Source organism: Cognatilysobacter segetis, from assembly GCF_004359965.1.
Taxonomy (GTDB): Bacteria; Pseudomonadota; Gammaproteobacteria; order Xanthomonadales; family Xanthomonadaceae; genus Cognatilysobacter; species Cognatilysobacter segetis.
The window spans coordinates 1-55,931 of record NZ_SMRQ01000004.1 but is presented as its reverse complement, the minus strand read 5'-3'; the positions used below and the strand labels follow the sequence as shown (position 1 = coordinate 55,931).

50 protein-coding genes, 1 pseudogene and 1 riboswitch (1 of these 52 running past the window's edge) are annotated in these 55,931 nt (G+C 71.8%); of the genes and pseudogenes, 23 read left to right on the top strand and 28 right to left on the bottom strand.

Annotation, left to right across the window (positions count from 1 at the left end; all coding sequences use genetic code 11):
* From E4F61_RS01675 to E4F61_RS01665, 3 genes and pseudogenes are all read left to right on the top strand, one after another.
* A protein-coding gene (locus tag E4F61_RS01675) for an ABC transporter permease (protein WP_133477684.1) crosses the window boundary here: on the top strand, positions 1-313 show its final stretch. The gene continues 911 nt to the left of window position 1, outside the view; 313 of the gene's 1,224 nt are visible here — the last part of the coding sequence; its start codon lies beyond the left edge, outside the window; it ends in the stop codon at positions 311-313.
* A gap of 76 nt (positions 314-389) precedes the next feature.
* Positions 390-1,719: pseudogene (locus E4F61_RS15060) on the top strand (sigma-54-dependent transcriptional regulator).
* A gap of 22 nt (positions 1,720-1,741) precedes the next feature.
* Positions 1,742-3,061, top strand: coding sequence for a sensor histidine kinase (locus E4F61_RS01665; RefSeq protein WP_133477682.1), 1,320 nt, complete (start codon positions 1,742-1,744; stop codon positions 3,059-3,061).
* 43 nt (positions 3,062-3,104) lie between these two features.
* On the opposite strand, the gene E4F61_RS01660 is transcribed toward E4F61_RS01665, so the two are convergent.
* The 4 genes from E4F61_RS01660 to E4F61_RS01645 form a co-directional block, all read right to left on the bottom strand.
* On the bottom strand, positions 3,105-3,728 hold the full coding sequence (locus E4F61_RS01660; RefSeq protein ID WP_133477680.1) for a trimeric intracellular cation channel family protein: 624 nt from the start codon (positions 3,726-3,728) through the stop codon (positions 3,105-3,107).
* 3 nt (positions 3,729-3,731) lie between these two features.
* Positions 3,732-4,595: a 4,5-DOPA-extradiol-dioxygenase gene (ygiD, locus tag E4F61_RS01655; RefSeq protein WP_133477678.1), complete on the bottom strand. Its 864-nt coding sequence runs from the start codon at positions 4,593-4,595 to the stop codon at positions 3,732-3,734.
* A 68-nt stretch (positions 4,596-4,663) separates the two neighbouring features.
* Positions 4,664-5,017, bottom strand: a complete 354-nt coding sequence (locus E4F61_RS01650) for a hypothetical protein (RefSeq protein WP_133477676.1) — start codon at positions 5,015-5,017, stop codon at positions 4,664-4,666.
* Positions 5,014-6,387, bottom strand: a complete 1,374-nt coding sequence (locus E4F61_RS01645; RefSeq protein WP_133477674.1) for an MBL fold metallo-hydrolase RNA specificity domain-containing protein — start codon at positions 6,385-6,387, stop codon at positions 5,014-5,016. The genes E4F61_RS01650 and E4F61_RS01645 overlap by 4 nt, the downstream gene beginning before the upstream one ends.
* Before the next feature lie 121 nt (positions 6,388-6,508).
* Between E4F61_RS01645 and E4F61_RS01640 the strand changes: the two genes are divergently transcribed.
* Positions 6,509-7,489 carry a L,D-transpeptidase gene (locus tag E4F61_RS01640; protein WP_162301360.1) on the top strand — a complete coding sequence of 327 codons (981 nt, stop codon included), beginning with the start codon at positions 6,509-6,511 and terminating at the stop codon, positions 7,487-7,489.
* A gap of 6 nt (positions 7,490-7,495) precedes the next feature.
* On the opposite strand, the gene E4F61_RS01635 is transcribed toward E4F61_RS01640, so the two are convergent.
* Positions 7,496-8,056 (bottom strand): DUF1003 domain-containing protein, encoded by a 561-nt coding sequence (locus tag E4F61_RS01635; RefSeq protein ID WP_133477670.1) that lies wholly within the window; start codon positions 8,054-8,056, stop codon positions 7,496-7,498.
* A 160-nt stretch (positions 8,057-8,216) separates the two neighbouring features.
* Here E4F61_RS01635 and E4F61_RS01630 point away from each other — a divergent pair, with 160 nt between their 5' ends.
* Complete coding sequence (locus E4F61_RS01630) at positions 8,217-9,050, top strand: universal stress protein (protein WP_133477668.1); 834 nt, start codon at positions 8,217-8,219, stop codon at positions 9,048-9,050.
* A gap of 30 nt (positions 9,051-9,080) precedes the next feature.
* On the opposite strand, the gene glmU is transcribed toward E4F61_RS01630, so the two are convergent.
* Positions 9,081-10,451 carry a bifunctional UDP-N-acetylglucosamine diphosphorylase/glucosamine-1-phosphate N-acetyltransferase GlmU gene (glmU, locus tag E4F61_RS01625; protein ID WP_133477666.1) on the bottom strand — a complete coding sequence of 457 codons (1,371 nt, stop codon included), beginning with the start codon at positions 10,449-10,451 and terminating at the stop codon, positions 9,081-9,083.
* 114 nt (positions 10,452-10,565) lie between these two features.
* Between glmU and E4F61_RS01620 the strand changes: the two genes are divergently transcribed.
* From E4F61_RS01620 to E4F61_RS01610, 3 genes are all read left to right on the top strand, one after another.
* Positions 10,566-12,557, top strand: coding sequence for a hypothetical protein (locus E4F61_RS01620; RefSeq protein WP_133477664.1), 1,992 nt, complete (start codon positions 10,566-10,568; stop codon positions 12,555-12,557).
* Positions 12,554-12,937 carry a GtrA family protein gene (locus E4F61_RS01615; protein ID WP_133477662.1) on the top strand — a complete coding sequence of 128 codons (384 nt, stop codon included), beginning with the start codon at positions 12,554-12,556 and terminating at the stop codon, positions 12,935-12,937. Before E4F61_RS01620 ends, E4F61_RS01615 begins: the two co-directional genes overlap by 4 nt.
* A 112-nt stretch (positions 12,938-13,049) precedes the next feature.
* The gene (locus E4F61_RS01610) at positions 13,050-13,547 is read left to right on the top strand and encodes a hypothetical protein (protein ID WP_238382760.1); all 498 of its coding nucleotides are present in this window, start codon (positions 13,050-13,052) and stop codon (positions 13,545-13,547) included.
* A 39-nt stretch (positions 13,548-13,586) separates the two neighbouring features.
* Here E4F61_RS01610 and btuB read toward each other — a convergent pair whose 3' ends face one another.
* The 3 genes from btuB to E4F61_RS01595 all read right to left on the bottom strand — a co-directional run bounded on the left by btuB (position 13,587) and on the right by E4F61_RS01595 (position 16,777).
* Positions 13,587-15,416 (bottom strand): TonB-dependent vitamin B12 receptor, encoded by a 1,830-nt coding sequence (btuB, locus tag E4F61_RS01605; protein ID WP_133477660.1) that lies wholly within the window; start codon positions 15,414-15,416, stop codon positions 13,587-13,589.
* Between the two features lie 118 nt (positions 15,417-15,534).
* Positions 15,535-15,751, bottom strand: a riboswitch (cobalamin riboswitch).
* A 169-nt stretch (positions 15,752-15,920) separates the two neighbouring features.
* Complete coding sequence (locus E4F61_RS01600; protein WP_133477658.1) at positions 15,921-16,286, bottom strand: TfoX/Sxy family protein; 366 nt, start codon at positions 16,284-16,286, stop codon at positions 15,921-15,923.
* Between the two features lie 2 nt (positions 16,287-16,288).
* Positions 16,289-16,777, bottom strand: a complete 489-nt coding sequence (locus E4F61_RS01595; RefSeq protein WP_133477656.1) for a GAF domain-containing protein — start codon at positions 16,775-16,777, stop codon at positions 16,289-16,291.
* Between the two features lie 219 nt (positions 16,778-16,996).
* Here E4F61_RS01595 and E4F61_RS01590 point away from each other — a divergent pair, with 219 nt between their 5' ends.
* Both E4F61_RS01590 and E4F61_RS01585 read left to right on the top strand, forming a co-directional pair.
* Positions 16,997-18,175: an efflux RND transporter periplasmic adaptor subunit gene (locus tag E4F61_RS01590; protein ID WP_238382758.1), complete on the top strand. Its 1,179-nt coding sequence runs from the start codon at positions 16,997-16,999 to the stop codon at positions 18,173-18,175.
* Between the two features lie 6 nt (positions 18,176-18,181).
* Complete coding sequence (locus E4F61_RS01585; protein ID WP_133477654.1) at positions 18,182-21,337, top strand: multidrug efflux RND transporter permease subunit; 3,156 nt, start codon at positions 18,182-18,184, stop codon at positions 21,335-21,337.
* Positions 21,338-21,472: 135 nt separating this feature from the next.
* Here E4F61_RS01585 and E4F61_RS01580 read toward each other — a convergent pair whose 3' ends face one another.
* Positions 21,473-21,919, bottom strand: coding sequence for a phasin family protein (locus E4F61_RS01580; RefSeq protein WP_133477652.1), 447 nt, complete (start codon positions 21,917-21,919; stop codon positions 21,473-21,475).
* A gap of 157 nt (positions 21,920-22,076) precedes the next feature.
* Positions 22,077-22,436, bottom strand: coding sequence for a 6-carboxytetrahydropterin synthase QueD (gene queD, locus E4F61_RS01575; RefSeq protein ID WP_133477650.1), 360 nt, complete (start codon positions 22,434-22,436; stop codon positions 22,077-22,079).
* Between the two features lie 177 nt (positions 22,437-22,613).
* Here queD and E4F61_RS01570 point away from each other — a divergent pair, with 177 nt between their 5' ends.
* Positions 22,614-26,201: a PAS domain S-box protein gene (locus E4F61_RS01570; RefSeq protein ID WP_162301359.1), complete on the top strand. Its 3,588-nt coding sequence runs from the start codon at positions 22,614-22,616 to the stop codon at positions 26,199-26,201.
* A gap of 208 nt (positions 26,202-26,409) precedes the next feature.
* On the top strand, positions 26,410-27,150 hold the full coding sequence (locus tag E4F61_RS01565) for a hypothetical protein (protein WP_133477646.1): 741 nt from the start codon (positions 26,410-26,412) through the stop codon (positions 27,148-27,150).
* A 62-nt stretch (positions 27,151-27,212) separates the two neighbouring features.
* Here E4F61_RS01565 and E4F61_RS01560 read toward each other — a convergent pair whose 3' ends face one another.
* The gene (locus tag E4F61_RS01560; RefSeq protein WP_133477644.1) at positions 27,213-27,527 is read right to left on the bottom strand and encodes a hypothetical protein; all 315 of its coding nucleotides are present in this window, start codon (positions 27,525-27,527) and stop codon (positions 27,213-27,215) included.
* Between the two features lie 401 nt (positions 27,528-27,928).
* Positions 27,929-28,213 (bottom strand): hypothetical protein, encoded by a 285-nt coding sequence (locus tag E4F61_RS01555; protein WP_133477642.1) that lies wholly within the window; start codon positions 28,211-28,213, stop codon positions 27,929-27,931.
* A 440-nt stretch (positions 28,214-28,653) separates the two neighbouring features.
* Between E4F61_RS01555 and E4F61_RS01550 the strand changes: the two genes are divergently transcribed.
* The 4 genes from E4F61_RS01550 to E4F61_RS01535 are packed head-to-tail and all read left to right on the top strand — an operon-like array spanning position 28,654 to position 32,492.
* Positions 28,654-29,316: a DUF3348 family protein gene (locus E4F61_RS01550; protein ID WP_133477640.1), complete on the top strand. Its 663-nt coding sequence runs from the start codon at positions 28,654-28,656 to the stop codon at positions 29,314-29,316.
* Positions 29,309-31,249, top strand: coding sequence for a DUF802 domain-containing protein (locus E4F61_RS01545; protein ID WP_133477639.1), 1,941 nt, complete (start codon positions 29,309-29,311; stop codon positions 31,247-31,249). Before E4F61_RS01550 ends, E4F61_RS01545 begins: the two co-directional genes overlap by 8 nt.
* Positions 31,246-31,887: an OmpA family protein gene (locus tag E4F61_RS01540; RefSeq protein WP_133477637.1), complete on the top strand. Its 642-nt coding sequence runs from the start codon at positions 31,246-31,248 to the stop codon at positions 31,885-31,887. Before E4F61_RS01545 ends, E4F61_RS01540 begins: the two co-directional genes overlap by 4 nt.
* Positions 31,884-32,492, top strand: coding sequence for a DUF2894 domain-containing protein (locus tag E4F61_RS01535; protein WP_133477635.1), 609 nt, complete (start codon positions 31,884-31,886; stop codon positions 32,490-32,492). The genes E4F61_RS01540 and E4F61_RS01535 overlap by 4 nt, the downstream gene beginning before the upstream one ends.
* A gap of 22 nt (positions 32,493-32,514) precedes the next feature.
* On the opposite strand, the gene E4F61_RS01530 is transcribed toward E4F61_RS01535, so the two are convergent.
* The 7 genes from E4F61_RS01530 to E4F61_RS01500 all read right to left on the bottom strand — a co-directional run bounded on the left by E4F61_RS01530 (position 32,515) and on the right by E4F61_RS01500 (position 36,950).
* On the bottom strand, positions 32,515-33,021 hold the full coding sequence (locus tag E4F61_RS01530) for an NUDIX domain-containing protein (RefSeq protein WP_162301358.1): 507 nt from the start codon (positions 33,019-33,021) through the stop codon (positions 32,515-32,517).
* Positions 33,022-33,147: 126 nt separating this feature from the next.
* Positions 33,148-33,675 carry an RcnB family protein gene (locus E4F61_RS01525; protein ID WP_133477631.1) on the bottom strand — a complete coding sequence of 176 codons (528 nt, stop codon included), beginning with the start codon at positions 33,673-33,675 and terminating at the stop codon, positions 33,148-33,150.
* Between the two features lie 287 nt (positions 33,676-33,962).
* On the bottom strand, positions 33,963-34,370 hold the full coding sequence (locus E4F61_RS01520) for a YciI family protein (RefSeq protein ID WP_133477628.1): 408 nt from the start codon (positions 34,368-34,370) through the stop codon (positions 33,963-33,965).
* Positions 34,371-34,420: 50 nt separating this feature from the next.
* A complete protein-coding gene (locus tag E4F61_RS01515) occupies positions 34,421-35,671 on the bottom strand; it encodes an RNA polymerase sigma factor (RefSeq protein WP_133477627.1) in 1,251 nt (416 codons plus the stop codon).
* 7 nt (positions 35,672-35,678) lie between these two features.
* Positions 35,679-36,092 carry a VOC family protein gene (locus tag E4F61_RS01510; RefSeq protein ID WP_133477625.1) on the bottom strand — a complete coding sequence of 138 codons (414 nt, stop codon included), beginning with the start codon at positions 36,090-36,092 and terminating at the stop codon, positions 35,679-35,681.
* Positions 36,089-36,517, bottom strand: coding sequence for a VOC family protein (locus E4F61_RS01505; RefSeq protein WP_133477623.1), 429 nt, complete (start codon positions 36,515-36,517; stop codon positions 36,089-36,091). Before E4F61_RS01505 ends, E4F61_RS01510 begins: the two co-directional genes overlap by 4 nt.
* A gap of 10 nt (positions 36,518-36,527) precedes the next feature.
* Positions 36,528-36,950, bottom strand: coding sequence for a YciI family protein (locus E4F61_RS01500; RefSeq protein WP_133477621.1), 423 nt, complete (start codon positions 36,948-36,950; stop codon positions 36,528-36,530).
* On the opposite strand from E4F61_RS01500, the gene E4F61_RS15030 reads away from it, so the two are divergent.
* Together E4F61_RS15030 and E4F61_RS01490 are read left to right on the top strand one after the other, a co-directional pair.
* Positions 36,928-37,695, top strand: a complete 768-nt coding sequence (locus E4F61_RS15030; protein WP_338015999.1) for a VOC family protein — start codon at positions 36,928-36,930, stop codon at positions 37,693-37,695. The genes E4F61_RS01500 and E4F61_RS15030 overlap by 23 nt on opposite strands.
* Positions 37,696-37,761: 66 nt before the next feature.
* Entirely contained in the window at positions 37,762-38,259 is a 498-nt protein-coding gene (locus E4F61_RS01490) for a tetratricopeptide repeat protein (RefSeq protein WP_133477617.1), read from the top strand.
* A 205-nt stretch (positions 38,260-38,464) separates the two neighbouring features.
* Here E4F61_RS01490 and E4F61_RS01485 read toward each other — a convergent pair whose 3' ends face one another.
* The 7 genes from E4F61_RS01485 to E4F61_RS01455 form a co-directional block, all read right to left on the bottom strand.
* Positions 38,465-38,944 (bottom strand): DUF411 domain-containing protein, encoded by a 480-nt coding sequence (locus tag E4F61_RS01485; RefSeq protein ID WP_202908922.1) that lies wholly within the window; start codon positions 38,942-38,944, stop codon positions 38,465-38,467.
* Between the two features lie 143 nt (positions 38,945-39,087).
* Positions 39,088-40,407: a dicarboxylate/amino acid:cation symporter gene (locus E4F61_RS01480; RefSeq protein ID WP_133477615.1), complete on the bottom strand. Its 1,320-nt coding sequence runs from the start codon at positions 40,405-40,407 to the stop codon at positions 39,088-39,090.
* 46 nt (positions 40,408-40,453) lie between these two features.
* Complete coding sequence (locus E4F61_RS01475) at positions 40,454-41,248, bottom strand: L,D-transpeptidase family protein (protein WP_238382756.1); 795 nt, start codon at positions 41,246-41,248, stop codon at positions 40,454-40,456.
* Between the two features lie 19 nt (positions 41,249-41,267).
* Entirely contained in the window at positions 41,268-42,113 is an 846-nt protein-coding gene (locus E4F61_RS01470) for a MurR/RpiR family transcriptional regulator (protein WP_133477611.1), read from the bottom strand.
* Between the two features lie 34 nt (positions 42,114-42,147).
* Positions 42,148-43,245, bottom strand: coding sequence for a dipeptide epimerase (locus E4F61_RS01465; protein WP_133477609.1), 1,098 nt, complete (start codon positions 43,243-43,245; stop codon positions 42,148-42,150).
* A 61-nt stretch (positions 43,246-43,306) separates the two neighbouring features.
* Positions 43,307-44,695, bottom strand: a complete 1,389-nt coding sequence (locus E4F61_RS01460; protein ID WP_133477607.1) for a C40 family peptidase — start codon at positions 44,693-44,695, stop codon at positions 43,307-43,309.
* Positions 44,696-44,697: 2 nt separating this feature from the next.
* Positions 44,698-45,855: a DUF819 family protein gene (locus E4F61_RS01455; RefSeq protein ID WP_133477606.1), complete on the bottom strand. Its 1,158-nt coding sequence runs from the start codon at positions 45,853-45,855 to the stop codon at positions 44,698-44,700.
* A gap of 164 nt (positions 45,856-46,019) precedes the next feature.
* On the opposite strand from E4F61_RS01455, the gene E4F61_RS01450 reads away from it, so the two are divergent.
* The 5 genes from E4F61_RS01450 (at position 46,020) to E4F61_RS01430 (ending at position 54,553) form a co-directional block, all read left to right on the top strand.
* Positions 46,020-47,531: a transglutaminase-like domain-containing protein gene (locus E4F61_RS01450; RefSeq protein ID WP_133477603.1), complete on the top strand. Its 1,512-nt coding sequence runs from the start codon at positions 46,020-46,022 to the stop codon at positions 47,529-47,531.
* A gap of 42 nt (positions 47,532-47,573) precedes the next feature.
* Complete coding sequence (locus E4F61_RS01445) at positions 47,574-50,621, top strand: TonB-dependent receptor (RefSeq protein ID WP_133477601.1); 3,048 nt, start codon at positions 47,574-47,576, stop codon at positions 50,619-50,621.
* An 85-nt stretch (positions 50,622-50,706) separates the two neighbouring features.
* The gene (gene lysA / locus E4F61_RS01440; protein WP_338015998.1) at positions 50,707-51,975 is read left to right on the top strand and encodes a diaminopimelate decarboxylase; all 1,269 of its coding nucleotides are present in this window, start codon (positions 50,707-50,709) and stop codon (positions 51,973-51,975) included.
* On the top strand, positions 51,972-53,534 hold the full coding sequence (locus E4F61_RS01435) for a serine hydrolase (RefSeq protein ID WP_133477599.1): 1,563 nt from the start codon (positions 51,972-51,974) through the stop codon (positions 53,532-53,534). The genes lysA and E4F61_RS01435 overlap by 4 nt, the downstream gene beginning before the upstream one ends.
* Positions 53,531-54,553, top strand: a complete 1,023-nt coding sequence (locus E4F61_RS01430; protein ID WP_133477747.1) for a serine hydrolase domain-containing protein — start codon at positions 53,531-53,533, stop codon at positions 54,551-54,553. Before E4F61_RS01435 ends, E4F61_RS01430 begins: the two co-directional genes overlap by 4 nt.
* Before the next feature lie 33 nt (positions 54,554-54,586).
* Here E4F61_RS01430 and E4F61_RS01425 read toward each other — a convergent pair whose 3' ends face one another.
* Positions 54,587-55,837: an NAD(P)/FAD-dependent oxidoreductase gene (locus E4F61_RS01425; RefSeq protein WP_133477597.1), complete on the bottom strand. Its 1,251-nt coding sequence runs from the start codon at positions 55,835-55,837 to the stop codon at positions 54,587-54,589.
* Positions 55,838-55,931 lie beyond the last annotated feature (94 nt).

The window sequence follows — 55,931 nt, the reverse complement described above, 5'->3', positions numbered from 1 at the left end:
CGCCAGCCTGTGGGTGACGCAGCGTCGCAAGCAGATCGGCGTGCGCCGCGCGCTGGGCGCCACCCGCTTCGACATCCTGCGCTACTTCCTCGTCGAGAACGCGATGATCACCACCATCGGCGTGGTGATCGGCATCGCGCTCGCCCTCGCGCTCAACCAGGTGCTGGTGAGCACGCTGGAGCTGCCGCGCCTGCCGTTGGCCTACCTCGGCTACGGCATGCTCACGCTCTGGGGCTTGGGCATACTGGCGGTATACGGGCCGGCCTCGCGCGCCTCGTCGGTGCCGCCGGCGATCGCCACGCGCAGCGCCTGATGTCCGCGGGGAACACCATGTCCAGTCGTCACCGCCGCGCCGCCCATGGCGCGGCATTCCGCGAAGCGATGCGCTGATGGCACGCGTGCTCGTCATCGACGACAACCCGGCCGTCGCCACCGCGCTCGACGTGCTGTTCTCCCTGCACGACATCGAGACCGTGGCGGCGACGTCGCCGGCGCAGGGGCTCGCGATCCTCGACCGCGAACCCGTCGACCTCGTCGTGCAGGACATGAACTTCCATGCCGACACGACCTCGGGCGAGGAGGGCCGCGCGCTGTTCGCCGAGATCCGCGCGCGGCATCCGGACCTGCCGGTGATCCTGCTCACCGCATGGACGCACCTGGAGGCCGCGGTCGACCTCGTCCGCGCCGGCGCCGCCGACTACCTCGGCAAGCCCTGGGACGATCGCAAGCTGCTGGCGTCGGTGAACAACCTGCTGGAGCTGTCGCAGGCGCGGCAGGAGATCGGTCGCCGCCTGCAGTCGGAGAGGCGCCGTCGCGAGGCATTGGCCCGCGAGTTCGACCTCCGCGACGTGGTGTTCGCGGACGCGGCCACCGAGGCGGCGCTGTCGCTGGCCTGCCAGGTCGCGCGCTCGGACCTGCCGGTGCTGATCACCGGACCGAACGGTGCGGGCAAGGAGAAGTTCGCCGAGATCGTGCACGCCAATTCGCCGGTGAAGGACGGGCCGTTCGTGGCGCTCAACTGCGGCGCGCTGCCGGGCGAGCTGATCGAGGCGGAACTGTTCGGCGCCGAGGCCGGCGCCTACACCGGTGCCACGCGCGCGCGAAGGCAAGTTCGAGGCGGCCGACGGCGGCACGCTGTTCCTCGACGAGATCGGCACGCTGTCGCCCGCGGGGCAGGTGAAGCTGCTGCGCGTGCTGGAGACCGGCCGTTTCGAGCGGCTCGGCGGCAACCGCGAACGCACGGTCAAGGTGCGGGTGGTCAGTGCGACCAATGCCGACCTGCACGCGATGATCGCCGCCGGCCAGTTCCGTCAGGACCTGTTCTACCGGCTCAACGCCGTCGAGGTGCGCGTGCCGGCGCTCGCCGAGCGGCCCGACGACATCCTGCCGCTCGCGCGGCATTTCCTGCCGCGCGGCAAGCGCCTGGGCACCGACGCCGAACGCGCGCTGCTCGCGCATGCGTGGCCGGGCAACGTGCGCGAGCTGCGCAACGTCGTGCAGCGCGCGTCGCTGCTCTCGCGCGGTGACGTGATCGGCGCGGGCGACCTCGGTCTGCCGCTGCCGGCCGCCGCGCCGTCGACCGACGAGCCGGACCGCAGCGCGATCGAATCGGCGCTGTCGCGGCACGCGGGCGTGGTCGCGCAGGCGGCGGCGGATCTCGGCCTGAGCCGGCAGGCGCTGTACCGGCGCATGGACCGGCTCGGGATCGCGCGCCCATGACGTGCCGGCGGCGCGCATAGACATGGCTGCGGGCTGGCGTCGCCGGGTGCCGCTGACCGCGCAGTTCATCGCGGTGGCGGCCGCGCACGCGCTGCTCGCGGCGGCGATCGCACTGGCCCTGCATGGGCTGGGCGGTCTGCGTGCGGTGCCGGCGGGGGTCGCCGGCGTGCTGCTCGACCTGCCGTTGCTCGCGTACCACGTGCGTCGCCTGCTCGCGCCGATGCATTCGCTGTTCCGCGCGCTCGCGGGCACGGTCGCGAGCTACCGCGACGGCGACTTCAGCTTCGGCCTGACTTGGGACGGCGGCGGGGAGCTGGGCGAGCTGGTCGACAGCCACAACGCGCTCGGCGACGTGCTGCGCGAACAGCGCACCGCACTCGTGCAGCGCGAGCTGCTGCTCGACACGATGGTGCAGAACACGCCGGTGGCGATGGTGCTGGTCGGGCCATCCGGCCATGTCGTGCATGCCAACCTCGCGGCCCGCCGCATGCTGGGCGAGGGCCGGCGCCTCGAAGGCCGCGCCTTCGCCGAACTGCTCGATGCCGCGCCCGAGGCGATGCGCGACGCGTTCGGCCGCGGCGGCGATGCGATGTTCACGGTCGGCGAGGGCGACGACGAGGACATCTACCACCTCTCGCGCCGCCAGTTCCGGCTCAACGGGCGCCGCCACGAACTGGTGCTGCTGCGCCAGCTCACCGCCGAGCTGCGCCGCCAGGAAGTGCAGACCTGGAAGAAGGTGATCCGCGTCATCTCGCACGAGCTGAACAATTCGCTCGCGCCGATCGCCTCGCTCGCGCATTCGGGCGCGGAGCTTCTGCGCCGCGGCCAGTACGACCGGCTGCCCGTCGCGCTGGCGACCATCGAGGAGCGCGCACGCCACCTGGAAGGCTTCATCCGCGACTACGCGCGGTTCGCGAAGCTGCCGGCGCCGCGCATCGAAGCCGTGGAGTGGTCGCGCTTCCTGGCGCAGCTGCATTCGCAGGTGGCGTTCAAGGGCGAGGTCGACGTCGAGGGCGTGGCGCGCGTGGACATCGCGCAGATGGAACAGGCGCTGCTCAACCTGCTCAAGAACGCGCACGAATCGGGCTCGACGCACGAGGACGTGGAGCTGGTGCTGCGCCGCCTGCCCGACGCCTGGCGCATCGACGTGCTGGACCGCGGGCAGGGCATGAACGAGGCCGTGCTCGCCAACGCGCTGCTGCCGTTCTACTCGACCAAGCGCAACGGCACGGGGCTCGGCCTGGCGCTGGTGCGCGAGATCGCCGAAGCGCACGGCGGGCGCATCTCGCTCGCCAATCGCGAAGGCGGCGGGCTCTGCGTGTCGATCACGTTGCCGGCCTGATGCGCCGACGGAACATGGCGGCGATACGCGGCGCCGACCGCGCTCACCCGCGCCGCGCCTTCGCCACCGGCAACTGCCAGCCGCGACGCATGGCGAGAAAGCGCAGGGCGAAGCACGCGACCGCGCCGGCGACGGCCACCGGCTGGGGCGGCAGATGCAGCAGATCGCCCGCGACCACCAGCGACGCGCCGAGCAGCGCCGCGACGGCGTACAGCTCGCGCTGCAGGATCCCGGGGACCTGCGTCACCAGCACGTCGCGCACCACGCCGCCGCCGACGCCGGTGAGCACGCCCAGCAGCACCGCGCCCACGGGCCCGACGCCATGGTCCAGCGCCTTGCGCGCGCCGATCACCGCGAACAGCCCGAGGCCCACCGCGTCCGACAGCTGCAGCGGATTGCGCAGGCGCTCGACAACGTCGTGGCGGAAGAACGTGACAAGCCCCGCCAGCGTGCAGACGCCGAGGTAGCGTGCGTCCACCAGTGCCACCGGCGGCGTGGCCCCGAGCAGCGCGTCGCGCGCGATGCCGCCGGCGGTGCCCGCGGCGAAGGCGAGCACCAGCACGCCGAACAGGTCGAGCCCGCGGCGCACGCCCGCGGTCGCGCCACTCACCGCGAACGCGAACGTGCCGACGAAGTCGATCGCGGCGACGAACGTGGACGGCGTCATCCGTCAGACGTTGCTGTCTTCGGCCGGCAGTGCGCTGCCCAGCGGCGCGGCGCCCGGCAGGCCGTCGGACGACGGCGGGCAGGGCACGCCGACGCCGTAGCTCGTCATCGACAGCGAGCCGAACGTGTAGCCGTCGATCAGCGCCGTCGGGTTCACGCCCGTCGCCGCGGCGAACCCGGCGATGTAGAGCAGCGGCAGGAAGTGTTCCGGCGTGGGCGCGGCCTGTCGGAAGTCGGGATGGCGCACCAGTTCCGCGGCGTCGCCCGGGCGTGTGGTCATGACCTCGCGCGCGTGCTCGTCGAAGCGGCGCGCCCAGTCGAAGCCGGCGTCGGGCCGATCGCGCGTCATCGCGCGCAGGTTGTGCACGACGTTGCCGCTGCCCATCAGCATCACGCCGCGGTGGCGCAGCGCCGCGAGGCGCGCGCCGAGCTCGACGTGGTATTCGGCCGGCTTGAGCGCGTTGATCGAGAGCTGCACGACCGGCACGTCCGCGTCGGGATACGCATGCACCAGCACCGACCACGTGCCATGGTCGAGGCCCCAGCTGTCGTGGTCGGCGCCGATCGTGTCGGGCCGCGCGGCCTCGGCCACTTCCTCCGCGAGTTCCGGCAGGCCCGGCGCGGGATAGCGCACGTCGAACAGCGCCTGCGGGAAGCCGTAGAAGTCGTGGATCGTGCGCGGCTTCGCCATCGCGGTGACGGCGGTCGCGTTGACGTACCAGTGAGCGGACACCATGAGGATCGCGCGCGGCTTCGGCAGCGACGCACCGACCGCGCGCCAGCAGTCGGTATAGCGGTTGCGCTCGAGCGTGTTCATCGGGCTGCCATGGCCGAGGAAGGCGGCTGCGGCTTCGCGGGTCGATGACATGGCGGACTCCTGCGACGATGCGTGCGCCGACTCTACCGCTGCGGCGGCGCGCGGCTTCACACGCCGGCTCAACGGTGCAGCAGCACCCACAGGACGCCGAGGTTCCACGCGAGCGCGAGCACGACCTGCACGATGAAGGTCATGCCGACGAGCACGTAGTCGTGCCGCAGCCGCTCGGCCTGCCAATGCATGGTGCAGGCGGCGACGATGCAGGCGGCCGCGGCCAGCGTGCCCCAGTACTGCGGATGCACCGAACGCTGCAGCCCGCCGCCGCCGAACGTCTCCAGCAGCGCCACGAACACGAGGTTCACCAGCGCGGCCTTGCCCGCGTCGACGAGGAACGGATGGCCGACGTGCGGCGCGTGGTGCTGCGCGCCCGGCAGCGGCAGCGGGTGGTGGTGGCCGGACAGGACGGCGTTCATAGCGCGACCTCCTCCTCGTGGTCGGGCACGCGCGCGTTCCAGCCGAGCTCGTGGCGGATGCGCGCACGCAAGGTATCCGCCGCGGCGGGTTCACCGTGCGTGACGTAGAGCGTCTGCGGCGGCGTCGGCAGCGCCTTCAGCCAGCCGAGGATCTCGTCCGCATCGGCATGCGCGGAGAACCCTTCCAGCTGCACGACCTCCGCCTCGATCAGCACGTCGCGGCCGAACATGCGCAGGCTGCGCCGGCCGTCGCGCAGCGCGGCGCCGCGCGTGCCACCGGCCTGGTAGCCCGACAGCACGATCGCGTTGCGACGGTCCGGCCCGAAGGCCTCGACGTGGTGCAGCACGCGGCCGCCGGTGAGCATGCCGCTGGCGGAAATGATGATCATCGGGCCGCGGCGCCGGTTGAGCGCCTTGGAGTCCTCGGCGCTCGACACCACCGTGACCGCATCGAAGGCGTCGTGGCATTCGGCCTTCGACAGGCGGTGCTCGCCGACATGCGCCTCGTAGAGCGCCGTCGCGCTCGCCGCCATCGGGCTGTTGAGGTAGACCGGCAGCGCCGGGATTTCGCCGCGCTGGCGCAGCCGCGCCAGATGCAGAAGCAGCTCCTGCGCGCGTCCCACTGCGAACGCCGGCACCACGATGACGCCGCCGCGACCGGCCACGCGCCGCACGACTTCGCCGAGCTCGGCCTGCGGATCCAGCTTGGGGTGCGTACGGTCGCCGTAGGTCGACTCGCAGACCAGCATGTCGCAGGGCGTGGGCGGTGCGGGCGGCCACATCAGCGCGTCCACCGGTCGGCCGAGGTCGCCGGTGACGTGCACGCGGCGACCGTCGATCTCGATGTCCAGCTGCGCGGCGCCGAGGATGTGGCCGGCGCGACGGAAGCGCACCGTGCTGCCGCCGGGCAACGCGGTCGCCTCGTCGTTGTCGACCGGATGCAGGTGGCGCAGCGCGGCGCGTGCCTCGTCCTCCGTGTACAGCGGTTCGGGGCGTGTGTGGCGGGAATAGCCCTTCATTGCCGCGAAGCGCGCCTCTTCCTCCAGCAGCCGTCCGCTGTCGGGCAGCAGCAGGCCGCAGAGGTCGCGCGTGGCGCGCGTGCAGAAGACCTTGCCGCGGAAGCCCTCGCGCAGCAGCCGCGGCAGGTAGCCCGAATGGTCGAGGTGCGCATGCGTCAGCACGACGGCGGCGATGGTGTCGGCCGGCACCGGGAACGCCTTCCAGTTGCGCTCGCGCAGCACCTTGAAGCCCTGGAACAGCCCGCAGTCGACGAGGATGCGCGTGCCATGGCTCTCGATCAGGTAGCGCGAGCCGGTGACGGTGCCGGTGGCACCCAGAAAGCGCAGGGTCGGGGCGGTGGCAGGCGGCATGGGCGGGCTCCGTTCGATGACCCGACGCTACGCCGCGCACCGTCGCGTCGTTTGATCCAGGTCAAGCTCCCGCGCGGATTCCGGCGCAGCATGCGCGTCGTATCCCGGATCGCTGTCGATGATGAGCTGGCACCTGCCGTTGCGTTGCATCCTCCTCCTGCTGCTGGCGCTGGCGGTGTCGAGCGCATCGGCCGTGGTGCCGGCGACGTGGAAGCCGCGCCCGGGCGAGTACGTCTGGCAGCCCGCGATCGCACCCGCCGGGCCGTTGCTCATCGTGGTCAGCCTGCCGCTGCAGCAGCTGCACGTGTACCGCAACGGCGTGCGCATCGGCGCGTCGAGCATCAGCAGCGGCAAGCCCGGCCACGAAACGCCGGTGGGCCTGTTCACCATCCTGCAGAAGGAGGTGGAGCACTACTCCAACCTCTACGACAGCGCGCCCATGCCCTTCATGCAGCGGCTGACATGGGACGGCGTGGCGCTGCATGCCGGCGTGGTGCCGGGACGGCCCGCCTCGCACGGCTGCATCCGCCTGCCGGAGGCGTTCGCGAAGGCCCTGTTCAATGCCACGCGCACCGGCGACACGGTGATCGTCACCGACCGGCAGGCGCAGCCCGGCATCGCCGCGGCGGGCGAGGTGCTGCGCGGCCTGCCGTCGAGCGATGCCCCCGCGGCGAGCGGCGACTTCTGGACGCCCGAGCTGTCGCCGGGCGGTCCGGTCAGTGTCGTGCTGAGCCTGTCGGATGCGCGACTCGTGGTGACGCGCAACGGTGTGCGCATCGGCCAGGCGGCGCTGCGCGTCGAGCCGGGCCTCGTGCTCGGCACCCACGCCTACGTGCTGCTCGACGGCGCGGCCGAAGGCGTCAACCCGGTGTTGCCGGATCGTCCGGCGCGGCGATGGATGTCGATCGACCTCACCCCGGGCACGCAGGACGAAGGTCAGGTGAAGCAGGCGATCGCCACGGGCCGCATCGGCGTGCCCGCCGAGATCGCGCGTCGCGTCGAGGACCTGCTGCAACCCGGCGCGACGGTGGTGATCACCGACCAGCCGCTGGGCGATCGCGCGCAGTTCCAGCGCATCGACGTGGAGGCCGGTGGCCGCTGAACCGCCTTACGACGCGGCGTCGCGCTCGATGCGTTCCAGCAGCCGCTGCACCAGCTGCAGCTGGTCGTTCTGCTTCTCGATCAGCACCTGCAACTGCTCGGTGCGCAGTGCATCGAGCTTGTCGTGCAGCGCCATGATTTCCATCTCGGCCTTGAGGTTCACCGCGTAATCGTGCGCGGCGTCGAGCCGGTCCTTCGCGGCCTGCCGGTTCTGGCTCATCATGATCACCGGGGCCTGCACCGCGGCGAGCATCGACAGCAGCAGGGTGAGGAAGATGAAGGGGTACGGGTCGAACGGATGGCGCAGCCACGCCACGTTGAGCAACGCCCACGCCAGCAGCGTGCCGGCGAACAGCAGGATGAAGGTCCACGAGCCGCCGAAGCGCGCGACGCGGTCTGCGAGGCGCTCGCCGAACGTGAGGCTCTCGTTGAATTGCGCGTTGGTGTCGGCGCTGAGCAGGCGTCGGTGGGCGGCATGTTCCACCGCTTCGCGCTCCGCGGATTTCAGCTCTTCGTAGCGGCGACCGAACCAGCGGTGCGCCGCGGAGTCGTGGGTGTGGTTCGCCATGGCAGCGTCCCGGTCCGGAAGGCAGCGACAGCGTACAAGAGCGTCGCGACGCCCCGCGTGCGCACCGCTCGTCGGCAGGGCGTGGCGGCTTGATTCCGGTCAAATGCCGGGGTCGACATGCTGGGCAACGTAGCCGCCATCGACCGACGTGGAGACGACCATGACCGACGTGCTCGTGCGGGCGCAGACCCTGGGCCACTGGGACGCCGCGGTCGAGGCCGCCGCGCGCATCGCCGCCACCTTTCGCGGCGCGCTGACCGCCGTGCACGTGGTGCCGATCGGCATGCCGCCGGTCACCACCTACGACCCCGGCATGCTCGCCGCCGCGGCGGCCATGGAGGCCGAGCGGCAGGTGCGCGAGGCCGAGGGCCATGCCGAGGCGTTCAGCGCATGGGCCGCATCGATGGGTGCGCGCAATCCCGTCTGGCTCGCGTCGGCCGGCGACGCCGCGCAGGCGCTCGAATACGTCGCCGGCTGCCACGACCTCGTGGTCGCGCGGCTCGATGCGTCCGACGACGATCCGTGGACGCACGTCGGCGGTGTCGGCCGCATCACGATCGCCACGCGCCTGCCCACGCTGGTGCTGCCGGCCGGCGGCGACGCGGGCCGCGTCTTCGGGACGCTGGTCGTGGCCTGGAATGGCCGGCCCGGCGCGGCGCGCGCGCTGCACGGCGCGCTGCCATTCGTCACGCGCGCGCATCGCGTGGTGGTGCTGACCGGCGAGCGCCAACGCCCGTTGTCGATGCGGCGCTCGTTCTGCCTGGAGGACTGGCTCGAGCGCCATCGTCCCGACGCCGAGGTGCGCGCGCTCGGCGACATCGGCGACGGTGGCGAGCCCACCGGTGCGGCGCTGCTCGCGGCGGCACGGCGCGAGGACGCCGACCTGCTCGTGATGGGCGCGTACGGCCACGCGCGCTTTTCCGAATGGGTGCTCGGCGGCGTCACGCGGCACGTGCTCGCGCATGCCGACCTGCCGCTGCTGATGCGGCACTGATGCGGTCGGGCCGCGCGCGGCCCGGCGGCGCTACTTCGGCGCCTTGACCGGGCGCTGCCAGCCTTCGAGCGTCGCCTGGCGCGCGCGGCCGAGGGTGAGCTCGCCCGACGGCGCGTCCTTGGTGATCACCGAGCCCGCGCCGATGGTGGCATCGCGCCCGACGGTCACCGGCGCGACCAGCGAACTGTTGGAACCGATGAAGGCGCCGTCCTCGATCGTCGTGCGGTGCTTGTTCGCGCCGTCGTAGTTGCAGGTGATGGTGCCGGCGCCGACGTTCACCTTGGTGCCGATGACCGCATCGCCGAGGTAGGCGAGGTGGTTGGCCTTGCTCGACACGCCCATCGTCGTCGCCTTGGTCTCGACGAAGTTGCCGATGTGCACGCCGTCGGCCAGCACCGTGCCCGGCCGCAACCGCGCGAACGGCCCGATCTGCGCGGCGCCCTCGACGACCACGCCGTCGAGGTCGCAGTGCGCGCGCACTTCCGTGCCGGGTCCGAGCCTGACGTCCTTGAGCCGGCAGAACGGGCCGATACGCACGCCGTCGCCGAGCTCGATCTCGCCTTCCAGGATCACGTCGACGTCGATCTCCACGTCCATGCCCACGCGCACCGTGCCGCGCTGGTCGAAACGTTCGGGATCGACCAGCCGCGCGCCGGCGGCGCACAGCGCCTGCGCGCAGCGACGCTGCAGGGCGCGCTCGAGCTGCGCGAGCTGCCAGCGGTCGTTGGCGCCTTCGGTTTCCTGCGGATCGTCGACCAGCACGATCTCGGCCGGGTTGAATTCGTCCGACGCCGAGGCGAACACGTCGGTCAGGTAGTACTCGCCCTGCGCGTTGTCGTTCGACAGATGCGCGAGCCAACGCTGCAGCGGCGCGGCGTCGGCGACGAGGATCCCGGTGTTGACCAGCGAGATCTCGCGCTCGTCGTCGTTCGCGTCCTTCTGCTCGACGATGCGCGCCACGCGGCCGGCGGCGTCGCGGATCACGCGGCCGTAGCCGGTGGGATCGTCGAGGTCGGCGGCCAGCATCGCGATGCGGCCTTCGGCCTCGAGCAGGCGCTCCAGCGTCTCGGTGCGGATCAGCGGCACGTCGCCGTAGAGCACCAGCACGCGCGCGTCCTGTTCCACCTGCGGCATCGCCTGCAGCACCGCGTGGCCCGTGCCTAGGCGCTCGGCCTGCTCGACCCAGTCGAGGTCGTGCTGGCCGATGAACGCGTCGCGCACCTGCTCGCCGTGGTGGCCGTAGACCACGTGGATGCCGGCGGGCTCGAGCGTGCGCGCGGTGTCGATCACGTGCTGCAGCATCGGGATCCCCGCCACGGTCTGCAGCACCTTCGGCCGCGCGGACCGCATGCGCGTGCCTTCGCCCGCGGCGAGGATGACGACGTGCAGGGGTGCGGTCATGGGCGGATCCGGCTGGCGAGGGACGCCGGGATTCTACGGGTCGCGTGGCATCGCCCGCGTGCGCGACGCGCGCGGCGGGATGCCGGCGCGCGGTCGAGCCACTAGGATGCGCGCGTGCCGACCCCTTCCGAATCCCCGACGCCCGGCGTCCGCCTGCAGCGCCGCCTCGTCGAGGCGGGCCTGCTCGCCTGCGTCGCCGGCCTGGTCGTCCATCGCATGTGGACCGCGCTGCCGGCGCCGCGCATCGGCGAAATGCTGCTGCTCGCCGCGCTGTGGGCCGCGCTCGCGGGGCTGCTCGCGCGCGCGCCGCGGCTGCGCATGGCCGATGCGATCGCGCTGGTCGGGGCGATTGCGCTGGGCGTGATGGCCGGGCCGGGGCCGATGCTCGCGACCGCGCTGCTGGCGGCCGCCGCGATCGCGATCGGCACGTGGGTCGTGGATGACGCGGCCGCCGCGTTCGTCGTCGGGTGCGCGGTGATCGCCGGCGTGGTCGGGTGGCTGCTGCCTTGGCCCGTGCACCGCATTGAGGTGTATGCGCCGATGCTGGCGGTGGTCGCGCTCGCGCGCCGCCGCGTGCTGGGCGCCTGCCTGCGTGACGCGCGCCGTCGGTGGGTCGGCGCCGTGGACGCGTCGCCGCGCATCGCGGCCATGTCGGTGCTGGCGCTGGGCCTCGCCTCGGCGGGCGCGTGGCTGCCGACGCTGCAGTACGACGACCTCGCCTACCACTTGGGCCTGCCGTGGCAGTTGCTGCGCAACGGCCGCTATGCGCTCGATGCGTCGCAGCAGGTCTGGGCGCTGGCGCCGTGGGCGGGCGACGTGCTGCAGGGCATGGTGCAGGTGCTCGCGCGCGGCGAGGCGCGCGGCGCGCTGGACGCGGCGTGGCTCGTCGCCTCTGCCGCGCTGGTGGCGCGCGCGACGGGCACGCTCGGCACCGCGCCGGCCTTCCGCTGGCTGGCGGTCGCCCTGTTCGCGACGCTGCCGTCGGTCGCGCTGCTGGTCGGGGGCATGCAGACGGAACTTCCGGCGACCGCCCCGATGCTGGCGCTGCTCACGATCGCGCTGCGGCCGGGTGCGCGCTCGTGGATCGCGGTGGCGTTGCTCGCCGGCGTGCTGCTCGGCCTGAAGGCGATCCACCTGCCGGCGGCCGCGCTGCTGGCCAGCGTCGCGTTCCTGCGTTCGGACGGCCTGCGGCCGGGCCGCGTGGCGGTGGCGCTGGCGCTCGTCGCCGCGGTCGGCGGCTCGAGCTACGCCTATGCCTGGACCCGCTGCGGCAACCCGCTGCTGCCGCTGCTCAACAGCGTTTTCCGTTCGCCGTGCTTCGCGCCGGTCGATTTTGTCGACACGCGCTGGCGCGCAGTGCCGGGCATGCCGGTGCCCTGGTCGATGACGTTCCTCACGGCCCGGCACCTGGAGGGCTGGAACGGCGGCCTCGGGCTTCTGCTGGTGGCCTTCGCGGGCGTCGCGATCGCCGGGCTCGGCCCGCGCCGCACGCGCGTGCCCACGCTCTGCGCGCTGGTGGCGATCGCGGTGCCGATGGCGGTGCTCCCCTATGCGCGCTACGTGGTGCCCGGCCTGGTCCTGCTGCTGCCGCCGGCGGTCGCGACCGTCGCCGCGCTGTATCCCGCGCGCCGTGCGATCGCGCTGCTCGCGGTGGTCTGCATCGCCGACCTGGCCTTCCAGGCCAACAGCGGGTGGACGCTGCACACCGGCGGCATCAAGCGCGCGCTGGCCGCCGGCGGCCGCGACGCGCCGCTGTTGCAGCGCTACGCGCCCGAGCGCCTCGCCATCGCGCGGCTGCGGGAGATCGCGCCGGAGGCCGTCGTGCTCGATCTCGGCGGCGCCGCGCATGCCGAGCTCGCGGGGCGCGGTCGCACGACCGCGTGGTACGCGCCGCGCCTGCACGCGGCGGCGATCGTCGCGGATGCCGACCCGAGCGGCGCCGCGTGGGCGCAGCTGCTGCGTGACCAGGCCATCGACGTCGTGCTGCTACGCGCACCCGATGCCACGCCGGCGCGCCGCGCGGGCCTGGTGCGCGCGGGTGCTTACATTCTTCTGACCGTCGGCCCGGTAGAGTGCTGGGCCCTTCGACCGCCCCGCACCCCATGAGCCTGAGCCGCCAGAGCCGCGCCTACCTGACGATCGGCCTCGTGCAATGGCTGGTCGACTGGGCGGTGGTGGTCGCGCTGAGCCATGCCGGCATGGCGATCGAGCCGGCCAACGTGCTGGGTCGCATCGCTGGCGCCTCGCTGGGCTTCTGGATGAACGGGCGTTTCACCTTCGGCGACCACGACGTGGCCATCGGCGGCACCCAGTTCACGCGCTTCACCGTGATGTGGATCGCCACCACGATCGTCAGCACCTGGTCGCTCGGCGTCATCGACCAGGTGGTCGGCCTGCACTGGGCCTGGCTCGCCAAGCCCGCGGTCGAATTCATCCTGGGGGTCGTCGGCTTCCTGCTGTCGCGTCACTGGGTCTATCGACGCTGAGGCGTCGCCGCCTTGAATCGCCGTTCATCGCCGCCGCGCTACACCTGACGCCAGTCGGCCGCTTGCGGGCCGATAACCGTGGCGAGGGGCCGCGGTACGGAGGCCAGGGGCGATGGTCCAGATGCGACAGGGCGCGTCCGCCGAGTTGTGGCAGGCGCTGGTGCACGAGGCGGGCGAGCGCGCGGGTTTCGTGCTCGACGAATCGCGCGAGAGCTACCTCGTGTTCGTGCTGCTGCGGCACCAGGGCGACGGCCACCTGCTGGCGCGCACGCAGGCGCTCGACTGGCTGCACGCGCAGGCGCAGTCCGGTTCGGTGCGCGAGGAGTCGCTGCGCGAGGTCGGCGACCGTTGCCTGCTGATCGCGGGCCTGTTTCCCTCGCTCGCCGAACGGCGCCGCGTCAACGTGCGCTACTTCATGGACATCGGCCGGAGTGCCTACCTCGGCATCGCGGACACCGGCCGCAGTGCGTACGCGGCGATGTTCCGGCAGCTCGCCACGAGCTACGAGGAGCTGGTCTGCACGCTGCGCGCAGTGCGGCCGGACATGATCGGCGTGCCGGTCGATTACGCGCGGTTCGCGCAGACGGTGCCGGCGCCGGGCCGGCACTGAACGCGACCGCCGGCGCGGGCCGGCGGTCGTGTCGACGGCTCAGCGCGCGGGCGCGTAGCGCAGTGTCACGAATACGCCGCGGCCGGGCTGGTTGTAGTACTCGACCGTTTCGTAGCGGCGATCGAACAGGTTCTGCACGCGTGCCTGCAGCGTCCAGGCCGGCGCGAGTGCGTACTCGCCGCGCAGGTCGACGGTCGCGAACGCCCCCAGGCGGTGCGCGTTCGCGAAGTCGTCGTAACGCGCGCCTTCGCCGGCTGCGGTGAGTCCGAGACGGAACGCACCGAACGCGCGGTCGAGGTCGATGCGCGCGCTGCCGCGCGAACGCCGCGGCAGCTCAAGCGTCGAACCCGGCTGCGTGCGGTTCTTCGCATCGACGATGCTGAGGCTCGCGTTCGCGATCCAGCCGGCGAGCGTCGTATCGCCGCTGAGCTCGGCACCGCGCAGGCGCGCGCGTTCGATGTTCGCGGGCGCGAAGGTGACGCTGTCGAAGGCGATGAGATCGTCCACGTGCGTCTGGTAGACGTCCAGGCGCAGGTTCGACGTCGCGCCCTTCCAGGCGAGGCCCGCTTCGACGCTGCGCGAGCGCTCCGGCCGCAGCAGCGGATTGCTGCAGCACGGGTAGTAGAGCTCGTTGAACGTCGGGGCCTTGAACGCCGTCCCGCCGCCCAGCGTGAGGCGCCACGCGCGCGAGAGGTCGTAGCCGAAGGCGAGGTTGCCGGTGGCATGGCCACCGAACTGGTCGTTGTCGTCGTGGCGCGCGCTGGCCTGCGCGTCGAACGCGCCGAAGTCGCCCTGGTACTGCAGGAACGCCGCGCGGTCGCGGCGCGAGGTCATCGCGTACGGCGTCGCGCCGCGCACGGTGTCGCGCTGCCACTCGACGCCGGTGCTCAGGCGCTGGCCCGCGGCGAGGGTGAAGTCGCCCTGCAGCGAGGCGGTGTCGCGATCGCTGGCGAAATCCCCGGCGAACGTATCGCCGGCGTAATTGTCCGACGCGTCGCGATCGCGACCGGCCTGCAGGCGCAGCGCCGCCGCCTGCGACGGCGTCCACGCGATGCCGCCAGCGAGCACCTGCTGCACGGTGGTCGAACGGTTGTAGAAGCCGTCGTACTCGTTGTCGCCTTCGCTGCGCAGCACGCGTGCGTCGAGCTTGAGCGTGTCGCCGAGGTCGGCGCCGCCGCGCAGCGACACGGCGTCGCGCGTGTAGCCGTCGCGATCGGGCTCGTCGGTGAAGCAGCCGGCGAAGACCGGCGCACCCGCGCCGCGGCAGGCATTGCGGCCGCGGGTCTGCTGGCGCGAGACGTCGGCGCCGAACCAGCCCCGCCCGGCGCGGCCGCCGATGCCGGCGCTGGCTTCGTACGTGTCGTCGCTGCCCGCGCCGATCGAGAACCGCGGGGTCGGCGCACCGGCGTCGCGGCGCGTGAAGATCTGGATGACGCCGCCGATCGCCTCGCTGCCGTAAAGGCTGGAACGCGGGCCGCGCACGATCTCGATGCGGTCGATCAGGTCGACCGGAAGATCCTGGAACGAAACCAGGCCGGAGGTCGCCGAGCCCATGCGCACGCCGTCCACGAGCACCAGCACGTGGTCGGATTCGCTGCCGCGCACGAACAGCGTGGTGAGCTTGCCGAGCCCGCCCTGGTTGCCGATCGAGATACCGGCGCGGCCGCGCAGCAGGTCGGGCAGCGAGCGAGCCTGGCTGCGCTCGATCTCGTCGCGGTCGATCACCTCGACGGCGGCGAGCACGTCGCGCACGGCGACGGGCGTACGCGTGGCGGTGACGACGACCTGGTCGAGCGTGTCGGTTTCGTCGGCGGAAGCGGGCAGGGCGAGCGCGGCCAGAACGGCCACGGAAAGAAGGCGGAACGTCATCGATACATCTCCAGCGGGCACGGCCCCACGCCGTGCTAGGGAAGGAAGTCGCTTGGAGAGGACGAAGCGGAACGATGGCGCACGCGCGCCACGGGCCGCGCGACGCCCTCCGCATCGCAACCAGTCAGGCTTCCGGGCCGGTCTCCGGACTCGCGAGCGGATGCATCGCATCCCACCGGTGGCGCCTTCCCGTGACGAATCACAGTGGCCGATGCCGCGGCTTTACTCGCTTACCGTTGCGGGGGCAGTGCCGGGCTGGCGCATGGCGCGTCACCGGCTTCCCGTTTCAACCCGACGCCTGGCGGCGGCGGGTCACCCGAAAGCGGGGCGGAGTCTACGGCAAAGCGCCGATGCGCGCAGGCCGGGCGGGCGCGGCGACCGCGCGCGCCACGCGGCGACAGGGCGTGGCGAAGCCGCGAGCGGAATTCGCAGCGCAACGATGTTCGAACGGATCCACCACGACGACGCCCGATGCGCCGTTCCCGCACACGCGCGGTGCGCCGCTCAGAACGACAAGGCGTCCGGCACGTCGTCGACCGTCGCGGCTTCGTGCGCCTCGCCCAGCGTCGTCGTCACCGCCGACGGCGGCGGACCGCGTCGCGACCACGGCAGCAGCGCGGTCGCGGCCTGCGCCTGCGCCGCGAGTTCCGCCCGGCGGTCCACCGCGACCTGCTGCCAGTGGCAGCCCACCAGCACGCCTTCCAGCGCGTACAGCAGGTTGAGGCTCGGCTTGAAGCCGGCGCGCTTGACGCGCATGAACGCCTCGAGCGCACCGACCGCGTGCACGTCGTCCCACGTGCGGATACCGACCTGGCGCAGCCAGGCGGCGGACTTGCCGCCGATCGCGAGCGGTTTCGGCGCGGCGTCCATCGTCAGCCCAGCGATTCGACGAACGCCTGCGCGATCGCCTCGAGGCCGCGCTGGTCGTCGGCGTCGAAGCGGTCGGGCTCCGGACTGTCGAGGTCGAACACGCCAATCAGCGAACCGTCGGCCGCGATCAACGGCACCACGACTTCCGAGCGCGACGCCGAATCGCAGGCGATGTGGCCCGGGAACGCATGCACGTCGGCCACGCGCTGCGTCTGGCGCGTGCTCGCCGCGGCGCCGCACACGCCCTTGTCGAGCGGAATGCGCACGCAGGCCGGCAGGCCCTGGAACGGGCCGACCACCAGTTCGGTGCCGTCGTAGAGATAGAAGCCGACCCAGTTGAGGGCGGGCAGCGCGTGGTAGACGAGCGCGGACAGGTTCGCGGCGTTGGCGATGCGGTCGCGCTCGCCGTGCAGCAGGCCGTGCACCTGCTCGAGCAGTTGCGCGTACTGCTCGGGCTTGCTGCCGCTGAGCGTGGAGGCGATGAAGGTCATGCGCCGAGTCTAGCGGGTCGACGGCGGCCGTCCGCCACGCGATCGCGCGTTATTCCCCTTCATGCATGCAACACCGTGGTGCGCGATCGGCGATGGAGGCGCCGCCCGTCGCCGGCATGACTTTCCGCCCGTTCCGGCCGTCTTCGAATAGCTACACTGCGCAGTGCACAAATTACGACGGCCGCGGCGATGCGCCCGTCCCACACCCGGAGCTACCCGATGATCCGCACCCCGCGCCTTCTCGCCGCGACCGGCGTCCTGGCCCTTGCGCTGACCGCCTGCGGCAAGGGCGATGCGCCCGCGCAGGGCATGGGCCCCGGCGGCGCGATGCCGCCCGCCGAGGTCGGCGTGGTCGAGGTCCGCCCGCAGGCGTTCCCGTTGCGCAAGGACCTGGTCGGCCGGCTCGCGCCGTTCCGCACCGCCGAGGTGCGCGCCCGCGTGCCCGGCATCGTGCAGCGCCGGGTCTACGAGGAAGGCAGCGACGTGGGCGAAGGCCAGGCGCTGTTCGTGATCGATCCGACCGAACTGCGCGCGCAGACCGGGCAGACGCAGGCCGCCCTGGCCGCGGCCGAGGCGCAGTACGCGAACGCGCGCGCCACCGCGGCACGCGCGCGGCAGCTCGCGCCGGGCAAGTTCATCTCGCGCAACGACCTCGACAACGCGATCGCCGCCGAGCGCAGCGCGTCGGCCGCGGTGGCGCAGGCGCGCGCCGCGCTGTCGAGCTCGCGCATCAGCCTGGGCTACGCGACCGTGCGCTCGCCCATCGCCGGGCGCGCGGGCCGCGCGCAGGTGACCGAGGGCGCGCTGGTCGGGCAGGGCACGCCGACGCTGCTGACCACGGTCGACCAGATCGATCCGCTCTACGCGAACTTCTCGATCTCGATTGCCGAGCTCGACCAGCTGCGCCGCGCGCAGTCGCAGGGCGAGCCCGCCGACCGCGACGTGCAGGTGGTGCTGCCCGACGGCAGCACGTACGGCCCGCGCGGTGCGCTCGACTTCGAAGGCAGCGTGGTCGATCCGGCCACCGGCGCCGTCTCGCTGCGCGCGAAGCTGCCCAATCCCGAGCACCGGCTGCTGCCCGGCACCTACGTGACGGTGCGCGCGACGCTCGGCCTGCAGCCGTCGGTCTACCTCGTGCCGCAGGCCGCGGTGTTGCGCGACGCGCAGGGCGCGTACGTGCTCGTCGTTGGCAAGGACGGCAAGGCCGCGCGCAAGGACGTCACGGCCGACCGCCAACAGGACGGCAAGTGGATCATCGAGAAGGGCCTGGTGCCGGGCGATCGCGTGATCGTCTCGGGCATCCAGAAGGCGCAGCCGGGCGCCCCGGTGAAGGCGACGCCGTGGACGCCGGACGCGCCCGCGCCCGCGACCGCGCCGGCCGCCGCGCCGAAGGGCTGATCCGCCATGTCCCGCTACTTCATCAACCACCCGGTGTTCGCCTGGGTGATCGCGATCATGATCGTGATCGCCGGTTTCCTGTCGATCCGGACGCTCGGCATCGAGTCCTACCCGAACATCGCGCCGCCGCAGGTGGGCATCAACGCCAGCTATCCGGGCGCGAACGCCGAGACGGTCGAGCGGGCGGTGACGCAGATCATCGAGCAGCAGCTCAGCGGCATCGACGGGCTCGACTACTTCAGCGCGTCGTCCAGCCAGGGTTCGGCCTCGGTGAACCTGACGTTCAAGCCCGGCACCGATCCCGACATCGCGCAGATGCAGGTGCAGAACAAGGTCGCGCAGGCCACGCCGCGCCTGCCGGCCGACGTCACCCGCAACGGCATCACCGTGGCGAAGGCGAACTCCGGCTTCCTGATGGTGGTCGCGCTGCGCTCGTCGGATCCGGCGATCGGCAAGGACCAGCTGTCCGACCTGCTCGCCTCCACCGTGCTCGACCAGATCTCGCGCGTGCCCGGCGTCGGCGGTACGCAGCTGTTCGGCGGCGAGTACGCGATGCACATCTGGCTCAACCCGGACAAGTTGCAGGCGTACGGCCTGTCGGCCAGTGACGTGCTGGCCGCGGTCCGCGCGCAGAACGTGCAGTTCTCGGCCGGCCAGGTCGGCGGCGAGCCGTCGCCCGAGTCGCAGATGTTCACCGCGACGGTCGCGGCCGAGGGCCGCTTCTCCACGCCGCAGGAGTTCGAGAACATCCTGCTGCGCAGCGACGCGAACGGCGCCAGCGTGCGCCTGCGCGACGTCGCGCGCGTGCAGGTGCAGGGCTCGGCGCACGGCTTCGACCTCAAGTGGGACGGTTCGCCGGCCGCCGGCTTCGCCGTGCAGCTGGCGCCGGGCGAGAACGCGCTGGCGGTCGCCGCCGCGGTCAAGAAGCGCATGGACGAGCTGCAGCCGAGCTTCCCGCAGGGTGTGAAGTGGTTCTCGCCCTACGACAGCTCCGACTTCGTGCGCGTGTCGGTCGACGAGGTGATCCAGACGCTCGCCGAGGCGATGGTGCTGGTGTTCCTCGTGATGCTGCTGTTCCTGCAGAACCTGCGCGCCACGCTGATCCCGACGCTGGTGATCCCGGTGGCGTTGCTGGGTACGTTCCTCGGCATGAAGGTGCTGGGTTTCACGATCAACCAGCTCTCGCTGTTCGGCATGGTGCTCGCGATCGGCATCGTGGTCGACGACGCGATCGTGGTGATCGAGAACGTCGAACGCATCATGACCGAGGAAGGCCTGCCGCCGCGCGAGGCGACCTACAAGGCCATGCAGCAGATCACCGGCGCGGTCATCGCGATCACGCTGGTGCTGGCCGCGGTGTTCGTGCCGTCGGCGCTGCAGTCGGGCTCGGCCGGCGCGGTGTACAAGCAGTTCGCGCTGACCATCGCGATGGCGATGCTGTTCTCGGCGTTCCTCGCGCTCGGCTTCACGCCCGCGCTGTGCGCCAACCTGCTCAAGCCGAGCAAGCACGAGGACGCACGCAACCCGATCTTCCGCGGCTTCAACCGCGGCTACCAGCGGATGAGCACGCTCTACGTGCGCCACATCGGCAGTGCCGTGCAGCACGCGCCGCGCTGGATGGCGGTGTTCGCGGCGCTCGCGCTGCTGACGGGCTTCCTGTTCTGGAAGATGCCGGGCTCGTTCCTGCCGGAAGAGGACCAGGGCTACGCGCTGGCCGTGGTGCAGCTGCCGCCGGGCGCGACGCTGCGTCGCACCGAGGCGGTGTTCGAGCAGGTGCGCCAGCAGGTCAACAAGATCGACGGCTACGAGGGGATGATGCAGGTGGCCGGCTTCAGCTTCATCGGCCAGGGCGAGAACGTCGGCATGGCGTTCATCAAGCTCAAGCCGTGGAACGAGCGCAAGACGACGGCGACCGAGTTCATCCAGCAGGCGAACATGCGCCTGTTCCCGATCCGCGACGCGCAGATCTTCGTCATCAACCTGCCCACCGTGAACGGCCTCGGCGCGTTCGGCGGCTTCGACATGTACCTGCAGGACCGCAGCGGCCAGGGCCGCGACGCGCTGCAGCAGGCGATGGGCACTCTGCTGGCCAAGGCGTCGGAGGACAAGACGCTGGTAGGCGTGCGCCCGAACACGCTCGAGCCGTCGCCGCAGCTCAAGCTGGACGTGGACCGCGTCCAGGCGCAGGCGATGGGGCTGTCGGTCGGCGACATCTACAACTCGATCCAGTTGATGCTGGCGCCGATCTACGTCAACGACTACGTGCAGGGCGGGCGCGTGAAGCGCGTCACCATGCAGGCCGATGCGCCGTACCGCACCGGGCCGGAGTCGCTGTCGCACTTCTACACCCCGGCGCCGGACGCGACGTCGCCCGACGGCACGCCGACGATGATCCCGCTGAGCAACGTGGTGCATGCGAAGTGGACCGTCGCGCAGCCGTCGCTGACGCGCTACAACGGCTTCGCGGCGGTGGAGATCGTCGGCTCGCAGGCGCCGGGCAAGAGCTCGGGCGAGGCGATGGCGGCGATGCAGCGCATCGTCGAGAACGACCTGCGGCCGGGCTTCGGCTACGACTGGGCCGGCCAGTCGCACCAGGAAATCCTGTCGGGCAGCCAGACCACGATGCTGATGATCCTGTCGATCGTCGTGGTGTTCCTGTGCCTGGCCGCGCTCTACGAGAGCTGGTCGGTGCCGGTGGCCGTGTTGCTGGTGGTGCCGCTGGGCGTGCTCGGCGCGATCGTGTTCTCGATGCTGCGCAACCTGCCCAACGACATCTACTTCAAGATCGGCCTGATCACGGTGATCGGCCTCGCGGCCAAGAACGCGATCCTGATCATCGAGTTCGCGATCGCCGAGCGACAGGCGGGCAAGCCGCTGCGCCAGGCGGTCGTGGAAGCCTCGAAGCTGCGACTGCGCCCGATCCTGATGACCTCGTTCGCCTTCATCATGGGCGTGGTGCCGCTGGCGATCTCGAGCGGCGCGGGCGCGAACTCGCGGCATGCCATCGGCACCGGCGTCATCGGCGGCATGGCCTTCGCGACGTTCCTCGGCCTGCTGCTGATCCCGGTGTTCTACGTGATCGTGCGGCGCGTGCTCGGCGACACGCTCGACGATCCGCCGAAGCTCGATCCGAACGACGCGCACCACCGCATCCCGCTCTGACCCGCGCGGATGACCTCGAAGCCCCCGCACTGCGGGGGCTTCGTCGTTGGGAGGCGATGCCGGGTCGCGGGCACAAAAAAACCCGGCAGCCGTGGCTGCCGGGTTCGGTTCCAGCGAACTGGAGAGAGAGAAAACTTACTTCGCGGTCTTGCCGTTGACCGCCTGCTCAGTCGCCTGGGCGGTGCCCTTGGCGGCCTGCGTGAACTGCTCCTGCGCCTGCTTGACGGTGTCGTTCGCGCTGCGCGCGGCGGCCTCGAACTGGCCCTTGGCGATCTGCGCGACCGACTCGAGCACCTTGACGTTGCGGTTGACGACGTCCTGGCCGGTGGTCAGGGCGCGCTCCACGTTCTCGCGGGCGACCTGTGCACCGCGGGGGAGGAGGTTCTTGGCGCCGTCGAGATCGCGGACCTGGGCAGCCTCGCCGAGGAAAGCGAAGGTGGCCGAGGTGCGCTCCTCGAGGGCGGCCAGCTGCAGGCCGACGATGGCCTCGGCGTTCTCGAGGGTCAGGCGGTTGATGCGGGCAGCCGTGTCGGCGAACTGGCGGGTGGCCGCGGCGAACTGCTCGTTGAACTGTGCGTACATGGCGGACTCTCCTCGGCTCGAAGCCGATACAGCAGGGATGGTGCGTTGCAGCATAGGCGTGTCGATGCTGCGCTGCAACAACCGCTCGTCGGCCGTTGTGGGCGGGTCAGGGAGGTGAGCGGCCGTGGCCGGTCGGGCGCCGGAGCCCGGGCGCGTCTCAGGCGGGGCCGCGGTACCGGCAGCCGGACGTGCAGGTCTCGTGCACCGTCACTTCGGACAGTTGCGGCAGGGCCGGCAGCAGGCGCTCCCAGATCCAGGCCGCCAGGCGCTCGCTGGTCGGGTTCTCGAGGCCTTCGATCTCGTTGAGATAGTGGTGATCGAGGCGGTCGTAGAGCGGGCGGAACGCGGCCTTGAGGTCGGCGAAGTCCATCACCCAACCGGTGTCCGCGCCCGGTTCGCCGGAGACGTGGATCTCGATCCGGAACGAATGGCCGTGCAGCCGCGCGCACTTGTGCCCGGGCGGGACGTTGGGCAGCCGGTGCGCCGCCTCGAGGGTGAAGACCTTGAAGATATCCATCGCGCCCATTGTACGGCTCGGTGCGCTGCGTCCCGGTGCGGTGCGCGGCCTCTGCTAACGTTAGGAACGTTCCAATCCGGCCGACTCCGAATGGCCCCAGCCGACCCGCACACCGCGCCTTCGCCCGCCGGCCACGACGTGGCTCGCCGGCCTGTCGCGTGGCGGAGCCTGCCGGGAATGTTCGCGCTCGCCGGAGCCTACGGTGCGCTGGCGCTGCTCGGGCTGCGCTGGAGCAGCGCGCACGCGGCGGGTTCGCCGGTCTGGCCGGCCGCAGGCGTCGCGCTGGCGGTGCTCGTCCTGGCGGGGACCCGGTACTGGCCGGGGATCGTGCTGGGCTACCTCGCCGCAGCCGCAGTCAACCATTCCGCGCATCCGGCCTGGGTCGTCGTGACGATCGCCATGGCCAACGCGCTCGCCACGGTGGCGGGTGCCCGGCTGCTGTCGCGCACGCGCTTCAACGCCCGCATCGAGACCTTCAGCGACTTCCTGCTGTTCATCGTGGCCGGCGCGGTGACGGGCCTGATCGGCGCCACGGTCGGCATGCTGGCGATCGGCCAGGCCCACGGGCTGGACGCGACCAGCATCCGTCTCGGCTGGGTGCAGTGGTGGCTGGGGGACATCGTCGGCGTGCTCGTGGTGGGCAGCGTCGTCCTCGCCTGGGCGCGTGCGGGGCTGGCGCGGCCGGTGCGCTGGTGGCTCGAGCTCGGCGTGTGCCTCGCGCTGCTCGCGTTCATCGGCATGTTCGTGTTCTTCAGCGACGGGCAGCGCACCTACGCGTTCGTCGTCTACTGCCCGCTGATGTGGGCGTCGCTGTCGCTTCGCCTGCGCGGCGCCACGCTGGCCTGCCTGCTGCTGGCGGGCATCGCGCTCTGGAGCACGACGCTCGGGCTCGGCCCGTTCGGCACGGCGGCGCCGCATGCGCGCTACCTCGACCTGCAGATGTTCCTCGCCGTCAGCACCGTCTCGACCGTGGTGCTCGCGGTGTTCGCGGACGAGCGCCGCGCCCAGCGCGCGCTGGTGCTGAGCGAGGCCCGCCTGCGCCTCGCGCTCGACGCGTCCAATACCGGCCTGTGGAAGATCGACCTGCGCACCGGCGCGATGGCGTTCTCGCCCGAATGCGCGCAGATCACCGGGCTCGGCCCCGGCGACGTGCAGCCCACGCGCGCGGGGATCGTGGAACTGCTGGATGCCGCCGACGTCCCGCGCGTGCGCGCCGCGTTCCTCAGCGCGCTGGAGCGGCAGGCGCTGTTCGAAAGCGAGTTCCGCATCCAGCGCCCCGACGGCACGACGCTCTGGCTCGAGGCCCGTGGACGCGCGATGGCCGATGCGGACGGGCGGCCGTCGACGATGGTCGGCACGATCACGGACGTCACCGGACGGCGCGGCGACCAGCGCCGCCTCGCCGAGCAGGCGCGCCTGCTCGACCTCACCAGCGACGCGATCCTGATCCGCCACCTCGACGGCCGCATCCATTACTGGAACGACGGTTCCGTGCGGCTCTACGGCTACACGCGCGAGGAAGCGATCGACCGCAATGCCGCGGAGCTGCTGCGCACGGAGTTCCCGATGCCGCTGCGCGAGATCACGCGCGAGCTGCTCGTGTCCGACCGCTGGGACGGGGACCTGCTGCACTACCGCAAGGACGGCGAGCCGCGCGTCATCCATTCGCGCTGGGTGCTGACGCGCGACGCGGCCGGCCGGCCGCAGTCGGTCATGCAGACCAACACCGACGTCACCGAGCAGAAGCGCGCGGCCGCCGCCGCCGCGTTCCTCGCCGAGGTGGATCGGCGCGTCGCGCAGGCCACCAGCGCGGACGAGGTCGCCGCCACCGGCCTGCGGCTGCTCGGCGAACATCTCGGGCTGATGCGCTGCACGCTGTCGGACATCGACCTCGAGAACGCGCGCGTCCGCACGCTGCACGAGTGGACCGACCGCGCCCCGCGCGTGTCCGGCTCGTTCGACGCGCGCGAATTCTTCACCAGCGACTTCGGCCTCCGGCTCGCCTCCGGTGAGGCGGTCGCCATCCGCGACCTGCGCACCGATCCGCTCACCGCGCCGTTCGCGCTGAACTACCTGCCGTTCGGCACGGTCGCGCTGGCGGCGGCGTCGTACGTGATCGAGGGCCGCATCGCCGGCACGCTCACGGCCTCGGCGAGCACGCCGCGCGCGTGGCGCGACGACGAACTGCACCTGCTGCGCGAGGTCATCGGTCGCCTGTGGCCGGCGATCGAGCGCGCCAAGTCGATCGCCGCGGTGCGCGAGTCGGAAGCGCGCTTCCGCCAGCTCGCCGACACCGCGCCGATGATGATCTGGGTGGCGGAGTCCGACGGCCGCTGCAGCTACGTGAGCCGTCGCTGGACCGAGTTCACCGGACGCCTGCCCGAAGCGGAACTCGACTTCGGCTGGAAGGAGGTCGTGCATCCCGACGACCTCGCCGGCTACGCCGCGGCGTTCGACGAGGCCGCCCACGACTACCGCGCCTTCGCCGCGGAATACCGCGCGCTGCGCTGGGACGGTGCCTACCGCTGGCTGCACGTCACCGCCCGCCCGCGCTTCGGTGCCGGCAGCGAATTCCTCGGCTACATCGGCGCGCTGATGGACGTGACCGAGCGCCGGCAGGCGGAGGAAGCGCTGCGCGAGGCGGACCGCCGGAAGGACGAATTCCTCGCCACGCTCGCGCACGAGCTGCGCAATCCGTTGTCGCCGGTGCGCACGGGCCTGCACGTGCTCGACCTCACCGACGATGCCGACACCGCGCGTCGCACGCGGCGGATGATGGAACGCCAGCTCGGCCACATGGTGCGGCTGATCGACGACCTGCTCGACGTCTCGCGCATCACCAGCGGCAAGGTGGTGCTGCAGCGCGACCGCATCGCGCTGCAGGACGCCGCGCGCGCCGCGGTGGAATCGGCACGCCCGCAGCTGGAAGCCGCGCGGCATCGCCTGCACGTGCAGATGCGCGACGCGCCGCTGTGGGTCGATGCCGATGCCACGCGCGTCGCGCAGGTGATCGGCAACCTGCTCACCAACGCGGCCAAGTACACGCCCGACGGCGGCGACATCACGCTGCGCGTGGAACCGGGCGATGGCGTCGCCTGCGTCGTCGTGACGGACACCGGCCTCGGCATTCCCCCGGACGCGCTGGGCGAGGTGTTCGGCATGTTCGCGCAGGTCAACCGCACGCTCGACCGCGCGCAGGGCGGGCTCGGCATCGGCCTCGCGCTGGCGCGCCGGCTGGTCGAGATGCACGGCGGCAGCATCGAGGCCGCGAGCGCCGGGCTCGGGCGCGGCAGCACGTTTACGGTGCGCCTGCCGCTCGCCGTCGATGTGGGCGACGTGCCGTCGCTGGAGGCGCAACCGCCGCCCGCGGCCGAGTCGGTGCCGCGCCGCCGCGTGCTGGTGGTCGACGACAACCAGGACGCGGCCGCCACGCTGGCGATGATGCTCGAGCTCGAGGGCCACGATGCGCGTGCCGCCTTCGGCGGCGCCGAAGGGCTTCGCATCGCGGAGGCCTGGCGTCCCGAGGTCGCCTTCCTCGACCTCGGCATGCCGGGCATGGACGGCTTCGAGCTGGCCCGGCGGATGCGTGCGCTTCCGGGCGGCGATGCGGTGCTGATCGTCGCGGTCAGCGGCTGGGCGGGCGAGCGCGACAAGCGCCAGTCCGCCGAAGCGGGCTTCGACCTGCACCTGACCAAGCCGGTGAGCGTGGAGGCCGTGCAGGCCGCGGTCGTGCGCGGCGCGGACGCGGTCGTGCCGGCGGCCTGAGCGCGTCGCCGCGTCGATCCGTCGAAAGGCGACGCCCGCCCCGGCACGCTCCGGTCGTCGGCCGCAGCATGGGACGGTGCGCCGGGGCCGACGCGACAGCCGGTCGCGGAGTACACTCGATTCGTGCGCGCGGTCACGAAATCGCGCGTCCGGCGTCCACCGGTCGGGGACCGGTCGCCGGCGATCAGGCGAGTAAGCAGGAGCCGCCGTGTCCCAACCGTTCGAGACACCCGCCCGCCTGGACCTGCCCGACGAGCCCGTCGGCCGGATCGATCGCGAAATCATCGGCCAGGTCGACCTCGACCGGGCGACCGCACTGATCGAGCGGCGCAGCACCTCCGCGCTGCTGGAGGAACTCGCCGGGATCGTGCAGGCGCTGGAGGTGGCGCAGGCGCGTAACGCCGCGCGCCGGGCCGGCATCGTCGGCCGCCTGCTGGGCCGCGACATGCCGGCGCAGGCGCGTGCGCGCCAGGCCCACGAGCACATCCGCATCCGCCTGCAGCTGGCCGAGCGCCGCGCCCGCGACGTGGCCGAGCACCTGCGCGAGCTCGACGAGGCGATCGCCCACGTGATGCGCCAGCGCATGCGCCTGTCGGACATCGCCGAGCGCGGGCGCGAGGCGCTGGGCGCCTTCGCGCTCGAGGGCGGCCTGCCCGCGGACGCCATGGCGCGGCGCCTCGGCCACCTCGCGATGCTGGTCAGTTCGTGGGACGTCGCGGTCGCGCACATGCGGCTGGTGCGGCAGTACGGCGACCTGCTGCTGGCGCGCTACGCGCACGTGCGTGACGTGGTGGTGCCGCAGTGGCGCCGCGAATGCGAGGCCGCCGTGTCGCCGGAGGACGAGGGGATGCGCATCGACGCGTCGCTGCGCGATGCGCTGGCGTCGATGCTGCAGTCGACCGCGCCCGGTCCGGCCGTGTTCCCGACCGCGCAGGACGTGCGCGTCTGACCGCACGCGCGAGCACGGCGGGCGCAAGGCGAGCGGAACGCGGTCAGCGTCGGATCGCGCCTTCAACGCGCGGCGCGCGCCATGGTGTCGCGCGACATGCGTGGCATCCGCGGGTGGCGACCGCCTTCGAGGCCCGCGGCCTCGGGCGCCGTATCGATATCGACGGTAATTGCATTGCCGGCCGGTCCGTCGACCGCGACGGCCGGTCGCGCCCAGCGATGTCCCTGCCAGGCGGCGAGGCGGTCGGCCAGCGCGGGGGTCATCCAACCGTCGGCCGCAGCGTCGCTCGCGCCCGGCGCAAGCCGGCTGCCCAGCGCCATTCCGGTCGCCAGCGCGAGCAGGCTGCACACCATCAGTGTCCTGGGATTACGGACCATGCGGGGCTCCGGCTCGGGGACTCCGAGGCTGTCACGCCGGGCCTGTAGGACGCGTGCATGCGTCGCGCGAAGGCGAAGCGCGTTCATCGCACGGCAGCGACTGTGGTGGCCCGGTGATCGTTTCAATGCCCGGCAAAGTCGATGCCCATGAGCTCGCAGCGCAGCGGTGCCGCGGACGGTGCGCCGCTGTCTAACGACGTGGCCGAGCGTGCGAGCCACATCGGTGCGGGATCGGTCGTTGCGCAGGGTCCGCAGCGGCGTGCGTTCGGCCTGCACGGACACTCCGGCGTACGCCGCGCCGCAGTCCACGACGACCGGCCCGAGGAGCGCGCGTACGACATCAGGGACGCTCGACGGCTCGATGACGAGTGGTGGCGAAGGCCGGCCCGCGACCCCGTACCTCACCCGATCGGATGCAGCCAGCGTTCGTCGACGGTGCTGGGATCCGGCGGCGGCCTGATCTGGCCGAGCGCCTGGCGGACGGCGATCGCGTCGCGTCCGATCACGGCGCACATGTCGTCGTTGCGGAGCTTGTCGACCACCCACGGCGAGAGCGAACCGGTGTCGACCTCGCAGGTGCCGACGTGCGAGAGGTCGCCGCAGCTCTTGGCGACGGGCAGGCCGTCCACGCCAGTGGACGCGACCATGAGGGCGCCGTCGGATCGTTCGTAAACTCGGATCTGCATGGGAGTACCGGTAGGTCGGGTGGGGCGCGACGGACATCGACGCGCGGGACGCGCGCCCGACGCATGCAGCCGTGGGCGACGCGGGGTGCAGGGATGGCCGGCGAAAAGGCGCCCTGGCGGAGCGTCGCCAGAGCGCCATCCCTCACGAGCCGGCTGGACCGGTTGCATCGGAGACAACGATGCGAGCGCAGCATCGTCCTCGCCGGGTGGCGATCGGGTGAATCAGTTAGCCCCACGTCGGGCTTACGCCACAGGCCGACGCGAGCCGATTCCAGCGCGTCATGTCGAGGCGCGGCCGCGGCCATCCGGCGCTCGGCAACGCGCCGCGCGGCCCGGGCCCGCGTCGCCCTTGATCGGACGCAGTCGACCCGCAGCCGGCGGCGCCGGGCGACCCGCGTCCACGGGGCGGGTAAAATCCCCGTTTTGGCCGTATCGACGCAGTGGAACGAATCGCAGGGGCGCAGGCCCACAGCCCGGGCCTGATCGGCCTGCTCGCGCGCCTCGACGGCACCGACGCGCCCCCGGCCCCGCCCCCCGCCGCCCGGCTCGCCGCCTGGATCGACTGGCCGCAGGCCGTCGCGCTGTCGGCGGCGCTCGAGACGGCCGCGACCGCGGGCATGGTCGCCATGCCCGGCGCCGCCGCTACGGAGTCCGTCGACGAGGCCGCGCGCGTTCGCGACGCGGTGACTGCCGCGCTCGAGGGCGATCGCGCGTTCGCGAACGGCGATGCCACGCACGACGCCGCCTTCTTCCGCCAGCGCTACGTCGCGCTGCAGCAGGTGATGGAGGGCGAGGTCGGGCTGTCGCGCAAGCGCCTGCGCGATCGCCTGGCCCGGGAGGCGCCCCGTCTCGCGCGGCTGGTCGCGCTCGACGCGGCGATGGAGCGCGCGCTGGGTGCGCGCGAGCGGTCGCTGCTCGGCGCGATTCCCGACCTGTTCGCGCGCCACGTCGAACGCCGCTCCACGGCCGCGCCGCCCGCGCCGCCGGCGGCGCTCCGGCACGACATGAAATGCCTGCTGCTGGCCGAGCTCGAACTCCGCCTGCAGCCCCTCCGCGGCCTCGACGCGGCCCTTCGCACGACCCTTCCGGACCGCCATGACTAAGCTGCTCAAACCCGCCGTCTTCCTCGCCGGCCTCGTCGTGCCGGGATGGATCGGCGCCGGCTACCTCGGCACGAACCCGCTCGCGATGGCGGTGGTGCTGCTGATCGCCGCCTGCTACCTCGCCGGCGGGCTCGAACTGCGGCGCTACCAGCACGCCACCGAGGCGCTGCACGGCGTCGTCGTCGCGACCGATGGACCCGTCGCGGATCTCGCCGCGTGGCTCGACCGGCTGCCGCCGTCGCTGCGCCCGGGCGTCCGGCTGCGCATCGAAGGCGAACGCGCGCCGTCGCCCGCGCCCGCGATCACGCCGTACCTCGTCGGCCTGCTGGTGCTGCTGGGCATGCTCGGCACCCTGCTCGGCATGATGACCACGCTGCGCGGCACCGGCATCGCGCTCGAAAGCGCGACCGACCTCGACGCGGTACGCACCTCGCTCGCTGCACCGGTCAAGGGCCTCGCATTCGCGTTCGGTACGTCGATCGCCGGCGTGGCGGCTTCGGCGATGCTCGGGCTGCTGTCCGCCCTGTGCCGACGCGAGCGCGCGCTCGCCGTGCACGCGCTCGATGCCGTCGCCGCGACCTCGCTGCGCGGCTTCTCGATCGCGCACCAGCGCGAGGAAGCGTTCCGCCTGCTGCAACGCCAGGCGGACGCGGTGCCCGCGCTGGTCGAACAGCTCAAGGCCACGGTCGAGTCGATGGAGCAGCAGGCGCGCCTCACCGGCGAACACCAGTCGTCGCAGCAGGCCGCCTTCTTCGAGCGCGCCGAAGCCGTCCATCTGCGGTTGGCCGCGTCGGTCGAAGCGTCGCTGCGCCGCAGCGTCGAGGACGGCGCGCGCGCAGCCAGCGCGACGCTGCAGCCGGTGGTGGAATCGACGATGGCCGCGCTCGCGCAACACGCGGCGTCGCTGCACGAGCGCGTCGGCGAGTCGATGCAGCGTCAGGTCGACGACGTCACCGCGACGCTGCAGTCGACGACGCGCGACATGGCCGGCCTGTGGACGGGCGCGGTCGATGCGCAGCGCGTGTCGAACGACGCCCTGGTGGCGCACCTGCGCACGGCGCTCGAAGGCGTCAGCGCGACGTTTGAACGCGACGCGGCGCGCCTGGTCGACACTGTGGCGACGCGCTTCGACGGCGCGAGCGAACGCGCGAGCACGGCCTGGACCGAGGCGCTGTCGCGGCAGGTGGCGGCGGGTGAGACGCACGCCGCGCTGCACCGGCAGGCGCTCCACGCGGCCGCGACGGACTTCGGGCAGCAGGCCGCGTCGCTGGTCGATGCCGTGCAGCGCTCGCATGCCGAACTGCAGGCCACGCTGGACGCGCAGACCCGCGACCACGCGCGCGCGCTGCTCGACGAAGTCGGCCAGCTGGTGCGCGACGCGGCCGAAGCGCCCCGGGCCGCCGCGGCAGTGATCGGCGAGCTGCGCCAGAACCTGTCCGACAGCCTGGCGCGCGACAACGTGATGCTGGAGGAGCGCGGGCGGCTGCTCGCCACCGTCGACACGCTGCTCGGCGCGGTGAACCACGCCTCGGCAGAACAGCGCGCCGCGGTGGACGCGCTCATCGGCACGTCGGCTGATGCGCTCGAGCGCGTCGCGATGCGCTTCACCGCGCAGGTCGACGCACAGGCCGGGCGGCTGGACGCCACCGCCGACCGCATCGTCGCCGGCGCCGTCGAGGTGGCGAGCCTCGGCGACGTGTTCGGCGGCGCGATCGAGCGCTTCAGCGCGACGAACGAGCGGATGGCGGCGCGCCTTGAGGCGCTGGAAAGCGCGCTGGCCCAGTCGCTCGCGCGCAGCGACGAGCAACTGGCGTACTACGTCGCGCAGGCGCGCGAAGTCGTCGACCTGAGCGTGCTCGCGCAGAAGCAGGTCATCGGCGAGCTGCAGCAGCTGGCGCGCCAGCGCGCGACGGCCGGCACGGAGTCGGCATGAGCGTCGAGTTCGACGACAGCGACGCCTCGGCACCGATCTGGGCGGCCTTCGGCGACCTGATGTCCGTGCTGCTGGGCGTGTTCGTGCTGATCCTCGTCGGTGCGCTCGCGATGCAGATGCAGCTGTCGCAGCGCCTGGACGAGGAGGTGCGGCGTCGCGAGCAAGAAGCCCGGCGCATGCAGACACTGGAGCAGGCGCTCGCCGTGCCGCTGGCGTCCGGGCGCGTCACGCTCGTCGACGGCCGCATCGGCATCCGCGGCAACGTGCTGTTCGACTTCAATTCCGACCGCCTGCAGCCCGACGGCCGCGCGCTCCTGAAGAGCCTCGCCGGGCCGCTCGCCTCCTACCTGCGCAGTCGCGACGAAGTGCTGATGGTGAGCGGCTTCACCGACAACCGCACCGTGCGCAACGGCAGCGGCCCGTTCGCCGACAACTGGGAACTCTCCGCCCAGCGCGCGCTGACCGTGACGCGCGCGCTGATCGCCGATGGCGTGCCGCCCGATGCCGTGTTCGCCGCCGCGTTCGGTGCGCAGCAACCCGTCGGCCCGAACGACAGCGAAGCCGGGCGCGCGCGCAACCGCCGTGTCGAGATCGCACCGATGCCGCGGCCCGCGCGATCGACGGCACCGGCGCGATGAAGGCGGACGAGGTGCGGCAGCGGCTCGCCGACTGGCGCGAACGCGGCATTGCGGACGTCGATCCGCTCGGCTATGCGCGCATCGTCGCACTGGAGCAGCGTGCGTCCGCGTCGTCCGGCGGCGTGCGCGACCTGCTCGAGGCGCGGCTCACCGCGCTCGTCGACGCATATGCCTCGAACGCCGACGCGCAACCGCGAACGGGGCCGCACGAAGCGACTACCGCACCGGCGTCGGGCGGGCTGCGCGGATTGCTTGCGCATCTTGCGACCCACGCGGACCGGCACGACGCGACGCCGGGCGCCGCGCAGGCCGAGGACGGTGCGTCACTGGAGGCGATCCGTCGGCTGAGCGCCCGGGTGCGCACCGAGAGCCAGGTGCGGCAGGCGCTGGAGGAGGCACCGCAGAACGCGGGCCCGCTCAACTCCGCCCATCTCGTGCATCGCGCGCTGTTGCGCATGTGCGACGACGCGCCCGAGTACCTCGCCGCGTTCATGGGCTACGTCGACACGCTGGCGCGGTTGGAGGCGATGACGCCGGGCGCCGCGGTTCCGGACCCGTCCGGCGCGCCGCGTCGCCGGCGACGGCGGACCGCGGCCGGCGGGTGACCGCGCCGCCGCGGCGCGCGCGTCAGTCCGGCGGGCACCACTGCGGCGGTTCGAAATACGCGCCGTCCGCGGCACCCGCTTCCGCGCGGAGGAAGCGCGCGACATGCGTGCTGACCTCGAGGCCGTCGAGCTCCGACGCATGCCACAGGCGCGCCTCGACGATCTCCGCGCCGTCCGCCTCGAAATGGCAGTCAGCCGGCACGCGCGCCCCGAAAACCGAGCTCACCCAGCCGAGCTGGTCGCCGTTCCGGTAGCGTCCGCGACAGCCCGGCCCGCCGACGACGCCGAGCAGGCGCGTGAGCGCGATGCGGGCGCCGGTCTCCTCCCAGACCTCGCGAACGGCGGCGTCGGCCGGCGTTTCGTCGGGCTCCACGATTCCGCCCGGCAGCGTCCATTGGCGCGCGTCGCGATCGTGCACGAGCAGGAGGCGGTCACGGTCGTCGCGCGCGATCACCGTGACGGTGGGGACGAACAGCAGCGCATGGCCCACTTTCGCACGCAGGTCGGCGATGTACGGCGGCGTCGGCATGGGCGGCCCGGGCGGCAGGAATGGAACTCGACTGTGCCACGCGATGCGCTCATGCGGCATCGCCGGGCCCGCATGCGACGAAGGCCGGCGCGAGGGCCGGCCTTCGAAGCGCGTCGACGCGATGCGTCAGCGGAAGATGCCGAACAGCACGTTGGCGATCATGCCGGACGCCACCTGCACGAGGTACACGTCGTGGTCCACGCGCACCCAGCGGTAGCCGCGCGGCGGCATGCGCAGGCCGTAGCGCGAATGATCGACGTAGTACGCGTCGCCGTAATAGCCGCGCGGCAGGCGGTTGCCGACGGACCAGCGGTACGGCTGGTAGCCGCGCGGCGCGACATAGCGGTACGGCGCGACGTACTGGCGCGGCGCGGCATAGCGGCGCCCGTCATCGTAGCGACGCGCGTCGTTGCGCCCGTCCCAGCGATGATCGCCGTAGGCGCGCCGATCGCGATCGTGGTCGCGATCCCGGTTGTGGTCGTATCCGCGGTCGCGGTCGCGGTCGCGGTCGCGGTCGTGATCACGATCGCGGTCGTAGGCGTGATCGCGGCGGCCGTCGTGGTCGCGGCCGTAGGACTGCGCCGCGGCAGGCGCGGCGAACGCGGCGGTCGCCGCGAGGAGGAGGGCGGAGCCGAGGGCGACGATGTGCTTCATGGAAGGTCCTGGTGCGGGGATCGCGACGCCAGCATCGGCCGCTTTCGATGTATTCGGATTAAACAAAACGGCGCCACGCATCCACTGTTCAGCGACGACGCGCGATGGATGAACCCGCGATACGGGCGCGCCGGAATGCGTGTCAACGCCGGGGCCGTCGGTGCGTTGCGCGGCCCCGTTGCCACGTGCGGCATGGGCCGAAGGCGACACTGCGAGGCACGCGCCATGGACGCGGTGACGTCGCGCGCACGCCGTCGCCCACCGCATGCGCGGTGCCATCGCCGACGTCATTCCGACGGGACAGGGGATCCGACGCGACGCCGCACGGCGTCCATGTCGCGCACGGCGTCCATGTCGCGCACGGCGCGTACCTCGACGGTGCCCACGCGCGTCCACGGCAGCGACTCGGCGATGCGGACCGCGGCCTCCATGTCCTCCGCCTCGATCAGGTTGAAGCCGGCGAGGTACTCCTTCGTCTCGGCGAAGGGACCGTCGCTGACGCGCAGGCCGCCGTCGCGTCGTCGCACCGCGCGCGCCGTCGACGGCGGCTCGAGCTGTTGCGAGGCGAGCAGGCCGCCGGCGGCCTTCAGCGCATCGAACTTGGCGAAGCAGTCGCGCATCTGCAGGTCGAATTCGGCCTCGGGCCACTCCGCCAGGCGCGCGTCGTCGATGTACACGAGCAGCAGGAACTGCATGCGGATCTCCGGTCGGCGAGCCGGCATCGTGCGCGAGCGCGGCACGGCTGTCACGCCGCCGTGCAGCGTGCCGCGCGATCGAGCAGCACCTGCCGTTCGCGGGCATTCCGACTAAGCGACGCCGCGCGCTCGAACGCGTCGCGCGCCTCCTCGCGGCGGCCCAGCCGATCCAGCAGGTCGCCACGCACGGCCGGCAGCATGGCGTAGTCCTCCAGCGCACCGTCGGCGGCGAGACGATCGACCCGCGCCAGTGCCGGTGCCGGGCCGAAGGCCATGGACTCGGCCACCGCGCGGTTGAGCTCGACGACGGGCGAACCGGTCACCGCGTGCAGGCGCGCGTACAGCGCGGCGATGCGCGGCCAGTCGGTCGATGCGGCGGTGGTGGCCCGCGCATGGCATGCGGCGATCGCGGCCTGCAGCGTGTACGGCGCGTCCGCACCGCCGCGCGCGAGCGCGCGGTCGAGCGCCGCGAGCCCGTGCAGGATCAGCGTGCGGTCCCAGCGCGTGCGGTCCTGGTCCGCGAGCAGCACGGCCGCGCCCGCCGCATCGGTGCGCGCGCGCAACCGCGACGCCTGCAGTTCCATCAGCGCGACCAGCCCGTGCACCTCGGCCTCGTGCGGCACGAGCCCCGCCAGCACGCGACCCAGCCGCATCGCGTCCTCGCAGAGAGCGGGCCGCACCAGGTCGTCGCCCGCGGTCGCGGCATAGCCTTCGTTGAAGACGAGGTAGATCACCTGCAGCACGGCGTCGAGGCGTTCGCCCAGTTCCTCGCGGCGCGGCGCCTCGAACGGCACGTGCGCCTCGCGCAGCTTCTGCTTCGCGCGCACGATGCGCTGCGACACCGTCGCCTCGCGCGTCAGGAACGCGCGCGCGATCTCCTCGACGGTGAGGCCACCCAGCAGGCGCAGCGTGAGCACGATGCGCGATTCCACCGGCAGCACGGGATGGCAGGCCACGAACATGAGGCGCAGCAGGTCGTCGCCGATGTCGTCGTCCGCATTCACGTCGGGACCTCCCGTCGCCTCGTCCAGCGACGCCGCGTATTCGCGGCCCCGCTCGCCGTGCCGCGCGCGCTGGCGCAGGTGATCGATGGCGCGATGCCGCGCGGCCGTCATCAGCCACGCGGCGGGGTTGGACGGCACGCCGTCGACGGGCCACCGCTGCAGCGCCTGGACCAGCATGTCCTGCACCAGTTCCTCGGCGCTGCCCAGGTCGCCGGTCATGCGGGCGACGCGGGCGACCAGCCGCGGCGAGTCCATCCGCCACAGCGTGTCGAGCAGGCGCTTCGGATCGTCGCCCATGGTCCGGTCAGGCGCTGCCCGCCGGCATCCGCGACGGGTCCATCCACGTCAGCGCCCAGGGATGGCCGTCGGGATCATGGAAGCCACGCTGGTACATGAAGCCGTAGTCGTCGCGTTCGTTGCTCGACGCCGCACCCGCGGCGACGGCGCGGTCGTGCAGGTCGTCGACCGCCTCGCGCGAATCGAGGGTGATCGCGATCAGGTGCTGCGTGGTCGTCATCGGATCGGGCACCGGCTTGTGCGCGTAGCGCTCGAAGGTGGCGCGCGGCAGCAGCATCACGGCGATGCGTTCGTTGAGCAGGACACAGGCGCCGTCCGCGCCGCCGAAGCGGGGATCGAAGCCGAGCCCGAGCGCGGCGAAGAAGGCCTTCGCGCGATCGAGGTCGGCGACGGGCAGGCTCAGGAACACGTGGCGGATCATGCGGCGTCTCCTTGCGCGGCGGGGCCGTTGACCATCCAGGCCTTGCCGAAGCGGTCGTTGAGCATGCCGAAGCGGGTGGCCCAGGAGGACGGCGCCAACGGCATGCGGATGTCGGCGCCCTCGGACAGTTTCGCCCACACGCGCTCGGCCGCCTCGACGGTATCGAGCATCACGTTGAGGCACCCGCCCGCGCCGGGGCTGCCGTCGCCGCAGCCGGGCTGGGTATCGGCACCCATCAGCGCGGCGTCGCCGATCCGGAGATGCGCATGCATGATGCGGTCGTGCGACGCGGGTGGCAGTTCGGCGGCCATCGGGGACTCGCCGACGGTCATGAGGGTGACGAGTTCGCCGCCGAAGGCGTCGCGGTAGAACTCGAAGGCGGCGCGGCAGTCGCCGTCGAAGGCGAGGTAGGCGATCAGTTGCATGGCGGCCTCCTCAGCCCCGCACCAGCTGGTCGCGCAGGCGTGCTTCCTGCTCGCGCAGCTCGGGCGTGAACTCGGCGCCGAAGTCCTCGGCCTCGAACACCGGGCGGATCTCGATCTCCGACGCCTCGGGCATCGGGTTGGGGCAACGGCGCACCCATTCGATCGCCTCGTCCATCGAACGCACCTGCCAGAGCCAGAAGCCGGCGACCAGTTCGCGCGTCTCGGCGAACGGGCCGTCCAGCACCGTGCGCGACGTGCCCGAAAACCGCACGCGCGCGCCCTGCGACGACGGCTTCAGGCCTTCGCCCGCCAGCATCACGCCGGCCTTGACCAGCTCTTCGTTGAAGCGGCCCATCGCCTCCATCAGCGCCGTCGACGGCATCGTGCCGGCTTCGGAGGAGGGGGTGGCCTTGACCATCACCATGACGCGCATCGGAATCTCCCGTCGGCCGGCGGACTGCCGCACCTTCATGGCATACGACGAACGTAGCGGTCGGATTTCGACATCGACGCAGTGCCGGCCGACGAACGGTAGCGGCGGGCCGCGCGTCCATTGCCGTCCCGCGTTCGACCTGCTGGTCCTGGGGCCGGCGCTTCGGATCGAACGGTCGCGCGCAGGTCCGCTGATCGCGATGAGGTCGCCATTGACGTCGCCATCGACGTCGCGCACCGGGCGCAGCGGGGCGAGCCACCGGCGTGGCGCGGTGCATCGCGAGCGTCGACAATCGATCGCGCGTCGGTTGGCGGCGCACGCCGCTCGGGCCTTCGCCCGCGGCTCAACGACGGGAGGCGGGGCCATGGCACGCGTGACGGGCATCGGCGGTGTGTTCTTCAAGGCGCGGGATCCGGCGGCGCTGGCCGCGTGGTATCGCGACGCCCTCGGCCTGGACGTCCAGCCCTGGGGCGGCGCCGCGCTGCGCTGGGGTACGCCGGAGAATCCGTCGGGCACGACCGCGTGGAGCCTGTTCGCGGCCGACACGCCGCACTTCGAGCCGAGCACCGCGGCCTTCATGGTCAATTACCGCGTCGACGACCTCGACGCGCTGCTGCAACGGCTCCGTGCCGACGGCTGCACCGTGGTGGATGGCCCCGACGCATCCGACTACGGCCGGTTCGCCTGGGTCCTGGACCCCGAAGGCAACAAGGTCGAGCTGTGGGAGCCGCCGGCGGGCGGGTGAGCGAAGACGATCCGTCCGAGGCCGTCGACGACGCGGCCGCCACCTCGGTGAACCGGTATCCGGAACATGACGAAACCGCTTTCGCTCTTCGCCGCCATGCTGCTGGCGTCCGCGGCCCGGGCGGCCACGGCCGATCTGTCGAACGCGCCGCTCGCGGACGTCGAGGCGCTCGCGCTCGATGGCCGCCGCGACGCGATGCATGCGCTCTGCTATCGCCACAAGTACGGGATCGACGCGCCGCAGGATTTCGGCAAGGCGCTGCGCTGGTGCAGCGTGGCCGCCGTGGTGGGCGTCGACAGCTCGCAGGTCCTGCTCGCCGAGATGTTCCATGACGGCGATGGCGTGCCGCAGGACTTCGGGCGCGCACGTCAGTGGTATGAAGCGGGCGCGGAGCAGGGCCACCCGCACGCGCTGCTGATGCTGTTCTACATGTACGACGGCGGCGGGGGCGTCGAAGTCGACCGCCCACGCGCGCTGCGCTATCTCGAACGCGCCGCGGCCGACGGCTACGAGAAGGCGGTCGAGGAACTCGACAGGCAGCGCGCGGCGTCACGCGTCATCTGAGGCAGGGCGGCGACGGGAGCGTCCTGCCGCGTCGCGGCGCGATGTTTCGGACTGCGCGTTCCGGCGGCCGTTACGCGCACCGGACGCGGGCGTCGATGCAGCACACCGATGCGGGCGCTACGACCATGCGGCCATCGCGACGATCGGTGGCGACCGATGCCGTCGCATCGCCGAGGACCGCGACGCGCCCGCGAGGCGTCGCGCCTCAGTGCCTGGCGAACGGCGACGTGGATCCGTCGCGGTCGATGCGCTCCACCACGTACGGCTGACTGCGGCCGTCCGGCATCTCCATGCCCGGCGAACCGAGCGGCATGCCCGGCGCGGTGAGGCCGACCGCGCCGTCGGGCTTGGCCAGCAGCCGGATCACGTCCGTCGCCGGCACGTGACCCTCCACGACGAGCCCGCCGACGCGCGCGGTGTGGCAGCTGGCCTTGCCGGCCGGCACGCCCAGCGAGCGCTTCACCGCCGTCATGTCGGCGCTGTCGTGCACCTCCACCGCGAACCCGTGCTTGCGCATGTGCTCGACCCAGTTGCCGCAGCAGCCGCAGGACGGATCCTTGTAGACGACCACCTTCGGCAGCGCCGACGCCGCGCCCGGCCCGGGGCTCGACTTGCCGGCGGTCGCCGCGGCGACCGGGCCCGTGGCGGTGAGGGCGAGCAGCATGAGGAGGGTGGACGGCTTCATCGGATTCCCCGGGCGAGGCAGGTCGGAAATGGACGCGCCGGCGGATGCGATCGCCGGCGCGGTGGGCGGGTCGAGCCCGCGCGGAAGCATGCGCCCGCCCCGCGGCATGGACAACGGCGCGGCGCGTCGGCGCGCGGGCGGCGTTAATCCGGCGACGCGGCCTCGCCGGCGGGCGTTCGCTGGGGCGAACCGGCCTCGATCGACGTTCCCGCAGCCGTTCCGCTGTCGTCCGCGTCCGTGCGCTGCCCGCCAGCCACGATGCTCGTCGCCGCGAGGTCCGCGGTGACGTTGCCGACCGTGGCGAACACGTCGGGGATCGTATCCAGCGCGAGCAGTACGCCGAGCGGTTCGATCGGCAGGCCCATCGCCTGGGTGACCGGCATGTTGGTCGCCATGAAGCTCACCTGGCCGGGCAGGCCGACCGAACCCATGCTGATCACGACCGCGAGCGCCGCGCCCGTCACCAGCTGCGCCGCGCTGAGGTCGATGCCGTGCGCCCAGGCGATGAACACCGCGACGCCCACGTACTGCATCGGGCTGGTGATGCGGAACAGCGACACCGCCATCGGCAGCACCAGCGACGTCACCGGCAGCGGATAGCCCAGACGCCGGCTCGCGCTCTCGAGCATCGCCGGTAGCGACGCGAGCGACGACTGCGTGCTCGCGGCGATCGTCTGCGCCGGCAGGATCGCCGACGCGAAGCGCCGCAGCCGCTCGCGGCCGGCCAGCACGGCGATCGGATACAGCAGCAGCGTCATCGCGACGTACAGCGCCACCTGCAGGCCGATGTAGGTGCCGAACACGCCCAGCATGCCGCCGCCCACGCGCGCGCAGACCGCGAGCACGAGCGCGAACACGCCCAGCGGTGCCGCCCACAGCACCCAGCGCACGATGACGATCATGACGTCGGCGATCGCCTGTACGAGTTCGAGCAGGCGCTCGTGGCGCGCATGCTCGATGCGCGTGAGCGCGAACCCGAAGAACAGTGCGAACACCACGAGCGGAAGCATCGCGCTGGACGCCGCGGCCGCCAGCGCATTGGCCGGGATGATCCCCGTGAACCACTCGCCGAACGACGCCGGCACCGCGAGGCCGACCGCGCCGGCGTCGGCACCCGCGAGCGCAGCGGCGAGGCCCTGCGGACGCGGCAGCAGCGAGAGCAGCAGCGGCGCGGCCACCGCGGCGAACGCGGCGCCGCAGGCTAGCAGCACGAGGAAGCAGGCGATCGCGCGACGCGCCGTGCGGCCCGATGCCGCCGCGTCGCGCGCGGTGTTCACGCCGAGGATCACCAGCGCGGCCACCAGCGGCACCACCGTCATCTGCAGCGCGTTGAGCCATAGGCGGCCGATCGGCTGCACCGCATCGGCCACGCGCGTCGCGGTCGACGCGTCCCAGTGTGCGAGTGCCAGCCCGATGACGGCGCCGAGGAGGAGTCCGAGCAGAACGCGGGCGGTCGTGGACACGTGGGTTCCTGTAGGCGCGATGCGGGTGGGGTGGGGATCGTGCGGATCAGTCCGAGCCGGCCTGCAGCGCGGGCAGGCCCCAGTCCGTGCGCACGCGGCGGTACTCGGCCTCGGGCAGCAGCACGAAGACGGGGCGGCGGCCCGCGTCGAGCCAGCCGAGCAGCTGCCGCATGACCGGCTCGGCCATCGCCGTGCAGCCCGCGGTCGGGGTATCCGGCGTCTTCCACAGGTGCGCGAAGATGCAGCTGCCCGCGGCGCGCGTGGCCTGCGGGTTGTGCTCGATCACGAAGCCGAGGCGGTAGCGTGCATCGCCGTCGGCATGCAGGTCGCGGCGCATGGGCTCGGTCGAGCCGGCCACGCCCTGTTCGCCCACTTCGCGTGCGTCGACGATGCGGTTGTAGAGCGGGGAGTCCGGGACGTCGATGCAGTAGTCGCTCGCCGTCATGCCGCGATACCCGAGGCGCGTCTCGACACGGTCGGCATAGCCGAACGCGGTGCCGAGTGCGAATACGCCCGCCGGCGCGCGACCGTCGCCCTCGCGCTTGTGCGGGCCCGCCGCCTGCGCGGGATGCAGCCCGATCCCCCATGCGCTGCCGGCGCGCCCGATCATCACCGGGGCCGCGGCGCCGACCTGTGTCCAATCGGCCCCGGCGCGCGCGCGCTCGAACCGGCGCAGCGTGCCGCGATCGACGTCCCAGCCGGTCGTGGTGACGACGATCATCTGCTCCAGCTCCGTCCAGCCGCGCACGTCCGGCGGCGACGGCGTTCCCGCGCAGGCGGTCAGCACCAGCGCGAACGCGCCGGCGATGCAGGACAGGAACGAACGGCGCGCGTAGGGCATCGGCATGGCCTGGAGGGGATCAGCTGTCGAGCAGATCGTGCATGTGGTCGAGGTTCTCGTCGAGCGCGTGCCGGTAGGCCTCGCTGGACTCGCAGAGCAGCACGAAGATCAGGTCGAGCAGGTGCAGCACGGCGGACTGGTACAGCAGCGGCTCGACGTGCCGCCGCCCGTCATGCGCCGAGACCAGCAACGCAACGCCGGCATGGGCCCGCAGCGGATTGGGCGTGTGGCGCGTCACGGTGACGACGTGCCCGCCGTGCTCGCGCATGCGGCGCGCGATCTGGCACAGCGTGGGCTGGCGGCCGTGTTCGGAGAACGCCAGCAGCACGTCGCCCTCGACCGCGTTCGACACGCCGGCCTGCATGAGCGCGGCATCGACGTAGTGCACCGTCAGCACGCCGAGCATCGACAGGCGCGTCGCGAACGCACGCGCCGGGATGCCGTCCTCGCCGAGGCCGATCACGTAGACCTTGCCGGCGTGCCGGATGGCGCGCGCGACGGCATCGACCTGCTCCGGCGGATTGATGGCGCGCGTGGCCGCCTCGGCCTGGGACTTCAGCTCCCACAACGCATCGGCGAGCGCGCCGAGCGGATGCGCGGCGGGCGGCGCGACGGTCGTCGCGTCCTCGCCCTCCGGGCGCGCCGCGGCTTCCACGATCGAGTACTTGAGGTCCGGATAGCCCCGGAAGCCGAGCTTCTGGCTGAACTTCACCACGCTCGACTGGCTGATGCCGAGCGCGCTGGCGAGCTGCTGCGAGGAGTAGTCGCGCAACAGGTGCGCGTTCTCCAGCAGGAAGTCCGCGATGCGCCGCTCGATGGCGGACATGCGGTCGCGCTCGGCGCGGATCCTCAGCAGCGGCGACATGCGTGCGGAGCCTCCATGGCGGCGGGCGGCCGCCTCATGCGGCGATCGGTTCCAGGCCCTGGATGCTGCGGATGCCGAGGCCGGGGGCGTCGGTCACCGAAATCTCCGACTCGTTGAAGATCACGCCGCCCTCGACCGGGTTGTACGCGCACAGCGACGGACCGTCGAGGTCGACCTTGGTGATCGCGTCGGCCTTCGCCACCGCGAGGTGCACCGCGGCGGCGACGCTGATGCTGGACTCCAGCATGCAGCCGATCATGCAGTCCACGCCGTAGAGCGAGGCGATGTCGGCGATTCGGATCGCGTTGGAGAGGCCGCCGGTCTTCATCAGCTTGATGTTGATGATGTCGGCCGCGCGCATGCGGATCAGGTCGATGACCTCGGTCGGGCCGAACACGCTCTCGTCGGCCATGATCGGCGTGTGCACGTGCTCGGTGACGTACTTCATGCCGTCGAGGTCGCGCGCCTTGACCGGTTGTTCGACGAGCTCGAGCCGCACGCCGGCGTCCTCGAGCGCGGTGATCGCGTACACCGCCTGCTTCGCGGTCCAGCCCTGGTTCGCGTCGAGCCGCAGCAGCGCGCGCCCCTCCACCGCGGCGTAGATCGCCTTGACGCGCTCGATGTCCACGCCGATGTCCTTGCCGACCTTGATCTTCAGCGACTCGAACCCACGGTCCACCGCACTGATCGAGTCGGCCACCATCTTGTCGATGTAGTCGACGCTGATGGTGATGTCGGTGGTGATCACCGGGTCGCCGCCGCCGAGCATGCGGTAGAGCGGCGCGCCGTAGAGCTGGCCGAACAGGTCGTAGACGGCGATCTCCACCGCGGCCTTGGCGCTGGTGTTCTTCTCCAGCGCGGTCTGGATCAGGTGGGTGACGCGGTTGAGGTTGGCGATCTCCTGCCCGATCAGCCGCGGCCCGATGAAGCGGCGGATCGCTTCGAGGATCGAGCCGTGCGTGTCGCCGGTGATCACCGCTGTCGCCGGCGCTTCGCCATAGCCGACGTGGCCGGTGTCGGTGTGCACCTCGACGACGATGTCCTCGACCGCCTCGACCGTGCGCAGCGCGGTCTTGAACGGCGTTTTCAGCGGGATTCTCAGCAGGCCGAAGCGGATGTCGGTGATTTTCATTCGGAGGCGGGAAATGGGGGCGGGGGGCCGCGCGCGCGCCGGCGGCGCGGCGCGGGCCGGGTCAGGGCCGGATGCGCTGGATGTTGGTGATCCGGTCGACGAAGCTTTCGGTGCCGTTGAACATCAGCGGCGTCAGCGGCGACACGGTGACGCCGTTGGTCTTGGCGCGGCGCGGCGTGCCGTCGGCATCGCGCCAGCTCAGGCCGGTGGTGTCGTGGATGACGTAGGGCTCACCGTCGACCTGGCCGATCGCCATCATCACGTGGCCGGGGATGTAGATCAGGTCGCCGGGCTGCAGTTCGCGCACCAGCGCGAGGCGGCGCTCGCGGCTGTCGTCCTTGGTCAGCGCGATGCGGTTGAGCGCGGGGCTCACGGCCTGGTCGCTGGTGTTGCGCGGCAGCTCCACGCCCATGCTGCGGTAGACCTCGGACACGAAGCCGCTGCAGTCGCGCCCGTTGAAGTCGTGGCCCCAGCCGTAGCGCTCGCCGAGGACACGGAACGCCTGGCGGATGATGTTCGCCTGCGTGAGCGGCAGGTAGTCGGCGCTGCTGGGTTCGATGCGCGGCAGCAGCGCGGGGCTGAAGCCGAGCGAGCCGTCCGCCTTCCGCACCGGCAACTCGACCACGTGCGCGGTATAGCCCTGCTGGCCGTTCACGGGCGTCGCGACCGGCCAGTCGGCCAGCACCGGAACGCGTACGCCCATGTCGAGCTGGAGTTCGGAGACGGCCGGCGCCTCGGGCGTGAACACCGTATGCACTTCGCCGCCGGTGACGACGCGGTAGGGCGCCTTGCGCGCATGACCGAGCACCGCGGCCTTGTCCCCGATCGCGACGTGGCGCTTCTCGATCCATGCCGCGTAGCGCGGGCTCACCACGAACCACCAGCGTCCGTCGCGGCTCTCGTGCGCGACCGCCACCGGATCGCCGGGAAACAGCGCGCTTTCCTGGAAACGGTCGATGTCGCGGTCGTCGGCCGACGAGAACGCCGGCTGCAGTGTCGGGAAGGCGCGCAGCGGCGCACGGCGGACCACCAGCCCGTACCGCGTCGGACGCGTGGCATCGATGCCCGCGACGTCGGCATTGGCCACGATGGCGGCAACCGCGGCGGCGGGCATCGGACGGCCCTGTGCATCGAACAGCGCCCGCTTCGGCGGCGCCGAAAGGCGCGTCACCCAGGGTGCCACGGTCGCGCGGGGCAACGCGTCCGGCAGCGCTGCGAGGTCGTGCATGCTGGGATCGATCGCGTACAGCCGAGCGTTCTGGCGCGCGATCGCGTCGGCGTCGAGCACCACGCGATCGGGCCGCGCGAGCCGCGCGATCCAGTACTGCGGATCGAGTTGCGAGCGTTCGACGCCGATCACGCCGGTATCGGCCGGCACCGTCCACTCGCGCGCCTGGACGGGCGCAAGGGCAAGCAGAAGGGCGGCGGCGAGGGGGGCGAGCAGGCGCATGGTCAGGTTCCGTAAGGCGACAGCGTGGACAGCAGGCCGGCGATCGACAGCCCGACCGCGGTGCCGATGACGAGGCCGAGCGTGGCGAGCAGCACGGCGGCCGGCACCAGCGCGCGCGAATAGGTGGCGGCCAGCACCGGCGCGGTCGCGACGCCGCCGATCTGGGCGAGCGAGGCGATGCCGCAGAGATAGAGGTCGAAGCGGAACAGCCGCGCGAGCAGCGCGAGGATCGCGATGTGCAGCAGCAGCACGCAGAAGCCGGCGGCGACGAACAGCGGCGCGGTCGCCAGCCCCTCGAAGTTGCTCTGCGACGCCAGCACCGCGACCAGCAGCGCGAGCATCGCGCTCGCGAGCGGCGCGGGCACCGGCGAATGCGCGGAGCGCGTGCGGGCCAGAACCAGCCCGAACACCGTGGCCACCAGCACGGTCCAGGCGGTCGAGGTCAGCAGGCCGTTGGCCGGCAGCCGCGCAGCGAGAGCCATCGAGACGTTGCCCACCACCAGCGCCGCGCCGAGCCAGAGCAGCACGTCGCCGGCCGTCGCGCCGCCCTTCGCGGGCAGCTCGGCCTCGACGAGCACGTCGCGCGTATCGGCGCGTGTCCAGCGGTCGAACGCCGGCGCGAGCCTCGCGGCCGAGAACAGCGCGACCACCCAGACCGAGTAGCACAGCGCATCGGCGAGCAGTACCGACGGCAGCAGGTTGTCCGGCAGCCCGACCGATTCCTTGACCGCGACCAGGTTCGCCGAGCCGCCGCTCCAGGTCGCGCTCAGTGCCGACAGCATCATCCAGCCTTCCGCCGGCAGCGCCTGCCGGAACAGCAGGTAGACCAGCACGATCGCGATCTGGATGCTCGCCAGCGCACAGGCGAACACGGCGAGCACGCGCGGGCCGAGCTTGAGGATGGCGCGCAGGTCACAGCCGATCATCAGCAGGAACAGCAGCGCCGGCAGCAGCTGCGAGGTCAGCGTGCGCTGCGCGGCGGCGATGTCGTCGCCCGATCGCCAGACGCCCGACACCGCCAGCGCGGTGACCAGCAGGTACGTGAGCACGATGGGCGGAAGCACCGAGAACAGGCGCCATCCGAAACGCCGTTCCAGCGCGGGGACCAGGCCCGCCGCGAGCAGCAGCAGTGCGACGTAGGGCCAAACCGAATCGATCATCAGCGACCGCTACCCCTAGGACCCCGTGTCCGACGGAGGAATAAAAACTTCTTTCAGGGGTGCCGTCAAGAATAAATTATTGACCGGCGGTTTTCCCCATGTTACACACCCGTCACGTGCCCCCAGTACGGGTCGTCGCCCGCGTGGATCGTCTTCCGCTTCCCATGAGTTCAAATGGCCCCGGCGCGCAGGCAGCGCCGTGGCCCTGGGCGGCGTGCCTGCTCGCGGCGGCGCTCGCGCTGTCGGCCGCGGCACCCTCGGCTGGCGCGCAGTCGGACGCTCCCGTCACCGACGTCGTGCGCGACATCGACGACGGCCGGTTCGCCGCGGCGCAGGCTCGCATTGAAGGTCTCCTGCAGCGCACCGATACCGATGCTTCGCTGCGCGCACGCCTGGAGTTCGAGCGCGAGCGCATGCGTCGCATCCGGCTCGATTTCCCGATGACCGAAGCGCAGGCCCGGCAGCGGCTGCGCGACCGCATACCCGACCTGCGCGAGGACGAGTTCCAGGCCTGGAAGGCCAGCGGGCGGCTCGAACACCTCGTCATCGACGGCGAGCCGTACTACTTCACGCGCTCGGTCTCGAACCTGTTCCTGCTCGATCCACAGGCCGCCGCGCGCCGCGCGCCGCCCGTGAAACCGCCGGTCGAAGGACCGATGGAGCGCGCGAACGCGTACCACGAGGCGGCCGTGCGCGAAGCGCGTGCCACGGGTCGCCGCAGCGTCGCACCGCGGCGCGTGCGCGTGACGCAATCGCTGGTGGTCGAGCCCGACGCCGTGCCTGCGGGCGAGATGCTGCGCGCCTGGATTCCGTATCCGCGCGCCATCCCCGGCCAGCAGGACGGCCTGCGCTTCCTCGGCTCGCAGCCCGGCGCCCCTCGCATCGCGCCCGAATCGGCGCTGCAGCGCACGGTCCTGCTCGAACAGCGCGCGCGGGCGGGTGAGCCCACGCGCTTTTCGATCAGCTACGAGCTGACCGTGCACGGACAGGTCAATACGATCGATCCGGACCGGGTCGTGCCGCTCGATGCGGCCACGATCGCGCGCGAGGGGCTGGCCGCGCACCTCGGCGAGCGCGCGCCGCACATCGTGTTCACCGATGCGATGCGCGCGTTCTCCAGGCAGGTCGTCGGCAACGAGACCCGCCCCTACCACGTCGCCCGCAAGCTGTTCGACGCGGTCGACCGCATCCCGTGGGCCGGTGCCCGCGAGTATTCGACGCTGACCAACATCAGCGACTACGCGCTGCGCGCCGGCCACGCCGACTGCGGCCAGCAGACGCTGCTGTTGATGACGCTGCTGCGGCTCAATGGCATTCCGGCACGCTGGCAGTCGGGCATGGTGTTTTCCGACGGCACCTACGACAACCTGCACGACTGGGGATGGATGTATCTCGCGCCCTACGGATGGGTGCCGATGGACGTCACCACCGGGCGGCTGGACGGTGCGGCCGACCCGGCCGTCGCAGGGTTCTACTTCGGTGGACTCGATGCCTACCGCATCGCGTTCAACGACGACTTCGGCCAATCGTTCGTGCCGCCGAAGCAGCATTTCCGTTCGGAAACCGTCGATTCCCAGCGCGGCGAAGTGGAGTGGAGGGGAGGAAACCTCTACTTCGACCGCTGGGACTACACGTTCGAAGCTCACGTAGTGCCGGAGTCGACACCGGGCGGTTGACGCCCGCGGCTCACGGTTCGCACATCACGCGCTGGAGGGGACATGAAAGGCAAGCGGTCGCTGTCGAAGGGGTTGAAGAAGGGCGCGCTCTGCGTCGCATTGGGTGCATGCCTGGGCGCGATGGCGCCCGTCGTCATGGCACAGAGTGCGACCGGCGCCGTGGCCGGCCGCGCGAGCGCGGGCGACCAGATCACGATCACCAACCCCGCTACCGGGGTGAGCCGCAGCGTGACGGTGGGCAGCGACGGCAGCTACCGCCTCACTCAGTTGCCGGTCGGCGACTACACGGTGCAGGTGGTGCGCAACGGCCAAGCGGTCGGCGCGCCGGTGCAGGCCAGCGTGTCGCTCGGCGGCACCACGACGGTCAACCTCGGCGGCGAAGGCGGCATGCGCAGCCTCGACTCCGTGCAGGTCGTGGGCTCGCGGGTGGTCAACCGCGTGGATGTGTACTCGACCGAAAGCGCCACGAACGTGACCCGCGAGGACATCGCGCGGTTGCCGGTCGCGCAGGACCTCGGCTCCGTCGCGCTGCTCGCGCCCGGCGTCATCGTCGGCAACTCGTCGCTCGGCGGGATCTCCTTCGGCGGCTCGTCGATCGCCGAGAACTCCGTCTTCATCAACGGACTGAACGTCACCGATTTCTACCGCCGGCAGAGCTTCTCGTCCGCGCCCTTCGCGTTCTTCCAGGAATTCCAGGTCAAGACCGGCGGCTACTCGGTGGAGTTCGGCCGCAGCACCGGCGGCGTGATCAACGCGGTCACGCGCCGCGGCACCAACGAAGTGAAGGGTGGCGTCGAGCTGACGTTCGAGCCGAACGCCTGGCGCGCGCCCGCCGACGACCACGAGTTCTACGACCTCGATGCCAGCGGCAAGCGCGTGCCCGTGTACTACCGCTCCAGCCGCGACAAGGACAGCTTCATGAAGGCCAACGTCTGGGCCAGCGGACCGCTGGTGAAGGACAAGCTCTTCATGTTCGCGATGTACGAACAGCGCCACGACAACGCCGGCAACACCGACAACAACGGCGCCAACTGGTTCGACGGCGGGTTCAACAACGGGTTCTGGGGCACCAAGCTCGACTGGAACATCACCGACGACCATCGCCTCGAACTGCTCGCCTTCTCCGACGAAGGCAAGTCCGAGAGCACCACCTACGCCTATAACTGGGACACCGGCGAGCGCGGCGCGCGCGTGGGCGACAGCACCAACGAAAGCGGCGGCCGCAACGGCTCGCTGACCTACACCGGCCAGTTCGGCGAGAACTTCGTCGCCAAGGCGATGTACGGCTTCAACCGCACGCAGAGCCTGGTCGCGTCCTCCGCCGACGAGCTCTGCTCGCAGGTGATCGTCGACTCCAGCTACAACGGCGCCTACGCCGCGATGGGCCGGCCGCCGGTCAGCTGCCATCCGAGCACCTCCGCGTCGGTGGTCGACCACCACGACGAGCGCAAGGTCGGCCGCCTCGACTTCGAATGGACGCTGGGCAGCCACCTGCTGCGCTTCGGCCTCGACCGCGAGCAGATGAGCACCGACCGCACCACGGGTTACCCGGGTCCGACCGGCATGCGCTACACGATCTACTCGCGTGCGCCCGGCACCGTGCTCGACAACGGCGCGGCGGTGCCTGCCGGCGTGAACGCGATCGTCATGGGACGCAAGCGCGTCGATGGCGGCGTGTTCGAGACCGTCGCGAACGCGTGGTACCTCGAGGACATCTGGAACATCACGCCGACGTTCATGCTCAACCTCGGCGTGCGCGTGGACGGCTTCGACAACAAGACCGCCACCGGCGCCAGCTTCATCAAGATGGACAACCTGGTGTCGCCGCGCGTCGGCTTCTCCTGGGACATGAAGGCCGACGGCAGCACGAAGCTGTTCGGCAACGCCGGCCGCTACTACCTGCCGATCACCAACAACATCAACTACACCTTCGCCGGCGGCCTGACCGACGAGCGCACGTTCTACGTGCTCGACGGCTTCACCCAGCAGGTCAACCCGGTCACCGGCTCGACCTACATGCAGCCCCGCCTGGGCACGCAGATCGGCCCGGTGGACGACCAGTTCAACGTCAGCGCGGGCGACCTGCGCCAGAGCGTCGACCAGGACCTCAAGGCCGTCTACCAGGACGAGTTCATCCTGGGCTTCCAGAGCATGATCAACCGCGCCTGGTCCTGGGGCGTCAACGCCACCTACCGCGACATGACGAACGCCGTCGACGACGTTCGCATCAACGCGCTCTGCGGCGTGCGCCACGGCAACCTGTTCCCGATCGCCAACCCGGGCGACACGCTCACGCTGTGGGGCACCCGTGCGATGGGCTGCGCGCAGGACGGCTGGGTGACGATCGATACCTCGAAGGAGGGCTACATCACCGCGGGCACGAACCGGATCATCGGCTACTCCAAGCCGCGCCGTACCTACAAGGCGGTGGAGTTCCAGATCGACCGCGCCTGGGACGACAAGTGGGCGTTCAACGCGTCGTACCTGTGGTCGAAGTCGGAGGGCAACCACGAAGGCCCGGTGAATTCCGACACCAACTACGGCGACACCGGCATGGTCCAGCACTGGGATCATCCGGCCAACACCGAGCGCTACGGCGTGCTGTTCAACGACCACGAGCACCAGGTGAAGCTGCGCGGCAGCTACAAGGTCAGCGAACAGTGGCTGCTCGGCGCCACGTTCACCGCGCTCTCCGGCGGCCCGATCACCGCGTTCGGCACGTCCTGGCCGGGCGAGGACAGCGTCGCCAGCTACACGAGCGAGGGCAGCGGCGGCGGCACCGGCTGGATCTGCGTGCAGAACTGCACCGGCCCGAACAGCCAGCGCGTTTACGAGTTCTCCGAGCGCGGCGCGTTCGGCCGCATGCCGTGGACGTACAACCTCGGCGCGAACGTGACCTGGACGCTGCCGGTCGAGGACATGGACCTGAAGGTGCGCTTCTCGGTGTTCAACCTGCTCAACCAGCAGCAGGTGGTGAACGTGCGTGGCCGCTACGAGCGGCAGCCGGGCGTCTACCGCCCCACGTTCGGCACCGGCACCGCGTGGCAGTCACCGCGCTATGCGCAGCTGGTGCTGACCTGGAACTTCTGACACGCACCGTGACCCGGACGCGGTCGCCGGCCTGCCCGGCGGCCGCGGTCCCGGGGCCGCCGCCGCGCCTTCCGACGTCGATGCCGTGACCGGAAATCCGACCTGCATGCCGTCGGCCTCGCTCGACGGCGTCGACCTGCACGCGCTGTCCGCCTGCGTGCCCACCCCGTTCTACGCCTATTCGGCGGACGCGATCCGTCGCCGTGTCGAGGGCCTGCAGCGCGCGCTCGCCGGCCTCGACGCGCAGCTGTGCTTCGCGGTCAAGGCGAACCCGAACATAGGCGTGCTGCACCTGATGGCCGGACTCGGCGTCGGCGCCGACATCGTGTCGGCCGGTGAGCTGTGGCGCGCGCGTCGGGCCGGCATTCCCGGCTCGAGCATCGTGTTTTCCGGTGTCGGCAAGACCGCGGACGAGATGGCCGCGGCGATCGATGCCGGGGTCTGGAAGTTCAACGTCGAGTCGGCCGACGAGTTGTCGCTGCTGCAGGCCGTGGCACGCGCCTGCGGCGTGGTCGCGCATGCCGCGGTGCGCGTGAATCCCGACGTGGACGCGCGCACCCACGCGAAGATCTCCACCGGGAAGGCCGAGAACAAGTTCGGGGTCGACATCGACGAGGCGCGGCGCTGGTTCGCCGATGCCGCGCACTGGCCCGACGTACGGCTCGACGGCCTGCATGCGCACATCGGCTCGCAGATCCTCGAGCTGGCGCCGTTCGAGCAGGCGATGTCCCGCCTGGCGGCGTTCTGGCGCGAACTGGCGGCGGCCGGGCATCGCATCGCGAGCATCGACGTCGGCGGCGGGCTGGGCGTGGCCTATCGCGCCGGCATGGACCGGCCGATCGATCCCGCCGATTACGTCGGCGCGATCCGCCGCCAGCTGCACGGCTTCGACGGGCGCATCGTGCTGGAGCCGGGCCGTTATCTCGTCGCCGAGGCCGGTGTGCTGGTGACGCGGGTCGTGCGGGTCAAGGCGGGGCGAGAGCGCGAATTCCTGGTCCTCGACGCCGCCATGAACGACCTGCAGCGCCCCGCGCTGTACGACGCGTGGCACGACATCCACGTGCTGCACGAGGGTGGGCGACCACGCGCGCGCTACGACGTGGTCGGGCCGGTCTGCGAGACGGGCGACACCTTCGCGCGCGACCGCGACCTGCCGCGCTGCGAAGCGGGCGACCTCGTGCTGATCGCCGGCGCCGGCGCGTACGGCGCATCGATGAGTTCGAACTACAACTCGCGCCCGCTGCTGGCCGAAGTGCTGCTGGACGAGGGCCGCTACGCCGTGGTGCGGCGTCGCCAGAGCCTGGCGCAGATGGCCGAGAACGAACACCTGCCGACCGCCTGGAGCGTCGCATGAAGAAGATTGGATGCCTCCTCTTGCTGGCGCTGTGGCTGCCCTGCGCCGCGAACGCCGCGGACCCTGCCTTCGACGCCGCCTTCGACGCCACGATGGCGCGCTACCGCCTGCCCGGGCTGGCGGTCGGCGTCGTCGAGGACGGCAAGGTCGTGTACACGCGCACGGCCGGCGAGCTCGTGGCCGGCGGCGGGGCGAAGGTCGACGCGAAGACGCTGTTCAAGATCGCGTCCAACACCAAGGCGATGACGGCGGCGACGCTCGCGCGGCTGGTCGACGCCGGCAAGCTGCGGTGGGACGACCCCGTGGTGAAGTACCTGCCGCAGTTCCGCATGCACGATGCCTGGGTGACGCGCGAGATGCAGGTGCGCGACCTGCTCATCCACAACAGCGGGCTGCCCGCGGGCGCCGGCGACCTCATGCTCTGGCCCGAGCCGAACACGTTCACGCGCGCCGACATCCTGCACGGCCTCGGCTACCTCAAGCCGCAGTACAGCTTCCGGTCGCGCTATGCCTACGACAACCTGCTGTACATCGTCGCCGGCGAAGTCGCGGCCGTGGCCGGCGGCGCGCCGTACGAGACGCTCGTGCGCCGCGAGGTGTTCGAACCGCTGGGCATGACGCGCTGCCGCGTCGGCGACTGGAACGCGGATGCGGTCGGCAACGTCGCGCAACCGCACATGCGCCAGGGGGATCGCAACGTGCCCGTGCGCGCGGACGGCGCGCAGGTGCGCACCAGCACGATGGAGGCGGCCGGCGGCATCCGCTGCAGCCTCGACGACATGCTGACCTGGGTGCGCGCGTGGCTGTCGCCCGAAGGCGCATCGGCGGGCTGGCTGTCGACCGCGCAGCGCAATGCGGTCTGGGCGCCGCAGATGCCGATGCCGCTGTCGGCGCGGATGCGCGACTGGGACGGCAGCCACGTCTCCGCCTACGGTTACGGCTGGCGCCTATCCGACGTCGACGGCGTGTTCAAGGTGGCCCATACCGGCACGCTGATGGGCATGTATTCCGCGGTGACGATGCTGCCGGATCGCAAGGTCGGGTTCGTCATCCTCACCAATGGCGAGGGCGAGGCCGCGCGCACCGTGCTCACGCAGGCGCTGGTCAAGCACTACACCGCGCACGCCCCCGCGCTCACCGTCGGCCACTACGCCGCGCTGCTCGACGCCGAGGATGCCGGCCGCGGCGCCTCGGAGAAGGCGCCCGACACGTCTCGCCGCCGCCCGGCACGCGGGGCGGAGCTCGCGTCCCGGCTCGGGGTCTACCGCGACCCGTGGTTCGGCGACGTGTCGCTCTGCGACGAAGGCGACCGGGTGCGCTTTCGCGCCGCCAGGTCGCCGATGCTGGACGGCATCGTGCAGCGCGTCGGCGACCGTTGGCTGGTGGACTGGAACGACCCGAGCGTCGATGCGGAAGCCTGGCTCGACTTCGGGACCTCGGGCGGGCCCGCGCTGCGCCTGGGCAAGGTCGATCCGCAGGCCGACTTCAGCTACGACTTCGAGGACCTCGCGTTCGAGCGCGCCGGCGCGTGCCCGTCGCCGCGATCGCCTTCCCGATGACCACGGCCTGCGGCGTGCGAACGTCGACGCTCGACCCGCAGGTCTACGCGTTGATGCGCGACTACACCGGCGACGTGCCCGGCGCGTCGCTGCTGGTGCTCCGCGATGGCGTGCCGATCGTGCGCCGCGCCTATGGGCTGGCGGACCTCGAGGCCGGCGCGGCGACCACGCCGCGCACGAACTACCGGCTGGCGTCGGTGAGCAAGCAGTTCACCGCGGCGGCGATCCTGCTGCTCGCCGAGCGCGGCCGACTGCGCCTGGACGACCGCGTGCGGGCGTGGCTGCCCACGCTGCCGGCGGCCGCCGACACGGTCACGCTGCACCACCTGCTCACGCATACCTCCGGGCTCCTCGATTACGAGGCGCTGATGGATCCGGCCGACCCGCAGCAGGTGCAGGACCTCGACGTGCTGCGCCTGCTCGAGGCGCGCGAGCAGATGTATTTCGCGCCCGGAACCGCGTACCGCTACAGCAACAGCGGCTATGCGTTGCTCGCGCTCGTCGTCGAGCGTGCGTCCGGCCAGCGCCATGCGGACTTCCTGCGCGAGCGCGTGTTCCTGCCGCTGGGCATGGAACGCACGCTGGCCTACGAGGCGCGCCGATCCGGCGTCGCCGATCGCGCCTACGGCTACAGCTTCGAGCGGGGCGCATGGCGCCGCACCGACCAGGATGCGACCAGCGCGGTGCTGGGCGACGGCGGCATCTATTCCTCGATCGACGATCTCGCGCGATGGGATGCGGCGCTCTACGACGAACGCCTGCTCAAGGCCGCCAGCTGGCGCCTGGCATTCACGCCCGCCACCGATACCGACGATCCCGGCGTGCGCTACGGCTACGGCTGGCGGGTGAGCGGCGAGACGCTCTGGCATTCGGGCGAATCGATCGGCTTCCGCAACGTGATCGTGCGCTATCCCCGCCGGCGCCTGACCGTCGTGCTGCTCACCAACCGCAACGATCCCGAGCCCTACGACCTGGCCCGGCGCATCGCCGCGCTGGCGATGGCCGACCCGGCCGCATGACCGCCACGCGCTTGCCGGACGCCCCGATGCCGGTCAGCGGAAGCGGTCGATCCGGTACGGCGCGAGCGGCAGCGACGTCGGCACGCCGGACATGCTCTCGGCGACCAGCCGCCCGGTGATCGGTGCCTGCGTCAGGCCGAGGTGGCCGTGGCCGGTGGCGAGCCACACCTCGGCGTCGCCGACGCGGTCGATGACCGGCAGCGAGTCCGGTGTACAGGGGCGCAGGCCCGCCCACTCCGAGGCGGGCGCGGCGGCGAGCGCGGGGAACAGCTTGCGCGCTTCGCCATCGAGCCGGTGGATCAGGCCGAAGCGCGGCGCGGTATCGAGCGCGGTGAGTTCCTTGATGCTGGTCATGCGGATGCCCGCGCGCATCGGCGACACCACCATGTAGCGTTCGGCCCAGAGCGTCGGGCGGCCGACCACGGGCGCTTCCTGCGGCGGATACATCAGGTGGTAGCCGCGTGCGGGCACGACCGGGACGCGCCGCCCGAACGGTGCGAGCAGGCGGTTGCTCCACACGCCGCCGGCGATCACCACCTTGTCGGCGCGCAGGTCGCCCGTGTCGCCGCGCAGAACGTAGCCGCCTGCGGTCGGCTCGATGGCCGACACGTTCGCGACGACGCTGCGCATGCCGCGCGCGACCAGCGCATCGGCCAGTCGCGTGCAGAACCGACCCGGATCACGCATGGCGAGTGCGTCGCGCTGGAACACGGCGTGCCGGAAGCCCGCGCCGATGCCGGGCTCGAGCGATCGCAGCTCCGCGCCGTCCAGCACGTCGAAACGCACGCGCCGCTCCTGCATCAGGGCACGTTCCCAGGCGCCGGCGGCGAAGCTCGCATCCTCGCTGTAGACGTGCAGGTAGCCCGTGTGCGCGAGCAGGTCGTCGGCGCCGATGTCGGCGGCCAGGTCGATCCAGGCGTCGCGCGCGGCGGCGTTGAGCGCGTGCAGCGCGTCGATGATCGGCGCCACCGCCTCGGCCCGCCCATTGCGCACGAAATCGACGAGCCAGCGCGCGTAGTGCGGCCAGCGCGGCCAGTCGAGCTTCAGGGGCGACAGCGGGTCGGCGAGCATGCGCAGGCCCTTGCGCAGGATGCCCGGCGTGGACTGCGGCAGCACGTTGCCGACGGAGATCGAGCCCGCGTTGCCGAACGACGTCGCTTCGCCGGGCCCGCGTGCATCCACCACCGTGCAGTCGTAGCCGCGCTGCATCAGCGCGTGCGCGCAGGACAGCCCCACGATGCCGGCGCCGACCACCGCGACCGATGCGGTCCGCGTGGCGCTCATCGAACCGGCACGTCCAGCAGCGGTGGCAGCGACGGGCCGAGGTCGAGCGTGTAATGCCACCACTCGAGCGGATAGTTGCGGAAGCCGTGGCGCG

Bases quoted from the DNA above. Each gene is read 5' to 3' on its own strand.
- E4F61_RS01450 (WP_133477603.1), top strand. From the start codon at position 46,020: ATGAGTTCAAATGGCCCCGGCGCGCAGGCAGCGCCGTGGCCCTGGGCG.
- E4F61_RS01590 (WP_238382758.1), top strand. From the start codon at position 16,997: ATGATCCGCACCCCGCGCCTTCTCGCCGCGACCGGCGTCCTGGCCCTT.
- E4F61_RS01660 (WP_133477680.1), bottom strand. From the start codon at position 3,728: ATGACGCCGTCCACGTTCGTCGCCGCGATCGACTTCGTCGGCACGTTC.
- E4F61_RS01510 (WP_133477625.1), bottom strand. From the start codon at position 36,092: ATGATCCGCCACGTGTTCCTGAGCCTGCCCGTCGCCGACCTCGATCGC.
- E4F61_RS01615 (WP_133477662.1), top strand. From the start codon at position 12,554: ATGAGCCTGAGCCGCCAGAGCCGCGCCTACCTGACGATCGGCCTCGTG.
- E4F61_RS01505 (WP_133477623.1), bottom strand. From the start codon at position 36,517: ATGCAACTGATCGCCTACCTCGCCTTCGACGGCGACTGCCGCGCCGCC.
- E4F61_RS01610 (WP_238382760.1), top strand. From the start codon at position 13,050: ATGGTCCAGATGCGACAGGGCGCGTCCGCCGAGTTGTGGCAGGCGCTG.
- E4F61_RS01555 (WP_133477642.1), bottom strand. From the start codon at position 28,213: ATGCAGATCCGAGTTTACGAACGATCCGACGGCGCCCTCATGGTCGCG.
- E4F61_RS01650 (WP_133477676.1), bottom strand. From the start codon at position 5,017: ATGAACGCCGTCCTGTCCGGCCACCACCACCCGCTGCCGCTGCCGGGC.
- E4F61_RS01445 (WP_133477601.1), top strand. From the start codon at position 47,574: ATGAAAGGCAAGCGGTCGCTGTCGAAGGGGTTGAAGAAGGGCGCGCTC.
- E4F61_RS01515 (WP_133477627.1), bottom strand. From the start codon at position 35,671: ATGGGCGACGATCCGAAGCGCCTGCTCGACACGCTGTGGCGGATGGAC.
- E4F61_RS01580 (WP_133477652.1), bottom strand. From the start codon at position 21,919: ATGTACGCACAGTTCAACGAGCAGTTCGCCGCGGCCACCCGCCAGTTC.
- E4F61_RS01635 (WP_133477670.1), bottom strand. From the start codon at position 8,056: ATGGCGAACCACACCCACGACTCCGCGGCGCACCGCTGGTTCGGTCGC.
- E4F61_RS01645 (WP_133477674.1), bottom strand. From the start codon at position 6,387: ATGCCGCCTGCCACCGCCCCGACCCTGCGCTTTCTGGGTGCCACCGGC.
- E4F61_RS01455 (WP_133477606.1), bottom strand. From the start codon at position 45,855: ATGATCGATTCGGTTTGGCCCTACGTCGCACTGCTGCTGCTCGCGGCG.
- E4F61_RS01545 (WP_133477639.1), top strand. From the start codon at position 29,309: ATGACTAAGCTGCTCAAACCCGCCGTCTTCCTCGCCGGCCTCGTCGTG.
- E4F61_RS01630 (WP_133477668.1), top strand. From the start codon at position 8,217: ATGACCGACGTGCTCGTGCGGGCGCAGACCCTGGGCCACTGGGACGCC.
- E4F61_RS01475 (WP_238382756.1), bottom strand. From the start codon at position 41,248: ATGCCCTACGCGCGCCGTTCGTTCCTGTCCTGCATCGCCGGCGCGTTC.
- E4F61_RS01490 (WP_133477617.1), top strand. From the start codon at position 37,762: ATGACGAAACCGCTTTCGCTCTTCGCCGCCATGCTGCTGGCGTCCGCG.
- E4F61_RS01460 (WP_133477607.1), bottom strand. From the start codon at position 44,695: ATGCGCCTGCTCGCCCCCCTCGCCGCCGCCCTTCTGCTTGCCCTTGCG.
- E4F61_RS01435 (WP_133477599.1), top strand. From the start codon at position 51,972: ATGAAGAAGATTGGATGCCTCCTCTTGCTGGCGCTGTGGCTGCCCTGC.
- ygiD (WP_133477678.1), bottom strand. From the start codon at position 4,595: ATGTCATCGACCCGCGAAGCCGCAGCCGCCTTCCTCGGCCATGGCAGC.
- E4F61_RS01525 (WP_133477631.1), bottom strand. From the start codon at position 33,675: ATGAAGCACATCGTCGCCCTCGGCTCCGCCCTCCTCCTCGCGGCGACC.
- E4F61_RS01585 (WP_133477654.1), top strand. From the start codon at position 18,182: ATGTCCCGCTACTTCATCAACCACCCGGTGTTCGCCTGGGTGATCGCG.
- E4F61_RS01485 (WP_202908922.1), bottom strand. From the start codon at position 38,944: ATGAAGCCGTCCACCCTCCTCATGCTGCTCGCCCTCACCGCCACGGGC.
- E4F61_RS01540 (WP_133477637.1), top strand. From the start codon at position 31,246: ATGAGCGTCGAGTTCGACGACAGCGACGCCTCGGCACCGATCTGGGCG.
- btuB (WP_133477660.1), bottom strand. From the start codon at position 15,416: ATGACGTTCCGCCTTCTTTCCGTGGCCGTTCTGGCCGCGCTCGCCCTG.
- E4F61_RS01665 (WP_133477682.1), top strand. From the start codon at position 1,742: ATGGCTGCGGGCTGGCGTCGCCGGGTGCCGCTGACCGCGCAGTTCATC.
- glmU (WP_133477666.1), bottom strand. From the start codon at position 10,451: ATGACCGCACCCCTGCACGTCGTCATCCTCGCCGCGGGCGAAGGCACG.
- E4F61_RS01560 (WP_133477644.1), bottom strand. From the start codon at position 27,527: ATGGTCCGTAATCCCAGGACACTGATGGTGTGCAGCCTGCTCGCGCTG.
- E4F61_RS01595 (WP_133477656.1), bottom strand. From the start codon at position 16,777: ATGACCTTCATCGCCTCCACGCTCAGCGGCAGCAAGCCCGAGCAGTAC.
- E4F61_RS01465 (WP_133477609.1), bottom strand. From the start codon at position 43,245: ATGAAAATCACCGACATCCGCTTCGGCCTGCTGAGAATCCCGCTGAAA.
- E4F61_RS01570 (WP_162301359.1), top strand. From the start codon at position 22,614: ATGTTCGCGCTCGCCGGAGCCTACGGTGCGCTGGCGCTGCTCGGGCTG.
- E4F61_RS01500 (WP_133477621.1), bottom strand. From the start codon at position 36,950: ATGCGCGTCATGGTGATGGTCAAGGCCACCCCCTCCTCCGAAGCCGGC.
- E4F61_RS01425 (WP_133477597.1), bottom strand. From the start codon at position 55,837: ATGAGCGCCACGCGGACCGCATCGGTCGCGGTGGTCGGCGCCGGCATC.
- E4F61_RS01470 (WP_133477611.1), bottom strand. From the start codon at position 42,113: ATGTCGCCGCTGCTGAGGATCCGCGCCGAGCGCGACCGCATGTCCGCC.
- E4F61_RS01530 (WP_162301358.1), bottom strand. From the start codon at position 33,021: ATGCCGACGCCGCCGTACATCGCCGACCTGCGTGCGAAAGTGGGCCAT.
- E4F61_RS01640 (WP_162301360.1), top strand. From the start codon at position 6,509: ATGAGCTGGCACCTGCCGTTGCGTTGCATCCTCCTCCTGCTGCTGGCG.
- E4F61_RS01430 (WP_133477747.1), top strand. From the start codon at position 53,531: ATGACCACGGCCTGCGGCGTGCGAACGTCGACGCTCGACCCGCAGGTC.
- E4F61_RS01520 (WP_133477628.1), bottom strand. From the start codon at position 34,370: ATGCAGTTCCTGCTGCTCGTGTACATCGACGACGCGCGCCTGGCGGAG.
- E4F61_RS01600 (WP_133477658.1), bottom strand. From the start codon at position 16,286: ATGGACGCCGCGCCGAAACCGCTCGCGATCGGCGGCAAGTCCGCCGCC.
- E4F61_RS01535 (WP_133477635.1), top strand. From the start codon at position 31,884: ATGAAGGCGGACGAGGTGCGGCAGCGGCTCGCCGACTGGCGCGAACGC.
- queD (WP_133477650.1), bottom strand. From the start codon at position 22,436: ATGGATATCTTCAAGGTCTTCACCCTCGAGGCGGCGCACCGGCTGCCC.